The organism is Advenella kashmirensis WT001, from assembly GCF_000219915.2.
In the GTDB taxonomy this organism is placed as follows: domain Bacteria; phylum Pseudomonadota; class Gammaproteobacteria; order Burkholderiales; family Burkholderiaceae_B; genus Advenella; species Advenella kashmirensis.
The window spans coordinates 4,262,367-4,318,117 of record NC_017964.1 but is presented as its reverse complement, the minus strand read 5'-3'; the positions used below and the strand labels follow the sequence as shown (position 1 = coordinate 4,318,117).

The 55,751-nt window shown below is 57.2% G+C and carries 54 protein-coding genes and 9 pseudogenes (2 of these 63 cut by a window edge); 25 read left to right on the top strand and 38 right to left on the bottom strand.

Features of this window, described 5'->3' with window-relative positions; translation table 11 throughout:
- The 6 genes and pseudogenes from rplA to serA all read left to right on the top strand — a co-directional run.
- Positions 1-41, top strand: a pseudogene (gene rplA, locus TKWG_RS20325) (50S ribosomal protein L1); it begins 654 nt to the left of the window's first position.
- A gap of 240 nt (positions 42-281) precedes the next feature.
- Entirely contained in the window at positions 282-806 is a 525-nt protein-coding gene (rplJ, locus tag TKWG_RS20320) for a 50S ribosomal protein L10 (protein ID WP_014752664.1), read from the top strand.
- A gap of 77 nt (positions 807-883) precedes the next feature.
- Positions 884-1,264, top strand: a complete 381-nt coding sequence (gene rplL, locus TKWG_RS20315) for a 50S ribosomal protein L7/L12 (protein ID WP_014752663.1) — start codon at positions 884-886, stop codon at positions 1,262-1,264.
- 186 nt (positions 1,265-1,450) lie between these two features.
- A pseudogene (gene rpoB, locus TKWG_RS20310) lies at positions 1,451-5,567 on the top strand (DNA-directed RNA polymerase subunit beta).
- Positions 5,564-9,814 carry a DNA-directed RNA polymerase subunit beta' gene (rpoC, locus tag TKWG_RS20305; protein ID WP_014752662.1) on the top strand — a complete coding sequence of 1,417 codons (4,251 nt, stop codon included), beginning with the start codon at positions 5,564-5,566 and terminating at the stop codon, positions 9,812-9,814. The pseudogene rpoB and the gene rpoC overlap by 4 nt, the downstream one beginning before the upstream one ends.
- Before the next feature lie 234 nt (positions 9,815-10,048).
- Positions 10,049-11,278 carry a phosphoglycerate dehydrogenase gene (serA, locus tag TKWG_RS20300; protein WP_014752661.1) on the top strand — a complete coding sequence of 410 codons (1,230 nt, stop codon included), beginning with the start codon at positions 10,049-10,051 and terminating at the stop codon, positions 11,276-11,278.
- Between the two features lie 78 nt (positions 11,279-11,356).
- Here serA and TKWG_RS20295 read toward each other — a convergent pair whose 3' ends face one another.
- A complete protein-coding gene (locus TKWG_RS20295) occupies positions 11,357-12,490 on the bottom strand; it encodes a PQQ-dependent sugar dehydrogenase (RefSeq protein ID WP_041710514.1) in 1,134 nt (377 codons plus the stop codon).
- A 635-nt stretch (positions 12,491-13,125) separates the two neighbouring features.
- Here TKWG_RS20295 and TKWG_RS27430 point away from each other — a divergent pair.
- Together TKWG_RS27430 and TKWG_RS20290 are read left to right on the top strand one after the other, a co-directional pair.
- Complete coding sequence (locus TKWG_RS27430; RefSeq protein ID WP_050981687.1) at positions 13,126-13,371, top strand: amidase family protein; 246 nt, start codon at positions 13,126-13,128, stop codon at positions 13,369-13,371.
- Positions 13,335-14,509, top strand: a pseudogene (locus TKWG_RS20290) (amidase). Before TKWG_RS27430 ends, TKWG_RS20290 begins: the two are co-directional and overlap by 37 nt.
- A gap of 87 nt (positions 14,510-14,596) precedes the next feature.
- Here the strand turns inward: TKWG_RS20290 and TKWG_RS20285 are convergent.
- On the bottom strand, positions 14,597-15,016 hold the full coding sequence (locus TKWG_RS20285) for an Lrp/AsnC family transcriptional regulator (protein WP_014752657.1): 420 nt from the start codon (positions 15,014-15,016) through the stop codon (positions 14,597-14,599).
- 318 nt (positions 15,017-15,334) lie between these two features.
- On the opposite strand from TKWG_RS20285, the gene TKWG_RS20280 reads away from it, so the two are divergent.
- Positions 15,335-16,417, top strand: coding sequence for an ornithine cyclodeaminase (locus TKWG_RS20280; protein WP_014752656.1), 1,083 nt, complete (start codon positions 15,335-15,337; stop codon positions 16,415-16,417).
- A 99-nt stretch (positions 16,418-16,516) separates the two neighbouring features.
- Here TKWG_RS20280 and TKWG_RS20275 read toward each other — a convergent pair whose 3' ends face one another.
- Both TKWG_RS20275 and TKWG_RS20270 read right to left on the bottom strand, forming a co-directional pair.
- On the bottom strand, positions 16,517-16,834 hold the full coding sequence (locus TKWG_RS20275) for a type II toxin-antitoxin system RelE/ParE family toxin (RefSeq protein ID WP_014752655.1): 318 nt from the start codon (positions 16,832-16,834) through the stop codon (positions 16,517-16,519).
- Complete coding sequence (locus tag TKWG_RS20270) at positions 16,831-17,082, bottom strand: antitoxin (RefSeq protein ID WP_014752654.1); 252 nt, start codon at positions 17,080-17,082, stop codon at positions 16,831-16,833. Before TKWG_RS20270 ends, TKWG_RS20275 begins: the two co-directional genes overlap by 4 nt.
- A 296-nt stretch (positions 17,083-17,378) precedes the next feature.
- Here TKWG_RS20270 and TKWG_RS22085 point away from each other — a divergent pair, with 296 nt between their 5' ends.
- Positions 17,379-18,050, top strand: coding sequence for a 4'-phosphopantetheinyl transferase family protein (locus tag TKWG_RS22085; RefSeq protein ID WP_014752653.1), 672 nt, complete (start codon positions 17,379-17,381; stop codon positions 18,048-18,050).
- Positions 18,051-18,088: 38 nt separating this feature from the next.
- Positions 18,089-18,247 (top strand): hypothetical protein, encoded by a 159-nt coding sequence (locus tag TKWG_RS23770; RefSeq protein WP_171815200.1) that lies wholly within the window; start codon positions 18,089-18,091, stop codon positions 18,245-18,247.
- A gap of 101 nt (positions 18,248-18,348) precedes the next feature.
- Here the strand turns inward: TKWG_RS23770 and TKWG_RS20255 are convergent, their stop codons facing one another.
- The 20 genes and pseudogenes from TKWG_RS20255 to TKWG_RS25615 form a co-directional block, all read right to left on the bottom strand.
- On the bottom strand, positions 18,349-19,575 hold the full coding sequence (locus TKWG_RS20255; RefSeq protein ID WP_014752651.1) for a beta-ketoacyl-ACP synthase: 1,227 nt from the start codon (positions 19,573-19,575) through the stop codon (positions 18,349-18,351).
- Positions 19,575-20,306, bottom strand: coding sequence for a 3-oxoacyl-ACP reductase FabG (fabG, locus tag TKWG_RS20250; RefSeq protein WP_014752650.1), 732 nt, complete (start codon positions 20,304-20,306; stop codon positions 19,575-19,577). Before fabG ends, TKWG_RS20255 begins: the two co-directional genes overlap by 1 nt.
- Positions 20,303-20,797: an ApeP family dehydratase gene (locus TKWG_RS20245; RefSeq protein ID WP_014752649.1), complete on the bottom strand. Its 495-nt coding sequence runs from the start codon at positions 20,795-20,797 to the stop codon at positions 20,303-20,305. Before TKWG_RS20245 ends, fabG begins: the two co-directional genes overlap by 4 nt.
- Positions 20,798-20,799: 2 nt before the next feature.
- A complete protein-coding gene (locus TKWG_RS20240; RefSeq protein ID WP_238534262.1) occupies positions 20,800-22,023 on the bottom strand; it encodes a beta-ketoacyl-ACP synthase in 1,224 nt (407 codons plus the stop codon).
- Complete coding sequence (locus TKWG_RS22080) at positions 21,990-22,583, bottom strand: DUF3261 domain-containing protein (protein ID WP_014752647.1); 594 nt, start codon at positions 22,581-22,583, stop codon at positions 21,990-21,992. The genes TKWG_RS20240 and TKWG_RS22080 overlap by 34 nt, the downstream gene beginning before the upstream one ends.
- Positions 22,558-23,812, bottom strand: a pseudogene (locus tag TKWG_RS20230) (NAD(P)/FAD-dependent oxidoreductase). Before TKWG_RS20230 ends, TKWG_RS22080 begins: the two are co-directional and overlap by 26 nt.
- Positions 23,813-23,826: 14 nt before the next feature.
- Positions 23,827-25,224, bottom strand: coding sequence for an MMPL family transporter (locus tag TKWG_RS23765; protein ID WP_171815199.1), 1,398 nt, complete (start codon positions 25,222-25,224; stop codon positions 23,827-23,829).
- A gap of 757 nt (positions 25,225-25,981) precedes the next feature.
- Positions 25,982-26,164, bottom strand: coding sequence for a hypothetical protein (locus TKWG_RS20220; protein WP_014752642.1), 183 nt, complete (start codon positions 26,162-26,164; stop codon positions 25,982-25,984).
- Positions 26,154-26,744, bottom strand: a complete 591-nt coding sequence (locus tag TKWG_RS20215; RefSeq protein WP_014752641.1) for an outer membrane lipoprotein carrier protein LolA — start codon at positions 26,742-26,744, stop codon at positions 26,154-26,156. The genes TKWG_RS20220 and TKWG_RS20215 overlap by 11 nt, the downstream gene beginning before the upstream one ends.
- Before the next feature lie 59 nt (positions 26,745-26,803).
- Positions 26,804-27,238 (bottom strand): acyl-CoA thioesterase, encoded by a 435-nt coding sequence (locus TKWG_RS20210; protein ID WP_014752640.1) that lies wholly within the window; start codon positions 27,236-27,238, stop codon positions 26,804-26,806.
- Positions 27,231-27,716, bottom strand: a complete 486-nt coding sequence (locus TKWG_RS24200) for an LpxL/LpxP family acyltransferase (RefSeq protein WP_014752639.1) — start codon at positions 27,714-27,716, stop codon at positions 27,231-27,233. Before TKWG_RS24200 ends, TKWG_RS20210 begins: the two co-directional genes overlap by 8 nt.
- Positions 27,701-28,156 carry a family 2 glycosyl transferase gene (locus TKWG_RS24195; RefSeq protein ID WP_014752638.1) on the bottom strand — a complete coding sequence of 152 codons (456 nt, stop codon included), beginning with the start codon at positions 28,154-28,156 and terminating at the stop codon, positions 27,701-27,703. The genes TKWG_RS24200 and TKWG_RS24195 overlap by 16 nt, the downstream gene beginning before the upstream one ends.
- The gene (locus TKWG_RS20200; RefSeq protein WP_014752637.1) at positions 28,153-28,896 is read right to left on the bottom strand and encodes a glycosyltransferase family 2 protein; all 744 of its coding nucleotides are present in this window, start codon (positions 28,894-28,896) and stop codon (positions 28,153-28,155) included. The genes TKWG_RS24195 and TKWG_RS20200 overlap by 4 nt, the downstream gene beginning before the upstream one ends.
- A gap of 76 nt (positions 28,897-28,972) precedes the next feature.
- Positions 28,973-30,745, bottom strand: a complete 1,773-nt coding sequence (locus TKWG_RS20195; protein WP_014752636.1) for an AMP-binding protein — start codon at positions 30,743-30,745, stop codon at positions 28,973-28,975.
- Positions 30,742-30,999, bottom strand: a complete 258-nt coding sequence (locus TKWG_RS22060) for a COG4648 family protein (protein WP_014752635.1) — start codon at positions 30,997-30,999, stop codon at positions 30,742-30,744. The genes TKWG_RS20195 and TKWG_RS22060 overlap by 4 nt, the downstream gene beginning before the upstream one ends.
- Positions 30,996-31,301 (bottom strand): hypothetical protein, encoded by a 306-nt coding sequence (locus TKWG_RS23760; RefSeq protein ID WP_171815198.1) that lies wholly within the window; start codon positions 31,299-31,301, stop codon positions 30,996-30,998. Before TKWG_RS23760 ends, TKWG_RS22060 begins: the two co-directional genes overlap by 4 nt.
- A gap of 25 nt (positions 31,302-31,326) precedes the next feature.
- Entirely contained in the window at positions 31,327-31,578 is a 252-nt protein-coding gene (locus tag TKWG_RS20185; protein ID WP_014752633.1) for an acyl carrier protein, read from the bottom strand.
- A gap of 8 nt (positions 31,579-31,586) precedes the next feature.
- Complete coding sequence (locus TKWG_RS20180; protein ID WP_014752632.1) at positions 31,587-31,859, bottom strand: phosphopantetheine-binding protein; 273 nt, start codon at positions 31,857-31,859, stop codon at positions 31,587-31,589.
- Entirely contained in the window at positions 31,856-32,686 is an 831-nt protein-coding gene (locus tag TKWG_RS20175) for a lysophospholipid acyltransferase family protein (RefSeq protein WP_202947743.1), read from the bottom strand. Before TKWG_RS20175 ends, TKWG_RS20180 begins: the two co-directional genes overlap by 4 nt.
- A pseudogene (locus TKWG_RS25615) lies at positions 32,629-33,209 on the bottom strand (beta-ketoacyl synthase chain length factor). The gene TKWG_RS20175 and the pseudogene TKWG_RS25615 overlap by 58 nt, the downstream one beginning before the upstream one ends.
- 502 nt (positions 33,210-33,711) lie before the next feature.
- On the opposite strand from TKWG_RS25615, the gene TKWG_RS20165 reads away from it, so the two are divergent.
- Entirely contained in the window at positions 33,712-34,155 is a 444-nt protein-coding gene (locus TKWG_RS20165; RefSeq protein WP_014752628.1) for a hypothetical protein, read from the top strand.
- 11 nt (positions 34,156-34,166) lie between these two features.
- On the opposite strand, the gene TKWG_RS20160 is transcribed toward TKWG_RS20165, so the two are convergent.
- The 5 genes and pseudogenes from TKWG_RS20160 to TKWG_RS20145 all read right to left on the bottom strand — a co-directional run bounded on the left by TKWG_RS20160 (position 34,167) and on the right by TKWG_RS20145 (position 38,251).
- On the bottom strand, positions 34,167-34,946 hold the full coding sequence (locus TKWG_RS20160) for an SDR family NAD(P)-dependent oxidoreductase (protein WP_014752627.1): 780 nt from the start codon (positions 34,944-34,946) through the stop codon (positions 34,167-34,169).
- On the bottom strand, positions 34,933-35,874 hold the full coding sequence (locus tag TKWG_RS20155; protein ID WP_014752626.1) for a BKACE family enzyme: 942 nt from the start codon (positions 35,872-35,874) through the stop codon (positions 34,933-34,935). The genes TKWG_RS20160 and TKWG_RS20155 overlap by 14 nt, the downstream gene beginning before the upstream one ends.
- A gap of 251 nt (positions 35,875-36,125) precedes the next feature.
- Positions 36,126-36,431, bottom strand: a complete 306-nt coding sequence (locus TKWG_RS26755; protein ID WP_322786645.1) for a 3-hydroxyacyl-CoA dehydrogenase family protein — start codon at positions 36,429-36,431, stop codon at positions 36,126-36,128.
- 18 nt (positions 36,432-36,449) lie between these two features.
- A pseudogene (locus tag TKWG_RS26750) lies at positions 36,450-37,009 on the bottom strand (3-hydroxyacyl-CoA dehydrogenase NAD-binding domain-containing protein); the annotation flags it as partial.
- Between the two features lie 36 nt (positions 37,010-37,045).
- Entirely contained in the window at positions 37,046-38,251 is a 1,206-nt protein-coding gene (locus tag TKWG_RS20145; RefSeq protein ID WP_014752624.1) for an ABC transporter substrate-binding protein, read from the bottom strand.
- Between the two features lie 100 nt (positions 38,252-38,351).
- On the opposite strand from TKWG_RS20145, the gene TKWG_RS20140 reads away from it, so the two are divergent.
- Positions 38,352-39,068, top strand: a complete 717-nt coding sequence (locus TKWG_RS20140; protein ID WP_014752623.1) for a GntR family transcriptional regulator — start codon at positions 38,352-38,354, stop codon at positions 39,066-39,068.
- A 36-nt stretch (positions 39,069-39,104) separates the two neighbouring features.
- On the opposite strand, the gene TKWG_RS20135 is transcribed toward TKWG_RS20140, so the two are convergent.
- Positions 39,105-39,875: an SDR family oxidoreductase gene (locus TKWG_RS20135; RefSeq protein ID WP_014752622.1), complete on the bottom strand. Its 771-nt coding sequence runs from the start codon at positions 39,873-39,875 to the stop codon at positions 39,105-39,107.
- A gap of 302 nt (positions 39,876-40,177) precedes the next feature.
- Here TKWG_RS20135 and rocF point away from each other — a divergent pair, with 302 nt between their 5' ends.
- From rocF to TKWG_RS20125, 3 genes are read left to right on the top strand one after another with little or no spacing between them, the layout of a single operon-like run.
- Entirely contained in the window at positions 40,178-41,128 is a 951-nt protein-coding gene (gene rocF, locus TKWG_RS20130; protein ID WP_014752621.1) for an arginase, read from the top strand.
- The gene (locus TKWG_RS26295; RefSeq protein ID WP_264300259.1) at positions 41,128-41,259 is read left to right on the top strand and encodes a hypothetical protein; all 132 of its coding nucleotides are present in this window, start codon (positions 41,128-41,130) and stop codon (positions 41,257-41,259) included. Before rocF ends, TKWG_RS26295 begins: the two co-directional genes overlap by 1 nt.
- Entirely contained in the window at positions 41,256-41,585 is a 330-nt protein-coding gene (locus tag TKWG_RS20125; RefSeq protein WP_014752620.1) for a PACE efflux transporter, read from the top strand. The genes TKWG_RS26295 and TKWG_RS20125 overlap by 4 nt, the downstream gene beginning before the upstream one ends.
- A gap of 55 nt (positions 41,586-41,640) precedes the next feature.
- Here TKWG_RS20125 and TKWG_RS20120 read toward each other — a convergent pair whose 3' ends face one another.
- The gene (locus TKWG_RS20120) at positions 41,641-42,201 is read right to left on the bottom strand and encodes a DNA-3-methyladenine glycosylase I (protein WP_014752619.1); all 561 of its coding nucleotides are present in this window, start codon (positions 42,199-42,201) and stop codon (positions 41,641-41,643) included.
- A gap of 130 nt (positions 42,202-42,331) precedes the next feature.
- Here TKWG_RS20120 and TKWG_RS20115 point away from each other — a divergent pair, with 130 nt between their 5' ends.
- Positions 42,332-42,985, top strand: coding sequence for a DMT family transporter (locus TKWG_RS20115; RefSeq protein ID WP_322786580.1), 654 nt, complete (start codon positions 42,332-42,334; stop codon positions 42,983-42,985).
- Positions 42,955-43,242 carry an EamA family transporter gene (locus tag TKWG_RS26745; RefSeq protein WP_014752617.1) on the top strand — a complete coding sequence of 96 codons (288 nt, stop codon included), beginning with the start codon at positions 42,955-42,957 and terminating at the stop codon, positions 43,240-43,242. The genes TKWG_RS20115 and TKWG_RS26745 overlap by 31 nt, the downstream gene beginning before the upstream one ends.
- 130 nt (positions 43,243-43,372) lie before the next feature.
- Here TKWG_RS26745 and TKWG_RS20110 read toward each other — a convergent pair whose 3' ends face one another.
- Positions 43,373-44,005, bottom strand: coding sequence for a glutathione S-transferase family protein (locus tag TKWG_RS20110; RefSeq protein WP_014752616.1), 633 nt, complete (start codon positions 44,003-44,005; stop codon positions 43,373-43,375).
- Positions 44,006-44,215: 210 nt separating this feature from the next.
- On the opposite strand from TKWG_RS20110, the gene TKWG_RS20105 reads away from it, so the two are divergent.
- Together TKWG_RS20105 and TKWG_RS20100 are read left to right on the top strand one after the other, a co-directional pair.
- A complete protein-coding gene (locus TKWG_RS20105; protein WP_014752615.1) occupies positions 44,216-45,589 on the top strand; it encodes a class II fumarate hydratase in 1,374 nt (457 codons plus the stop codon).
- 27 nt (positions 45,590-45,616) lie between these two features.
- Positions 45,617-45,916 carry a DUF1289 domain-containing protein gene (locus tag TKWG_RS20100; protein WP_238534449.1) on the top strand — a complete coding sequence of 100 codons (300 nt, stop codon included), beginning with the start codon at positions 45,617-45,619 and terminating at the stop codon, positions 45,914-45,916.
- Between the two features lie 110 nt (positions 45,917-46,026).
- On the opposite strand, the gene TKWG_RS20095 is transcribed toward TKWG_RS20100, so the two are convergent.
- Genes TKWG_RS20095 through TKWG_RS20090 form a run of 3 tightly spaced genes read right to left on the bottom strand, consistent with a single transcriptional unit; the run spans position 46,027 to position 46,936 of the window.
- Positions 46,027-46,323 carry a VOC family protein gene (locus tag TKWG_RS20095; protein WP_014752613.1) on the bottom strand — a complete coding sequence of 99 codons (297 nt, stop codon included), beginning with the start codon at positions 46,321-46,323 and terminating at the stop codon, positions 46,027-46,029.
- Positions 46,323-46,478 (bottom strand): VOC family protein, encoded by a 156-nt coding sequence (locus TKWG_RS25610; protein WP_014752612.1) that lies wholly within the window; start codon positions 46,476-46,478, stop codon positions 46,323-46,325. Before TKWG_RS25610 ends, TKWG_RS20095 begins: the two co-directional genes overlap by 1 nt.
- Positions 46,479-46,495: 17 nt before the next feature.
- Positions 46,496-46,936: a VOC family protein gene (locus TKWG_RS20090; protein ID WP_014752611.1), complete on the bottom strand. Its 441-nt coding sequence runs from the start codon at positions 46,934-46,936 to the stop codon at positions 46,496-46,498.
- 171 nt (positions 46,937-47,107) lie between these two features.
- Between TKWG_RS20090 and TKWG_RS20085 the strand changes: the two genes are divergently transcribed.
- On the top strand, positions 47,108-48,067 hold the full coding sequence (locus tag TKWG_RS20085; RefSeq protein ID WP_014752610.1) for a GlxA family transcriptional regulator: 960 nt from the start codon (positions 47,108-47,110) through the stop codon (positions 48,065-48,067).
- A gap of 211 nt (positions 48,068-48,278) precedes the next feature.
- Here the strand turns inward: TKWG_RS20085 and TKWG_RS20080 are convergent, their stop codons facing one another.
- Positions 48,279-49,649, bottom strand: a complete 1,371-nt coding sequence (locus tag TKWG_RS20080; protein ID WP_041709677.1) for an MmgE/PrpD family protein — start codon at positions 49,647-49,649, stop codon at positions 48,279-48,281.
- Between the two features lie 23 nt (positions 49,650-49,672).
- A pseudogene (locus TKWG_RS20075) lies at positions 49,673-50,832 on the bottom strand (acyl-CoA dehydrogenase family protein).
- A gap of 115 nt (positions 50,833-50,947) precedes the next feature.
- On the opposite strand from TKWG_RS20075, the pseudogene TKWG_RS20070 reads away from it, so the two are divergent.
- From TKWG_RS20070 to TKWG_RS20055, 4 genes and pseudogenes are all read left to right on the top strand, one after another.
- A pseudogene (locus TKWG_RS20070) lies at positions 50,948-51,924 on the top strand (LysR substrate-binding domain-containing protein).
- 606 nt (positions 51,925-52,530) lie between these two features.
- Positions 52,531-53,370, top strand: coding sequence for an FAS1-like dehydratase domain-containing protein (locus tag TKWG_RS20065; RefSeq protein ID WP_014752606.1), 840 nt, complete (start codon positions 52,531-52,533; stop codon positions 53,368-53,370).
- A pseudogene (locus TKWG_RS20060) lies at positions 53,367-54,568 on the top strand (CaiB/BaiF CoA transferase family protein). The gene TKWG_RS20065 and the pseudogene TKWG_RS20060 overlap by 4 nt, the downstream one beginning before the upstream one ends.
- A gap of 70 nt (positions 54,569-54,638) precedes the next feature.
- Positions 54,639-55,448 carry an HpcH/HpaI aldolase/citrate lyase family protein gene (locus tag TKWG_RS20055; protein ID WP_014752604.1) on the top strand — a complete coding sequence of 270 codons (810 nt, stop codon included), beginning with the start codon at positions 54,639-54,641 and terminating at the stop codon, positions 55,446-55,448.
- Here the strand turns inward: TKWG_RS20055 and TKWG_RS20050 are convergent.
- Positions 55,408-55,751 carry the 3' portion of a CHASE2 domain-containing protein gene (locus TKWG_RS20050; protein WP_014752603.1) on the bottom strand. The gene runs 2,020 nt beyond the window's last position, so the window shows 344 of its 2,364 coding nt (coding positions 2,021-2,364); its start codon lies off the right edge, out of view; it ends in the stop codon at positions 55,408-55,410. The two genes, TKWG_RS20055 and TKWG_RS20050, sit on opposite strands and share 41 nt — an antisense overlap.

Below are 55,751 nucleotides of genomic sequence, written 5' to 3'. Positions count from 1 at the left end.
GTGGCGGAGCGAAAATCGAGGTTGCCTCTCTGGCAGCCTGATAACAGAACTTTGGGCTGTGCCTGATCGCGCATCAGGCATTGCTGTCAAAGACCGCTGGAGCGGCCTGATCATCACCCTGTGATGCCCCGGCTGCTTAAAACCGGAGATGTTTTCCGGATCCTGCGTAGACGGCGTCCCATGGAAGAATTCTTAGCAGAGCTCGACCAGAGGTACGCCGCATATGGTTGACGCAATTGGGAACTGTTCCCAGCCGCGTCTTTAGATGGAGTGTTCAAACCGTGAGTCTCAATCGTAATGAGAAAGCGGCAGTAATCGAGGAAGTATCCGCTCAAGTAGCGAATGCACAATCCATTATTGTTGCTGAGTACCGTGGTATTGACGTTGCTTCTGTCACCGTATTGCGCAAATCTGCACGTGAATCAGGTGTTTATCTGCGTGTTCTGAAGAACACGCTGGCCCGTCGCGCGATCAATGGCACACCTTTCGAAGGCTTGTCCGATCAACTGACTGGTCCATTGATCTATGCAATCAGTGAAGATCCTGTTTCTGCATCAAAAGTACTGTCTACATTCGCTAAAACGAATGACAAGATCGTACTCAAAGGTGGTGCCCTTCCAGGCAGCATCCTTGATCCCAACGGCGTTAAAGCCCTGGCCACTATGCCTTCTCGCGAAGAGCTGTTGTCCAAACTGTTGGGTACCATGCAGGCACCTGTTACACAATTTGTGCGTACGCTTAATGAAGTTCCAACCAAATTCGTTCGTGGCCTTGCTGCCGTGCGCGATCAGAAGGAAGCCGCTTAAGGCACCTGTTGGTTCTTTCTTAAAGACTAAGCGATACAAAACCCTGGCAATTATTTAAATTTATTCGGAGTTCTAAAATGGCTTTAAACAAAGCAGAAATCCTCGACGCTATCGCCGGCATGACTGTGCTGGAACTGTCTGAGCTGATCAAAGAAATGGAAGAAAAATTCGGCGTGTCAGCTGCTGCTGCCGCTGTTGCTGTTGCTGCTCCTGCAGCCGGTGGCGAAGCTGCTGCTGCCGCTGAACAAACTGAGTTCACAGTCGTTCTGACTGAAACCGGTGCTCAGAAAGTGAACGTCATTAAAGCCGTTCGCGAACTGACAGGTCTTGGCCTGAAAGAAGCGAAAGATCTGGTTGACGGTGCACCAAAACCAGTTAAAGAAGGCGTTTCCAAAGCTGAAGCTGAAGAAGCGAAGAAAAAACTTGAAGACGCTGGCGCTAAAGCTGAACTCAAGTAATCATCTAACGATGATACCCGGAGTGGCTTTAGCCACCTCCGGGTTTTTGCGTTTCTAGGAAAGACGACCTTTTCACTGTCTTGTCGGCAGAATAAATTGAAAGAAGGCGTTTTTCGTGGAGTCGTAAAACCCCATGGATTATGGACAACCCCATAATTCTTACAACCCTCTCGAGTCGGAGTGCTCATGCCTTACTCGTACACAGAACGAAAGCGTATCCGTAAAAGCTTCGCAAAACGCGAAGATGTTCAGGACGTACCTTATCTGTTAGCTACACAATTACATTCCTACCGTACTTTTCTGCAACAGTCGGTTTCTTCAAGCCAGCGCAAAGACGAAGGTCTGCAGGCGGCGTTTAAATCCATTTTCCCTATCGTCAGCCACAACGGCATGGCGAGGCTGGAGTTCGACAGCTATATGCTGGGCGAGCCGGTGTTTGATGTCAAAGAGTGTCAGTTGCGTGGACTGACCTTTGCCTCACCGCTGCGTGCCAAAGTCAAACTGGTTCTGATGGACCGTGAAGTCAGCAAACCTACCGTTAAAGAGATTAAGGAACAGGAAGTCTACATGGGTGAAATTCCCCTGATGACTGACACCGGTTCTTTCGTGATCAACGGTACTGAGCGTGTAATCGTATCACAACTGCATCGTTCTCCCGGTGTGTTCTTTGAACACGATCGTGGTAAAACGCACAGCTCGGGCAAATTGTTGTTTTCTGCCCGCGTTATTCCTTACCGTGGCTCATGGCTTGACTTTGAGTTCGATCCGAAGGACGTGTTGTTCTTCCGTATCGACCGTCGCCGCAAGATGCCCGTGACCATTCTGCTCAAGGCGATTGGCCTGACACCGGAAACCATTCTGGCGCACTTCTACGAATTTGATCATTTTGATATCAAATCCGAAGGCGCGCTGATGCAGATGGTGCCCGAGCGCTGGAAGGGCGAAGTGGCCCGTTTCGATATCACAGACAAAAACGGCACTGTGCTGGTCGAAAAAGACAAGCGTATCAACAGCAAGCACCTGCGCGAACTGGCCAACGCCAAGATCGAACGCATTTCCGTGCCTGAAGACTATCTGGTTGGCCGTGTGCTGGCCAAGAATGTGATCAGTGCGGATACCGGCGAAGTGATCGCCAATGCCAATGATGAGATCACAGAGTCTTTGCTGGTCAAGATCCGTGATGCGAACGTGCATGAAATCCAGACCATTTTCACCAATGAACTGGATCGTGGCGCGTTTATTTCACTGACCCTGCGTACCGATGAAACGGCAGACCAGATGGCTGCCCGCGTAGCCATCTATCGCATGATGCGTCCTGGCGAGCCGCCGACCGAAGAAGCGGTGGAGGCATTGTTCCAGCGCCTGTTCTATAGCGAAGAGTCTTACGATCTGTCCCGCGTGGGCCGGATGAAAGTCAACAGCCGTCTGGGCCGTGGTGACGATATCACGGGTCCGATGACCCTGACCGACGAAGACATTCTGGAAACCATCAAGGTGCTGGTTGCGCTGCGTAACGGCCAGGGCGTGATCGACGACATTGATCACCTGGGTAACCGTCGCGTGCGTTGTGTGGGCGAACTGGCAGAGAACCAGTTCCGCGCTGGCCTGGTGCGCGTTGAGCGTGCCGTTAAAGAGCGTCTGGGTCAGGCTGAAGCCGATAACCTGATGCCGCACGACCTGATCAACTCGAAGCCTATTTCGGCTGCGATCAAGGAGTTCTTCGGTTCAAGCCAGCTGTCGCAGTTCATGGACCAGACCAATCCGCTATCTGAAATTACCCACAAGCGTCGTGTTTCTGCATTGGGCCCGGGTGGCCTGACGCGCGAACGTGCAGGCTTCGAGGTGCGGGACGTGCATCCGACGCACTATGGTCGTGTATGCCCGATCGAAACGCCTGAGGGCCCGAACATTGGTCTGATCAACTCCATGGCGCTGTATGCCCGTCTGAATGACTATGGCTTCCTGGAAACACCATACCGCAAGATTATCGACGGCAAGGTCAGTGACCAGATTGAGTATCTGTCTGCCATTGAGGAAAGCAACTATGTGATCGCCCAGGCCAACGCGGTGCTGGACGAAGAAGGTCGCTTCCAGGATGACCTGATCGCCTGCCGTGAAGCCGGTGAAACCATGCTGACTGCGCCTGAAAATGTGCATTACATGGATGTTGCGCCATCGCAGATCGTTTCTGTGGCGGCTTCGCTGATTCCGTTTCTGGAACACGACGATGCGAACCGGGCGCTGATGGGCGCCAACATGCAACGTCAGGCTGTTCCTTGCCTGCGTCCTGAAAAACCGCTGGTGGGTACTGGTATTGAACGTACCGTGGCGGTTGACTCGGGCACGACAGTGCAGGCAACGCGGGGTGGTATCGTTGATCATGTCGACGCCGATCGCGTGGTGATTCGTGTCAATGACGACGAGAACCAGGCCGGTGAAGTGGGTGTGGATATCTACAACCTGATCAAGTACACGCGTTCCAACCAGAACACCAACATCAACCAGCGTCCTATCGTCAGACGTGGTGATCACGTTGCCCGTGGCGACGTGCTGGCCGATGGTGCGTCAACCGATCTGGGTGAACTGGCTCTGGGCCAGAACATGCTGATCGCGTTCATGCCATGGAACGGCTACAACTTCGAGGATTCAATCCTGATTTCCGAAAAAGTTGTGGCAGATGATCGTTATACGTCTATTCATATCGAAGAGCTGACCGTCGTTGCTCGTGATACCAAACTCGGTAACGAGGAAATCACGCGCGATATCAGCAACCTGGCAGAAACTCAGCTGAACCGTCTTGACGAGTCTGGTATTGTGCATATTGGTGCGGAAGTGCGCGCCGATGACGTACTGGTCGGTAAAGTCACGCCAAAAGGCGAGACCCAGCTGACACCGGAAGAAAAACTGCTGCGTGCGATTTTCGGTGAAAAAGCCTCTGACGTAAAAGATACCTCGCTGCGCGTGCCTTCAGGCATGGTCGGTACCGTGATCGACGTTCAGGTCTTTACGCGTGAAGGCGTTCCCCGCGACAAGCGTGCCGAGGCCATCATTAATGATGAACTGAGCCGCTACCGTCAGGATCTGAATGACCAGTTGCGTATTGTTGAGAACGACACCTTCGATCGTATCCGCAAGCTGCTGATCGGCAAAACCGTTAACGGCGGCCCGAACCGTCTGCCAAAAGGCTCGGTCATTACCGAAGAGTATTTGGACGGCGTAGAGCGCTGGCATTGGTTCGATATCCGTCTGTCTGACGAAGGCGCCGCAGTGGCCCTGGAACAGACCAAGGAATCGGTCGAGCAGAAACGCCATGAGTTTGACCTGGCCTTCGAAGAGAAGCGCAAGAAACTGACGCAGGGCGATGAACTGCCACCGGGCGTGCTCAAGATGATCAAGGTCTATCTGGCCGTGAAACGTCGTCTGCAGCCAGGTGACAAAATGGCCGGCCGTCACGGTAACAAGGGTGTGGTATCGCGTATTACACCTGTGGAAGACATGCCTCACATGGCTGATGGTACCCCTGCCGACATCGTGCTGAACCCGCTGGGTGTGCCGTCACGGATGAACGTGGGTCAGGTGCTTGAAGTGCATCTGGGCTGGAGCTGCCAAGGGTGTGGGTCACCGGATTGCCGATCTCATGAAAGATGAGCGTGCAGTGCAGGTCGGACAGATCCGCGAGTACCTGAACAAGGTGTACAACACCACCGGCGCCAAGGCGCAGATTGATACCCTGAACGATGAGCAGATCATCGAGATGGCACGCAACCTGCAAAATGGCGTGCCGCTGGCAACACCGGTATTTGACGGCGCCACCGAGGAAGAAATTACCAGTATGCTGGAACTGGCTTATCCTGATGATGTGAAGGAACGTCTGCAACTGACCGACTCTCGCACCCAGGCTTACCTGTTCGACGGTCGTACGGGCGAGCGCTTTGAGCGCCCGGTCACGATCGGCTACATGCATTACCTGAAACTGCATCACCTGGTCGACGACAAGATGCATGCACGTTCTACTGGTCCGTACTCTCTCGTTACGCAGCAGCCATTGGGCGGTAAAGCCCAGTTTGGTGGCCAGCGCTTCGGTGAGATGGAGGTGTGGGCACTTGAGGCCTATGGTGCTTCGTATACGCTGCAGGAAATGCTGACCGTTAAATCGGATGACATTGCTGGCCGTACCAAAGTGTATGAGAACATTGTTAAGGGCGATCACGTCATCGACGCAGGTATGCCTGAGTCGTTCAACGTGCTGGTGAAAGAGATTCGTTCTCTGTCACTGGACATGGATTTGGAGCGTAAAGAATGAAGGGATTACTAGGTTTATTCAAACAGATTTCCCCGGATGAGCAGTTCGATGCCATCAAGATTGGGATTGCCTCTCCTGAAAAAATCCGTTCATGGTCCTATGGCGAAGTCAAAAAGCCAGAAACCATCAACTATCGGACATTCAAGCCGGAACGTGATGGTTTGTTCTGCGCCAAAATCTTTGGCCCGATCAAGGATTACGAATGTCTTTGCGGTAAATACAAGCGCCTGAAACATCGTGGCGTGATCTGCGAAAAATGCGGCGTTGAAGTGACGGTGACCAAAGTGCGTCGTGAACGCATGGGTCACATTGAACTGGCCAGCCCGGTTGCGCACATCTGGTTCCTGAAAAGCCTGCCATCCCGTCTGGGTATGGTGCTGGACATGACCCTGCGTGATATCGAACGCGTACTGTACTTTGAAGCATGGTGCGTGATCGAGCCAGGCATGACGCCGCTCAAGCGCGGTCAGATCATGTCCGACGACGATTTCCTGGCCAAGACTGAAGAGTACGGCGACGACTTCACGGCCCTGATGGGTGCGGAAGCCGTGCGGGAACTGCTGCGCACGATCGATATCGATCGCGAGGCGGAGTCTTTGCGCGCCGAACTGAAGGCAACCAGCTCCGATGCCAAGATCAAAAAGATCTCCAAGCGTCTGAAAGTGATTGAAGGCTTCCAGAAATCCGGTATCAAACCGGACTGGATGGTCATGGAAGTGCTGCCCGTGCTGCCGCCGGACTTGCGTCCGTTGGTGCCATTGGATGGCGGCCGCTTTGCGACCTCTGACCTGAATGACCTGTATCGTCGCGTGATTAACCGTAATAACCGGCTCAAGCGTCTGATCGAACTGAAGGCACCAGACATCATTCTGCGTAATGAAAAACGGATGCTGCAGGAATCGGTTGACTCGCTGCTGGATAACGGTCGTCGCGGCAAGGCCATGACTGGCGCCAACAAGCGTCAGCTCAAATCCCTGGCCGATATGATCAAGGGTAAAAGCGGTCGGTTCCGTCAGAACTTGCTGGGTAAACGCGTGGACTACTCTGGTCGTTCCGTGATCGTGGTGGGTCCGCAGCTCAAACTGCACCAATGCGGTCTGCCCAAGCTGATGGCGCTGGAACTGTTCAAGCCGTTTATTTTTAACCGTCTTGAGATTATGGGTCTGGCGACCACGATCAAGGCTGCGAAAAAACTGGTTGAAGCGCACGAGCCTGTGGTCTGGGATATCCTGGAAGAAGTGATTCGCGAACACCCTGTCATGCTCAACCGTGCGCCTACGCTGCACCGTCTGGGTATTCAGGCATTCGAACCGGTCCTGATCGAAGGTAAGGCGATTCAGCTGCACCCACTGGTGTGTGCAGCCTTTAACGCCGACTTTGACGGTGACCAGATGGCTGTTCACGTGCCCCTGTCGCTCGAAGCACAGCTGGAAGCCCGCACCCTGATGCTGGCCTCCAACAATATCCTGTTTCCTGCCAGCGGCGAGCCTTCCATTGTGCCTTCTCAGGATATCGTGCTGGGTTTGTACTACGCAACCCGTGAACGTATCAATGGCAAGGGCGAAGGTCTGTTCTTTGCCGATCTGGCAGAGCTGATTCGTGCCTATGACAATCGTGAAGTCGAGCTGCAGTCACGCGTGACTGTGCGTCTGAACGAATACGAGAAAGACGACCAGGGCGAATGGCAGCCTGTGCTGCGCCGCTTTGAAACAACCGTTGGCCGTGCGATCCTGTCGGAAATTCTGCCTAACGGGCTGCCGTTCAGCGTGCTGAACCGTGCCCTGAAGAAGAAAGAAATTTCACGCCTGATCAACCAGTCGTTCCGTCGTTGTGGCCTGCGCGATACGGTGATTTTTGCCGACAAGCTGATGCAGTCCGGTTTCCGTCTGGCGACTCGTGGCGGTATTTCAATTGCCATGGGCGACATGGTTATCCCAACTGTGAAGGAAGAAATTCTGACGCAGGCCAGCAATGAAGTTAAAGAGATCGACAAGCAGTATTCGTCAGGTCTGGTAACTTCGCAGGAACGGTATAACAACGTGGTCGACATCTGGGGCAAGGCCGGTGATAAAGTGGGCAAGGCCATGATGGAGCAACTGGCGACAGAGCCGGTTGTAACCCGTCTGGGCGAAAATGCCCGCCAGGAATCGTTCAACTCCATTTACATGATGGCCGACTCCGGCGCCCGTGGTTCAGCAGCGCAGATTCGTCAGCTGGCCGGTATGCGTGGCCTGATGGCCAAGCCTGATGGCTCGATCATTGAAACGCCGATTACCGCGAACTTCCGTGAAGGTCTGAACGTACTGCAGTACTTCATCTCCACCCACGGTGCACGTAAAGGTCTGGCCGATACCGCGCTGAAAACCGCGAACTCAGGTTACCTGACTCGTCGTCTGGTTGACGTGACCCAGGATCTGGTCATCACTGAAACCGATTGCGGCACAAGCAACGGCTATCTGATGAAAGCCCTGGTTGAAGGCGGTGAGGTTATCGAACCGTTGCATGACCGTATTCTGGGTCGTGTAGCGGCTGCCGATATCGTTAATCCTGATACACAGGAAACGGCGATTGCTGCCGGCACCCTGCTGGATGAAGATGCGGTAGAGCTGATCGATCGCATTGGCGTGGATGAAGTCAAGATCCGCACACCGCTGACCTGCGAAACCCGTCATGGGCTTTGCGCACACTGCTATGGCCGTGACTTGGGTCGCGGCAATATGGTCAACACCGGTGAAGCCGTGGGTGTGATTGCTGCTCAGTCTATTGGTGAACCGGGTACCCAGCTGACCATGCGTACGTTCCACATTGGTGGTGCGGCCTCACGTGCAGCCATGGCCTCTTCGGTTGAGACCAAGTCTGCCGGTACGGTTGGCTTTGCCGGTTCCATGCGGTATGTGACCAATGCGAAAGGCGAGCGTGTGGCCATTTCCCGTTCCGGTGAAATCGTGATTTTCGACGATAGCAACCGTGAACGTGAACGTCACAAGATTCCTTATGGCGCAACCGTGCTGGTGGGCGATAACGATACCGTGAAAGCCGGTACACGCCTGGCTTCATGGGATCCGCTGACCCGTCCGATCGTGTCCGAATACTCGGGTGAGGTCCGCTTCGAGAATATCGAAGAGGGTCAGACTGTTGCCAGACAGGTGGATGATGTAACCGGTCTGTCCACGCTGGTGGTCATTACACCGAAATCACGCGGCGGCAAAACGCTGATGCGTCCTCAGATCAAGCTGATCAACGAGGCCGGTGAAGAGGTCAAGATTGCTGGTACCGACCACTCCGTGAATATTTCATTCCCGGTTGGCGCGCTGATTACCGTGCGTGACGGACAGCAGGTCAATATTGGTGAGATTCTGGCTCGTATTCCACAGGAATCACAGAAAACCCGCGATATTACCGGGGGTCTGCCTCGTGTGGCCGAGCTGTTCGAAGCCCGTTCGCCGAAAGACGCCGGTATGCTGGCAGATGTCACAGGTACTGTGTCGTTTGGTAAGGATACCAAGGGTAAACAGCGTCTGGTCATTACCGAGACCGATGGTACGGTGCATGAGTTCCTGATTCCGAAAGAGAAACAGGTGCTGGTACACGACGGCCAGGTGGTCAACCAGGGTGAGATGATTGTAGACGGTCCGGCTGATCCTCACGATATTCTGCGTCTGCAGGGCATCGAGAAGCTGGCAATCTACATCGTCAACGAAGTTCAGGACGTGTACCGTCTGCAGGGCGTGAAGATCAATGACAAGCACATTGAAGTGATCGTACGTCAGATGCTGCGTCGTGTGAACATCGTGGATGCGGGCGATACCTCGTTCATCACGGGTGAACAGGTTGAGCGTGCCGAATTGCTCAACGAGAATGATCGTGTGGTTGCCGACAACAAGATTCCGGCGACCTACGACAATATCCTGCTGGGTATTACCAAGGCATCGCTGTCCACCGACTCGTTCATCTCTGCGGCTTCCTTCCAGGAAACCACAAGGGTGCTGACCGAAGCGGCCATCATGGGTAAACGTGATGATCTGCGCGGTCTGAAAGAAAACGTGATCGTGGGACGTCTGATTCCTGCCGGAACCGGTATGTCTTTCCACCTGGCTCGCAAAGCCAAAGAGGAAAGCGAACGTGCCGAACGCGCTGCCGTGCGTGCCCAGGAGAATCCTTTCGAGGAGTCTGCGCCGGTTACGCTGGACAACGTGTTTGCACCTTTGGGTACCAACACCGACGAAGAGCCGCCTGCTGCAGAATAAGCGAACAGGTCATCTGTTGTCATCCCGGCTTCGGCCGGGAACTAAAAGCGCCTTGCAGCTGTCACGCAAGGCGCTTTTTTTCATGCGGGCATTTCATGACGACATGAAAAATTTCACCTCTATTTAAGTGAGCAAGCAGTACATTTGAACTGTTCGGTGGCTTTGCAAGACGCCACCAGCACATTTCGATACAATAAATCTCCCCCACACCCAACTGTCTAAGCGAAGAAACCCATGGAAAAAGTGTCCCTTGATAAGAACAAGATCAAAATTGTATTGCTCGAAGGCGTTCATCAGAATGCGCTGGATGTGCTGCATGCATCGGGCTACAGCAATATTGATTATCACAAGAAAGCATTGGAAGGCGAGCAGCTCAAGCAAGCCGTTGCCGATGCACATTTCGTAGGGATCCGCTCGCGCACGCAACTGAGCGCAGACGTATTGCAGTCGGCCAGAAAACTGGTTGGTGTCGGCTGTTTCTGTATTGGCACCAACCAGGTGGACCTGCAGGAAGCCAAGCGCCTGGGTATTCCCGTGTTCAACGCACCCTTTTCCAATACCCGTTCTGTCGCAGAACTGGTCCTGGCCGAACTTATTTTGCTGATGCGCCGCGTACCGGCAGCCAACGCCGAAGTACACCGTGGTGAATGGGTTAAATCGGCAGCGGGCAGCCACGAGGTGCGTGGCAAGAAGCTGGGGATTATCGGATACGGCCACATTGGCACCCAGTTGTCGGTCCTGGCCGAGGCGCTGGGCATGGAAATCTATTTCTATGACATCGAAAGCAAGCTGCCGCTGGGCAATGCCCGTGCCGTCAGTTCGCTTACAGATCTGCTGAATATTGCAGATGTGGTTTCGTTGCACGTTCCCGAAAATGACAGCACCAAAAACCTGATGAGCGCAGAACGCATTGCGCAAATGAAAGTGGGCGCGCATCTGATCAATGCGTCGCGCGGTACGGTGGTCGATATCGACGCACTGGCCCTAGCACTTGAAGAAAAACGCGTGGCCGGCGCGGCTATTGACGTTTTCCCGTCAGAGCCCAAGTCGAATAATGAAGAGTTCGTTTCACCGTTGCGCAAGTTCGATAATGTGATCCTGACGCCGCATATCGGTGGGTCTACTTCCGAAGCCCAGGAGAACATCGGCATCGAAGTGGCCAGCAAACTGGTCAAGTATTCCGACAATGGTTCAACGCTGTCTGCCGTGAACTTCCCGGAAGTGTCGCTGCCGGAAAACAAGAGCGCACGTCGTTTCCTGCATATTCACGAGAACCGTCCTGGCGTGCTTACGGCGATCAACCAGGTGTTCCAGCAGGATGGCGTCAATATTGTGGGTCAGTACCTGCAGACTGATCCACAAAATGGCTATGTGGTCATCGACGTGGAAACGCCAGATGTGGACAAGGCGCTGGAGCAGCTCAAGGCGATTACCGGCACCATCAAGGCGCGTGTTCTGTATTGATCCTGCCGTTCTGATCAATTTACGACAGTGAGCCCGGCCCGTCACAGCATTGCGCTGCGGCGGGCCTTTTTTTTGGGTTCAGTTTTGCAGGCCGAGGCGAATCAGCTTGCCATCGCCGGTATCGGTCAGGACATAGACGTAGCCATCGGGACCGACCTTCACATCACGAATACGCTCGCCTTCGAAGATTACCTGTTCGTCCTTCAGAGCGGTGCCGTCCACCTTCAGGTTCAGCAGGCGTTGCTGCGCCAGCGCGCCGATAAACACAGACTGCTTCCATGGCGCAAAACGGTCGTGATCGTAAAAGGCCATGCCGCTGATTGCCGGTGAGACTTTCCAGGCGTAAATGGGTTGAGTCAGCCCGGCGCCGTCGGTGCCTTTGGCTTCGGGAATCGGCAACCCGGAGTAATTGATACCATAGGTGGCCAGTGGCCAGCCATAGTTCTTGCCAGGCTCGGGAATATTGACCTCATCTCCACCGCGCGGGCCGTGTTCATTGGTCCACAAGGCGCCGGTCCAGGGATTGAGCGCAGCGCCTTGCTGATTGCGATGTCCGTAAGACCAGATCTCGGGACGCACGCCCTGTTTGCCCACGAATGGATTGTCCTGGGGGATGCGTCCGTCAGGGAACAGCCGCACAATCTTGCCTTGCAACTTGTCCAAATCCTGGGAGGTAGGGCGTTGATCGTTCTCGCCCAGCGCAATGAACATGTAGCCCTTGCGATCGAAGATAATGCGCGAGCCAAAATGATTGCCGACAGACAGCTTGGGTTCCTGGCGGAAAATGACCTGGAAGTTTTCCAGCCTGGTGTTGTCATCGGACAGACGCCCAAAGCCGACGGCCGTGCCCGCTTTACCGTCTTTGCCCTCTTCGGCATAACTCAGATAAATATGGCGCGTTTTGGCAAAATCCGGCGCCAGGACCACATCCAGCAGGCCGCCCTGGCCGCTGGCCCAGACCTTGGGACTGCCGCTGACTACGGCAGGCTTGTCGTTGCCCGGTTTCCAGTAATTGAGACGACCACTGCGCTCGGTAATGAGCATGCCGGCATTGTCTGGCAAGAAGGCCATCGACCAGGGATGCTCCAGCCCTTTAAGAAGCGTCTCGGTGGTGACGTTCCGGGCAACGGGCGCTTTGTCCCCCGGCGACATAGTGGTCGCCTGTGCCTGTGCCGTGGCTACATGAAAGCCGCTGACAATCACGGTTGCCATCAAAATATTGGTAAACGTGCTGCGCGACAGCAGGCGCCTGGCCGGCCGGTATGCGAACGACAAGGGGAGGGATGGTAAGCGCGACGTAGCTGGAACGGCTGGTTTCATACTGAGCTCCTTGACTGGGTGACAATGGGTGTACCGGCGGGCGACTGCCATGCGGCAGCACGATGCCGGCCAGAGGTATGTGACAGACACAGTTTGAAGATGACAACTGGCTGAATGACAATGATGATTAGAATATAAACGAATATGCGTGCAACTGGCAGAAGTTGCTTATGACAATTGAAAATCGATGAGCCGTATGAGGGGGCGGGCGTACACTGACGTTGCGCAGACGATGCAGGGAAAAGCGCGGAATCATGGTTTGCAGGCGCCATCAGTACATGTGAAGCAGGAGAGTCCGAGAGCAAAGTTCGATAGCAAAGAGCGATAGAGAAGGGCGATAGGAAAGCAGGACGTGTCGCAATCGACGAGGGGATCATGCTTCACGCTCGCTGGGGTTGCGCTGCGCGTACCGACAAAGCAGGATTCAACGACAAAGCCGAAGCAGTGGCATGGTTATTGCTATGAGTATATTGACTCGTTCATTAACGTTATTGATTTTTTCGACTCTACGCAGGCAAAGACACGTCATGGAACATTACGCTTTTTCCACCGTCGCCAGACTGGCCAGCCAACTGAGCGGGCAAGGCCTGACGTCGGAGCTGTTGACCACATTTTTTCTCAGGCGAATTGAAAAATACAATCCAATGCTCAATGCCTTTGCGGTCGTGTTCGGCGAACAGGCGATACGGGATGCGAAGGCCTCCGATGCCAGGCGAAAGCGGGCAGGTCGCTGGGGGTGCTTGACGGTATTCCCGTGGCGATCAAGGATCTGATTGATATTGCCGGTGTCGTGACTACCGGGGGATCTGCCGTACACGATGGTCAGGCCAGCAGCAAGACGGCGGCGCTGGTGCAACGGTTGCAGGCGCAGGCGCGATTGTGATCGGCAAAACCCAAACTGTGGAATTTGCCTTCGGCGGCTGGGGCACCAATGCGCATCTGGGAACGCCCCATAACCCCTGGGATGCCAATCGCGCCCATGCGCCGGGCGGCTCTTCCAGTGGTTCAGCGGTCGCCGTGGCTGCCGGCCTGGTGCCCTGCGCCATTGGTACTGATACCGGCGGTTCGGTGCGGATCCCAGCGGCTTTCTGCAGTCTGACCGGGCTGAAAATGACCGCCGGGCAGATGGATATGAGCGGCATTTTGCCCCTGGCGCCTATGCTCGATAGCGTGGGGCCGATTACACATACGGCTGATGACGCCGCCATTTTGTACCGGGCACTTACCTGTGAACCGGGCGAAGTGCTGGATGAGTCGTGTCATCGGCTGCTGGATGATGGTAGCGGTCTGGATGGCATGACACTGGGCGTCATGCCGGATGAGCAATACGATACGGAGGTGCAGCGTTCTGTTCGGCTGGGAGTGCGCGACATGGTGCGCATGGCGGAAATGGCCGGGGCCAATATTGTGCGCGAGCGGCCGCCACTATCGTTTAATACTATTTTCGAGCAGAGCGGGCTGCTGATGGCGGCCTGTGCCTGGCGCTTGCATGGCGCCGTGGTGCAGGACCACAATGCGCCCATGGACCCGTTTGTACGTAGGCGGATGCTGGCCGGCCAGGCGGTTTCACAAACGCAATATGAAGCGCTGCTGGCGGCGCATCAGGCTGCCATGAGCACATGGCAGGCCTGGATGGCGGACAAGGATGCATTCATGATGCCTACCGTGCCGGCGGTCGCGCCGTTACTAACGAACCTGGATGAAGCCGCGAGCCCGGGCTTCTTTACACGTCTTGCCAATTGGACTGGCGGCTGTGCGCTGGCACTGCCGGCCGGCTTTGACCCCGGCAACATGCCGGTAAGTGCGCAGCTTGTGGGCAAACCGCAAGACGAGCGAGGACTGTTGCAGATCGGCAGTGTGATTCAGTCGCTGACTGCCTGGCATTCCTATTCGCCAACCCTCCACGGTTAGGGAGCAGCGGTAATTGGTAGCGGCAATAGTCAATATGTCGTGTTAGCGGCGCCGCGCAATGGCAATGTGAAACGGCAACCGTCGGCCCTACCGATAGCTTTTCAAATGAATGCTGGTTTCGGAGTTGCTGATATTGCGGATCAGGCGGATCCGTTCCAGCGCCTGACCCAGATCGGCCAATGTGCTGGCTTCCAGCTCCGCCAGCAGGTCCCAGCGGCCATTGGTGTCATGCAGGGCCACAATGCAGGGTTCGCCCAGCAGGCTGGCGATCACCTGACGGCTCATGTTCCCTTCAATGGCAATGCTCATCCATGCGCGGATGGTTTGAGTTTGCGTGTCCGGACGCAATTGCACCGTGTAGCCAACGATTACGCTGGCATCTTCCAGCCGCAGCATGCGGTTGCGTATGGTGCCGCGCGACACGCCGAGTTTTTTTGCCAGATCGGCGACCGTATATCGTGCATTTTGGCGTAACAACGAGATAAGTGCCTGGTCAGTTGAGTCCATAATTGCTCATTAAGGTAGTTTGTATTGCCATTATGGCAAAAGAATGGACAAAAGTGTGCAACATTGCCGATATGCTTTGCCACGAGAATGCGGCAAACTTAAGTAACAAAGACACAACCATAAATATAGTGTCGGCGCTGGGCACCCCAGGTTCCGCTAGGCGGTTTTTGAAAACAGCTTGCGGAAAAACTTCATTCGATAGCCACGGCTGTTGGTGACAGGATGAAAGGGTGGGGCGGGTTGCATCAGGGGTGCGCGAGCTTCCCCTTGGCATTGCCCCTTGTGAGTGGCACCGGCAACGCATTAACGGAGATAACCATGAGTCATTTGACACAAACGAATCTGAATACCGGACTGATCCGCCCCCAGGACGTGGCGCGCATCGTGCAGCGGCAAGGCATGAAGCAGACGCTTGACGGCGTAATGAACTATATCCTGTCAGACTATTTGCGCTGGGATGAATTTGACAAGTCATCCCGTGTTGCCAAATATGTGCAGGATGGCGTGATGGAACTGATGCCCATTGCAGACAAACAGAATTATTCTTTCAAGTATGTCAATTGTCATCCACATAACCCTCAGGAAGGCTTGTCCACAGTGCTGGCATTTGGCGCGCTGGTGGACAACAGCACCGGCAAGCCCGAGGTGATTTGTGAATTGACATTGACGACTGCGCTTCGAACTGCAGCCATGTCTGCATTGGCGGCAAAGCACCTGGCGCGCAGCAACAGCCGCCGGATGGCCCTGATCGGCAATGGCTGTCAAAGCGAATTTCAGGCGCTGGCCTTTCATTATCTGCTTGGAATCGAGCACCTGAGCGTTTACGATCTTGATCGTGCTGCATCACAAAAGCTGGCCGATAATCTGCGTCACACCGCTATGACAGTTGACATCGCCGACAGTGTGGCCGACGCCGTTCGGGACGCTGATATTGTGACAACAGTGACCGCCGAGTATTCGCGGGCACATATCCTGACCCCCGAAATGATCAAGCCAGGCATGCATATCAACGCGGTTGGCGGCGATTGCCCGGGCAAGACCGAGCTGCATCCCGACATCCTGCCCCTGACCACCGTGTTTGTCGAATTCGAGCCACAAACCCGGGTGGAAGGTGAATTGCAGAATGTGGCCGCGGACTTTCCTGTCCGGCATTTATGGCAGGTCTTTGGAGGCCAGGCCAAAGGCCGTGAGACTGATACGCAAATCACCCTGTTCGATTCGGTTGGTTTCGCCCTGGAAGACTTTTCGGCGCTGGTCTATATGAGGGATACGGCGCAAAAGCTGGGCCTGATGCAACCTATTTCGCTGGTGCCCGAACTGACCGATCCGAAGGATCTGTTCTCCTATCTGGGTGTCGGCCAGATCCAAAGGGAAGCTGAACCGATTGCGGCATTACCCTGAGTGGGCGGGGCCGGCCTTGCGCCGGCCGCAGAAATGGCCAGACTGCTGCCACTGAACCAAGCTATTGGTATAACAACATGGCATCCGCGTTTTTATCGATTAATTTTCATTATTAAGCCGGTCTGCCAGTCGCGTCATGAGATCCATACGCTCATGAAAAATAGCCACGACCAAAGCGGGGCCGTCTTCACGCGGCAAGCAAAATACATAGTGATGCTCGAAACGAGCCATTCTTAACGCAGGATAAAGTTCGTTCACAACAGTAAATGGACCTTTTCCGGCGGCGAGACTGATAATGCCCTGCTCCAGTTTACCCATATAGCGGCGCACTTGCGTGGCACCCCATTGCTTACGAGTGTATCGGATAATGTCGCGCAAATCAGCTTCGGCCCCCTCTGTAAGAACGTAAGCCCTCAAGTGCGGTCCTCGCCCAGTTCTTCATCAAGGATTTGGCTGATGTTCTTGGCAGATACCTTCCCGGCAAGCCCATCATTGATGCGAGATCCCAGCACGGCCTTTAGTTCCTGCCATGTCTGCTCGGCAGTAGTATCGCCGGGGAACAAGCGTTCAAGGGCGTATTGCTTAATGGTTTTACCTTGCAAGGCGGCCAGCGCCTTCAGGCTTTGGTGTTGCTGGTCAGATAGGTCAATTGTGAGGCGGCTCATAGGGCAGTGCTGGTTTGTTTACACAAACCCACATTAACACATATGTGAGAAATAGGCGATGAAAAACCCCGATCATGGGTATAAGTCATACTCCTGGTGCGTCTGACCTGCTTGTTGCGAAAATGTTGAAACGGTTTTCCGGATGCTTTCCCTGTGTCGGGAGGCAAACTACGGGGCCTTGGTTTCACGTCAAGTGCGCCGTCGCGGTTAGCCAAGAGGGCATCATTGAACCCGAAAGCCGGGTGTGAGGCAGCAATCCATCAAAATCATTTATCAAAGATGCGCCTGCAAATGGCATGAATACGTACAATGGGACCATTGCCATTTCGGTTACGTTGTTCATGCCATTTTCCGTTTCAGATCAGCCGGCGCTGCTGCAACTGTGGTTTGCCGGTCCGGCCTTGCAGGTAGAGTACGACCCGTTGGCGCTGAATCCAGAGGATCGCGCCCGTGAGGCGGCTCGCCTGAGTGCGCGCAAGGCCTACGAATGGCGTGTCAGTCGTTCCTTGCAGCGCCGTCTGCTTGATCCCTATCGGTCATCCAGCCTGTCGCACAGTGCCGGTCACGCCCTGTGGGCGGCATCTTCACAGCATGAGCAGATGGGCGTTGATCTGGAGCGGATACGCGTCATTGATGAGCTGGCCCTGGGCGAGCTTGTCGCCCAGGAGGATGAAATGCGGTTGCTGCGCACACTGCAGGGACAGGACAGGACCCGCTTTTTTTTCCGGCTATGGACACTCAAGGAAGCGCTGGTCAAAGCAGTGGGCGGCGATTTTCCAGCGGACATGCTGCGGGTAGGGATCAGGCCTGGTGCATGCGTCACGCCGGCAACAGGTGGCGTTGCTGCCGCCACAACCGGATCATTGCCCGGGGACGTTGCCCGTGCCTGCAGATGCCACAGCGTAAGGCACATGACGCGCACGATGCATCAGGGGTATCCGCGGCGGGGGCGCAATCCTGGCGTTTGATTGGCCTGGGAGACCGGCAATGGCACGGCTTATCGGCCATGATTGGTGACAATTGGATGATGGCGATGGTGTGGCCTGTTCAGGATCTATGTACGCCAATCAGAATGCTCGCCAGGCAGGCAACGCCGGGCCAGGCGCGTATCCTGCCGCTAGCACAGCCCGTGGTTTTTGGTGTCGGGCCGCAGACCCAGGGCTGATGGCAGCGCTCTGTTGACGCGTCCGTTGTGATAATTCCGGCGTGGTGATTGCTGTTTGCAGCTTGCAGGTTTTGGCCCTTCAGCCTTTCCCTTTGGTCTTTTTAGTCTTGCCTGCGAAATATCAGCGAAGTATTAATGCCGCCGAAAGCAAAGTTATTATTCATCACATATTCGGTATCAATTTCGCGCCAGTCATGCTGCAGGTAGTCCAGTTGCGCGCAGCGTGGATCCACATTGTCCAGATTCAGGGTGGGCACAAACGCACGGTCGTGCATCATGGCAATGGAAAACCAGGATTCCAGTGCGCCGCAGGCGCCAAGGGTGTGGCCCAGGAAACTTTTTTGCGAACTGATGACCGCGCGCTCGCCAAACAATGCTGCCGTAGCATGTGATTCAGCGATATCACCCTGTTCGGTTGCCGTGCCGTGACCGTTAACATAGCCGATTTGTTCGGCGTGTATGCCTGCGTCTTCAATGGCAAGGGTCATGGCCCGGTGCATGGTGTCAGCCTGGGGACGGGTAATATGGGCACCGTCCGAATTGCTGCCGAACCCGACAATTTCTGCGTATATGCGCGCGCCCCGCGCCAGGGCGTGATCGCGCTCTTCCAGGACGAACATGCAGGCGCCTTCGCCAATCACCAGTCCGTCGCGATCCCGGTCGTAGGGGCGTGGTGAGGTGTGCGGCGCGCTGTTACGCTGGCTGGTGGCGTACAGGGAATCGAACACGTAGGCTTCGCTGGGGCACAGTTCTTCACCACCGCCGCCGAGCATCAAGGGAATCAGCCCGTATTTGATGGCTTCGTATGCGTAGCCGATACCCTGGCTGCCCGACGTGCAGGCACTGGAGGTGGGGATGATACGTCCCTTGAGGCCGAAGAAAATACCAATGTTGGCTGCCGTGGTGTGCGGCATCATGCGCACATAGGTGTTGGCATTGACCCCATGCGATTGGCCATGCATGAGCAGTGCCGCCAGGGCCCTGACGTCTTCGGTACTGCCCGTGGACGACCCGCAGGCCACGCCCATGGCGCCGGACTGGATAAGTGGATCGCCCAGCAGGCCGGCGTCGGCCAGGGCGCGTTCGGCGGCGTCCACGCACAACTGCGATACCCTGCCCAGGCTGCGCAACTGCTTGCGTTGCCAGTGCGTTGGGTATTGATAGTTGACAATGGGAGCGGCCAGACGGGTGTTCAGTTCAGTATAACGATCCCATTCGGGCATGGCGCATATCGCGCTGCGTCCCTCGGTAAAGGCTTGCCGGATCTGTGGCCAGCTGTTGCCCAGCGCAGTAACGCCGCCGATGCCCGTTACAACGACACGCTTCATCAGCACAACCCTCCGTTGACCGAAAGCACCTGGCGGGTAATGTATCCCGCTTTTTCGGACATCAGAAAGGTGACGGCCGCAGCCACTTCTTCGGGATTGCCGGCGCGCTGGGCCGGAATCATTTTCAGGATTTCTTCAACAGGCACCTGCTGGTCAAGCATATCCGTATCAATCAGCCCGGGCGCCACGCAATTGACGGTAATGCGACGTTTGGCCAGCTCCACGGCCAGCGCCTTGGCTGCACCGATCAGGCCGGCCTTGGAGGCGCTGTAGTTGACCTGTCCGCGGTTGCCGATAAGCCCCGATACCGAGGCCATGCAGACGATGCGGCCCGGTTTGCGCCGGCGAATCATGGGCATGATCAGTGGGTGCAGCACATTATAAAAGCCGCCCAGGTTGGTATCGAGCACCTGATCCCAGTCTTCATCAGTGAAGGCAGGAAAGGCGTTATCGCGCGTCAGCCCGGCATTCAGCACAACCCCATAGAATGCGTCATGGCTTTCCAGGTATGTTTCCAGCGCCTGCCTGCAGGCCTGGCGATCAGATACGTCGAATTGAAGTATGTCTGCCGCCCGGCCCAGGGCCTGGATTTGTTCGGCGACCTGCTCGGCCTCTTGCCGTCGCTGGCGGCAGTGCAGGGTGATATCGAAGCCTGCCTGCGCCAGATCAAGGGCAATGGCTTTGCCGATACCCCGGCTGGATCCGGTGACAAAAATACGGGAAGCGGTCATGCTATTTGCTCCTGTAAATAGTGTTCAATATCTGGCGGACTAAATACGCTCAGTCTGGCCGTGGCAACCGTTTCTGCGCTGTCGGTGTTTGCGTCGCCAGGTTCATGCAGCAGGGACAGGCGACAGTCGAACACGCCAAAGCCGCTGGCCTCGTCACGCGTTGAGGCCTCGACCTGTACACATAGCAGGCTGCCCTGCGCCACGGTAGGACGCAGGATATCGATCTGGCGGCTGCCGAGCAGAAAGCCCAGCTTCGGTGGCTGGCCGGCATCGTGTGCATGACAGCCGGCCAACGCGGCCACGCCCTGCGCCATGATTTCAATGGCGCACCACATGGGTAACTGCCCGTTCTCATCCAGGAATAGGTGATCGGGTCCAATGCGGGCCAGGGCCTGCAACTGCGAATCGGAGTAGGCGACGATTTCGTCAAGCAGGATCATGCTGCCGGCATGCGGCAGTAACGGCGCAAGATGGCGTATGGGCGTCTGCATTGTCAGCCCTCTCCCAATATCAGAACGGCGTTGTTGCCGCCAAAGGCGAAGGACAGGCTCATGCCGATGCGCGGCTGCTTTTGCCAAATGGACTGGCTGTCTGTCAGCGCAATCGCAGGCAGCGCCGGGTCTGCCTGTCCGTCCCAGTGCTGCGCCGGTAACTGTCCGCCTCTATTGTAGTCGGGGTGGATGACACCCCACAGCAGCGCCGCTTCCAGCGCGCCGGCCGCCCCCAGCGTATGACCGGTGAGCGGTTTGGTGCTGGTGCAGGGAACACCTTCTGGAAAGCAGGTCGCCATGGCCAGGCTTTCCATGCTGTCGTTCAGCTCGGTCGCGGTACCGTGCAGATTGACCCAGCCGATATCGTCTGCCGCGCAGCCGGCCTGCGCCAGCGCCTGGCGGATGGCAAGAATGGCGCCGGTGGCCTTGGGGTCGGGCGAGGACATATGCCAGGCGTCGGCGCTATTGCCATAGCCCAGCAGGGGCAGGCCATCGGCCGCTTGCCGGGTCATCACAAAAAGGGCGGCTGCCTCGCCGATATTGATACCCTCGCGGTTGATCGAAAACGGATTGGCAACGCCGGCAGACAGCGCCTGCAGGGAGTCAAAGCCATTGATTGTGAGGTGGGCCAGAGAATCTACGCCGCCGCAGACTACGGCATCGCACAGGCCGCTGGCCAGCAGGCGATGCGCCGTAATAATGGCGCGGGCGCCGGACGTGCAGGCGGTGGAAATGCTATAGACCGGGCCGCCCAGGCCGAAATGATGAGCCAGGAAATCGGCCGGCGCCGACAGCAGTTGGCGCTCGTGCCGGTACAGGTCTTTGTCCCAGTGCCCGTCGTGGGCAAAGGCAAGAAAGGCCGGGTAGTTATCGTCGACGCCCGTGGTGGTGGTGCCGATAATGACGCCAATCCGTTGTCCGCCATACTGAGTGCGGGCGCGTTCGATGGGCTCCTGTAATTGACTGGCTGCCTGCCACAATAGGCGGTTGTTATGCGTATTGAAATGCGCCGGGGTGCCCACAGGCAGCGGCGGGGGCGCCACCGCCGGGCGACCGGTATAAATGGTCTTGCCGGCAACCCATTGGGTTTCCGGTACCAATGGCGATACGGTGGTGTCGAATAGGGCCTGCATGGTGTCTGCAAAGGTCAGCCCCAATGCGCTGACCGTGGCGGGCGGACTCAGGTAACTTCTCATGATCTTGCTGGCAGAGGGGTCAGATTCCATTGGCTGCGGTCCGGTAGCGTAATACCGGTGGTCGCAGCAGCGGTGGTGTCTGTTGGCTGCTTTCCCGTGGTATTGCGTGCGGACGGCAGTTGCAGCGACCAGAGCATTGTCCCCTGGTCACGGAAGGTATAAACCGGTCCGGTGCTGGCCTCTGTCTTGTTGATGTCAATACCGGGATAGGCGGCAGGCCATTGTGCCTGGGGAACCTGCGCGGCAATAATGGCCTCGAACAGCTGGCGAGCACGCCGATTGGGCGGGGCAAAGCCATCGGTCGTCCATTGGCCGTCGCGCAGCGACAGGCGGGCCAGCGGCGCGCCCAATGCATTGGTCTGAATCCAGCGGCTGGCGCCTGCGGCTTCTGGCTGCACGATCAGCAGGCTATCCTCGGTCTGGCCGGGCGCGGTGACCAGGCTCAGTTTGTAGGATTGCAGCTGTGCGGGTTCGTTGTACGGGCGCGGCAGGATCGATGTGGTGGCGCAACCGGCCAATAGCAGCATCAGCAGCATGCCCAGCCAGGCACCGGCAAGGCTGCGATCAGGTATCCAGTTGTGCTTCACCACATATCTCCGCCAGCGCTTTGAGTCGCCGTTTTGATTTTTCAACATAGGGGTTGCGCGTATCCCACGCATACCCGGCCAGGATGGCGGCAATCATGCGCCGGATATCCTGGTTGATTTGTCTGGAGTATATAACATCCTGAAAACTGCAGTCGTACCAACCGGCAACGTAGGTCCTGAAGGTGTCGATGCCCACGCGCAGAGCGTCGGCAAAGTCGGTTTGCCAGTCTGCTGTCTGGCCGCGCAGGGTTTTGTCTATGAGCGCAGTAGCCAGTTTGGCCGAGTGCATGGCAATGGTGACACCCGAAGAGAAGACCGGGTCAAGAAATTCGGCAGCATTGCCCAGCAGCGCAAAGCGCTGACCATACAGGCTTGTTACATTGGCCGAATAGCCGCGCAGCGGATTGACCGGAGTATCCCATTGGGCGTCGGCCAGCAGCTGGCGCAGGCGTGGTATTTCATTTGTCATGGCCTGCAGGAAGGGCAGCGGCTGCCGTCCGTTCATTGCCAGGTGGCTGGGCTCGCCGACGACGCCGATGGAGCAGCGGCCGTGGCTGAACGGAATCAGCCACATCCAGATGGCACGGTCTTGCGGATGGGTGGCGATGACGATTTTTTCACGGTCGAAGGCCGGATCGCTGATATTGTCCTGGATATGGGTAAACCAGGCTTCGCGCATGGGGAATGTCGACGGTTGTTCCAGATCCAGCAGGCGTGGCAGCACGCGCCCATAGCCGCTGGCGTCAAGCACGAAGCGGGCCTGCAGTGTATAGGACTCATCCTGATCGGTAGAGACCGAGAGCGTGGCGTGTTCTGGCGTGCTTGTCATATGAGTGACGGTATGGCCGAACCAGACTTGTACCCCCTTTTTTTGCGCTTCCTGAATTAGAATCTGGTCAAATTTCGCGCGCTCTACCTGAAAGGTCGTGCCCGGCCCAGCCGTGAACTTGTCACGAAAATCAATCACGCTCTCCCGATCTCCCCAGGTGAAGGCAGCGCCATTTTTGATCTGGAAGCCGCCATCATTGACGGCCTGCAACAAATCGGCTTCCTTGAGGATTTCCATGCAATAGGGCAGCAGCTTTCGCCAATGGAAAACCGCGGGAAATGCTGGCGTTCGAGCACGCACACTTGCCAGCCGCGCTGGCGTAACAGGGCGGCGGCAACCGATCCGGAGGCCCGGCGCCGATGATGGCAACGTCGGTACTGGTGGGTAAGCTGGATGTTTTCATTAATAATGACTCATTCAGGGTTCAGATTCAGGTGTCAGAAATGCGCGCATATACCAGAAAGTATATATGACGTTGCATAGCACTCCCAGCACCACACTCAGGCCGAACGTGGCCACGGCGGGCGTGGAACTGAAGTAGAGCAGGCCAAAGGTAATCATCGTGGTGACCGAGGTCATGAAGATTCCGGCGGCTTTTTCTTCGGCAGGCAACGCAGGCGTATAGGCGTAAACCGCATAGTCGATGCCGATGGCGGTCACCAGCAGCAGCCCGAAAATGCAAAACAGATTCAGGGGCATGCCGATCAGCCCCGACAGGCTCATCACCGTGATCGAGGCCGATAGCGGTACCAGCAATATTCGCAAGGCAGGTCGCGTGCCGAATACACGATACAGGATGAGAAACCCGACGGTATAGGAGAGCAGTTTCAGGATGATGGCTTCCAGGCGGGTCTGGGCAAAGAGGGTATTGATATGACTGCGCTGGTCCACCAGTGTCACACCAGGCATGTTTTGCATGAGCGCCGCCAGCACAGCGGGATCCTGCAGGCCGTTCATGGTGATCATGCTGCTGGGCCGGCCCTGTTCGTCCGGTCCCAGCCATAGGGCGCGCCAGGGTTCGGCCAGGGTGCCGCGCAATGACTGTTCAATGGTCAGCACCGGTTGCGCCTGGCGACGCTTGAGTTCGGCTCGCAAAGCGCTATCGGGTACACCCAGCGCACGCAGCGCGCGCCAGGCCTGGGGCTGCTGCGACAGTGTCGCCAGCGTGGCTTTGAGGGCCTGCTGTTCGCTCGGCGGGTTGATCCACTGACTGATGGCGCGATAGTTGCGCAACTGCCCCTGGGCAATCAGTGCGTCCAGCCTGGCAGACAGGCGCTGTTCGGTTTGCAGCAGGCTTTCCTGGTCTGCGGCCTGCACAATGAAGTACTGGCTGGTGGGTTCGATGCCGGTCAGGCGGCCCACTTCCATGGCCTGGGTGAGCAGCGGTTGCGGCGTGTTTACCCAGTTGCGGATATCGTCCTGCCAGTTGCTCAGATACAGCCCGCTACCGGCCACGGCCAGCAGCAGTATTGCGAGCAAGGGTGTATGCCGGATGCGCTCGCCTGCGCCACGTATACCATGGCGCAGGTTGTCCAGAAGCGGCATCAATCCCGGGGTTGGGCGCGGTCGCCAGTGATTGAACAGGGCCGGCAGCAGCAGACGCGTAAACAGAAAGGTACTGATGACGGCGGCCGACGAGAAGACGGCAGTCTGTTGCAGGATCGGCAGGGGTGTTAGCAGCAGGAACAGGTAACCGGTAACGGTAACGGCCAGACTGATGATAAAGGGACGCGCAACGCGCCTGACGGCTGGCCAGGGCTGCCACCGGGCATCAAGCGTGGCGTGGCTGAGCCAATGCAGCGGAAAATCAACCACCAGCCGACCAGGCTGGTGCCGATAATGAGCGTGAGAATGTGAATGGAGCCCAGCAGGGCAATGCAGGCGGCAAAGCCGGCCAGCAGACCGGCCGCCACCGGCAGCGCCAGCAGCAGAATGCGCGATGAGCGGAACATCAGCAGCAGAAACAGGACGGTTAGTGTACTGCCGGTGATACTCATCCAGGTGCTTTCCTGGCCGCCTTCGGCCTTACCCTGTGCGCTGTAGATCGCGCCACCGGCCATCAATACGCGGACTTCCTGCTGTGCGGCCTGCTGTTGGGTCTGGTCGATGAGCGCCAGTAACTGTTCATCGCGACCACGCTGATCGGTGCCGGTCAGTTGCGCGCGCATCAGATACCAGGTGCGATTGTCGGCCTGCACTTGCATGGTATTGCTTGCAATGTCGTAATGAACGGCAGCGCCTGCCTGCAGCTTGCCTGACAACTGGGCGGCAAACCCCAGCCAGTCCTGATCTGCGGCAATCAGTGTCTGCTCGCCCAGCGGCGACATGATGCGCTGCGCACGCTGGCCAAACCACGCCTGCGGGTCGCGCGCCAATGCTTGCCGCGCCTGCGGTGGCAGGCCCGCCTGGTCCATGCGGCGCAGTTCCTGGCGTAGCTGGTCCAGATCGGTGGCCACATGCAGATCCACACGCTCGAACAAGGCGCTGGCGGACCATTGCTGCGCCTGTTTTTGCGCGGCAGCCAGGGCTCGGGCCGGTTCGGTGGCGCCGGTCAGCACAATAATCTGCCGGTTCAGTGTCTGTCGGATGTTATCCTGCGCCTGGTCTGTATTTCACTCTGCGCGCCATCGGGTGGCAGCAGCGTCAACAGGTCGGTATGCACCGGTTGGCGAAACGCGAGCTGCCAGGCCGCGTACAGCAGCAGCCCCAGCAATCCCAGGATATAAAGCGCTGCCCAGCCTCGTTCAGCGTTCAAGCGCATCTTGATCTGTGGCAGGCAGGGGTTGGTTGATGCGCAGGTTCGAAAACAGGATCTCGGTCCTGTCGCCCTGAGTTTCGGCCAGGGTCACCTGCTCGATGGAGCGCGCGCCTTTGATCGTAATGCGCTGGAAAATCTGTTTCAATACCGCCAATGCCGGGTCCAGCGTCAGGGTCCAGCCTTGGGCATCGCCTTGCAGGCTTTGCGCAAATTGTCCCGACAGGCTGCGGGTGTTGCCCGAAAGCAGATCCATGAATAGCCGAATCTGGGTCTGGCTGCCTGCTCCCTGTTGTTGCAGTGGTTGCCAGCGGCCCGCACCATCCTGGTGCATCATGCCCTCCGGCGTAATACGGATCAGGCTGGCTATCGGACTGCGTGTTTCCCAAAGCAGTCCCTTGTCTGCTGCCATCACGAATCGGCCCTGACTTAGTAGTGGCTGTTCAAGTGATCGCAGGTAACGTTTTTGCTGCACGTGGCCCTGCACCGTCTGATGGGCTGACAGCTGCTTTTGCAAGTCCTGTAGCGAGAAGGCCTGTGCGGCTGTGCAAAGCAGGGTCAGGGCCAGTACGGCAGTCATGTGCGATAGGGACAACAGGGATCTGATGATAGCATAAAAGAAATACTCTCTACAAATTTTCAGGCTTCCGACTGCATCGCCCGGCGGATGATGTCCTGCCAGTCTTGCGGGGTGTCAAATTGCATTTCGCGATTCTCCAGCAATACGGCCACCTGAGTGGTTTCGGCCTGTGTCAGACGCTCGCCCGAGGCCGCGTCGGTAATGACATACACGATGCGCAAGCGCGACTCCCATTCGCGAATGTGGGCGTCAACCAACACCTGTTGGCCAAAGACAGCGGGGCGTACATACTTCAGTTGCATGGTCACGATCGGCCAGACATAGCCGGCGGCACGCATGGCGTCGTAGTTGTAGCCCAACTTGTCGAGCAGGGCGCAGCGGGCGATTTCCAGATATTTCACATAATGGCCATGCCAGACGATATGCATCGCATCAACGTCAAAAAACGGAATCGTCATGGGCACGCAAATACTCAGGCCCGGATGCTTAGTCATTGTGCTTCCAGAAATCATAGAAATTGAACCACTGCAGCGGCGCTTTCATGCAGACCTGTTCCAGGCGCTGGGCGTAACGCTGCACCCATGATTGAATCACTTCATCGCGATCCTGGCGTGTCCATTGAATGCGATCGCTCATGCGCTCGATGTGCAAGATGTAGCGGCCTTGCTGACGCGTGCAGAACAATGTATTGACGCTGGCCTTGAGCAGGCCTGCCATCAGCCAGGGACCCTGTGGAAAGGCAACCGTGTCGCCCAGGAACGAGACCGGAACCACCTTTTCGCCACGCACCGGCTCGCGGTCTGCCGCAATGGCGATCCATTCCCCGTTGTCCACCCGTTGTTGCAGCATCATCATGGTGTCGATGTCCAGCTCGGTCACTTGCAGCAGGCGGATGTCGTTATCGGCCCCCAGGTCTGCCATGACTTCGTTATACCGTTGAGCATGCTTGCTGTGAATCAGGATATTGAGCACCAGCCCCTTATGATGAGATACCAGTGCACGGCTGATTTCTGTGTTGCCAGGTGCGAGCAGATCAGTATCTGCCCGCGCCCCTGCGCGTAGAGCATTTCCCTGTGAATGCCTTCAGGGTCTTCAATGACGATATGTTCGTAGCGCAGGCGTTGCTGCCAGACGGCAAAGCGATCGACCAGCGCCTGTCCGAAAGCGACAAATTGCCGGTAAACCGGGGCAAAAGCGGGCAGCAAATCGGATCTGCCGGACCAAGACCGTAAATGCTGCTGGTAATCACGAATATTGCGGCGCTCGGCGGGAGATGTCATAAAGAAGTACAGCACAACGATACGCGACAGAATAGCCAGCAGCCACATGGGGCAGTACCGGATCAGCCGGGCAACCAGCCTGAGCGCAAAGAGATTGCCTCGTTCCTGCTTGGCGGCCCAGTGTTCGCTCATGATTCACCTTTGGAAAAGGCGCGTCGCAACAGCGAGGGCAGAAACGGCAGCATATGCAGGCAACTGCGGGTATGCATGCGCGTAATAAGTACATTGTCGCGCACCATGCGATAGTGCGAGATGCCGTCGGCCGCATAGGAGACGCGGGTTGGGATCCAGCGCAGCGGTGTTTGACGCCAGTACAGGTGCATCAGGATTTCCGGATCAAAATCCATCCAGTTGCCCAGGTAGGGGGTGTCGCTGACGAACCGGACCGCAGCCAGCGGATACAGTCGGAAGCCGCAAAGGGCATCTGGAATGGAACGCGACAGGGTCTGCAGATGTACCCAGAACAGGGTCACCTTGCGGCCGTGCAGTCGCGCTGGGGGGATATCATTGCCATACACCGGCTGCCCGCATATGGCGGCGTCGGGATGTTGTTCCGATAGCGCCAGAAAGGCGGGGATGTCATCCAGATTATGCTGGCCGTCCGCATCTACTTGCAGTGCATGGGTGTAGCCCATTGCATCGGCCAGTCTGAAACCGGTCTTGACGGCGCTGCCCTTACCCCCATTGGCCGGCTGGTGATGGACATGTACTTGCGGCTCGGCTTTGAGCGCGTCCAGTACGCGTTGCGAGGGCGCATCGGAGCCGTCATCAATGATGAGCACCGGCAATCCGTGGCCACGCAACTGCCCGACCACCGATTCGATGGTGTCCGGGTGGTTGTAGAAGGGGATCAGGGCAATCGTGCGATTCATAAGTATTTACCGTAGCACGTCTGTACTGGCTGTTTTTCGTGTTGTCATGGCAGCGGTTCCAAAGATAGGCACGGGATCAGGCAGAATCGGCAAATGCAATGCGTCCCGACGCGGTCATGGCCGCACCGGTGCGCACGGTGAAATAAAGTTTACGCTTGTCATTATCCCATTTTAACGTCATTGTGCAGGGATCGGCGGGGCGTAAAAAATGCTGAAATTTCAGATTCTCAATGCGCTGGGTTTCGCCGCGGCACAGTTTGCGGGCGCGGGCCTGCTCCAGTGCCCAGCCCAGTTGCACCACACCGGGAACTAGCGGAAACGACGGAAAATGTCCCTGGAAATAGACCAGATCCATGGGAATGCGGGCGCTCAGGCTCCATTCGGTGTTTGGCGCTGTTGGTAAGCGGCGCTCCGATGGGTTTTCTGATGGCTTGGCCGATGCGTCGGCTGCACTGCGTTCCCACAGGGGGCCGCGTACCGGCTGTGTAAAGCAATCATGGACCTGCTGCCGGGTGATCTTCGATTGCGCATTGCGCGGCAAGGCCAGCGGAAACCGCCAGTGGCGTGGCACGGCCAGAGGATCTACCGCCTTGCGCACCAGGGCGGAAACTGACTGAATCACATAACGCCGCCCGTGCTGCCGAAAGGCCGCGATGCCCTCGGCCGAGAGTTCGACCATCGCGCATAGCCGGCCGGCCAGCGGACTGGGGGCGCAATGAATGTCGCTGACATAGAGATGGGCCAGGGCGGCCTGCTCCACACGGTTCAGGGAAATGCGCTTGTCTTCCAGCTTCAGAATGCGGTCGGCGCGGCCCAGCAGCGTGAAGCTGTGTTCGTCGCTGCGACTGATGACATCGGCCGTTTGCTCGGTGCCGTCGGTCCATGGTGAGCAAACAGCAAGCCGGTTTTCGCTATCTGTTTGCAGCCGGACACCGGGCAATGGCGTCCAGCCAGATTGCTCGTGTCTTGTGGCAATCACGCCGGTTTCGGTACTGCCGTAAATCTCATGCAGCGGCCATTGACACTGCAGCAAGCGCTTGCGGGTTGTCTCTGCCAGCACGCCTCCGGCTGACACCACGCGGGACAGGCGCGGCAGTATTGCGGACCAGGGCAGGCTGTCGGGCAGTCGCTGCAACAAGGCAGGGCTGGTGATCCAGATGCATTGCTCGTACATCTGCGTCTGCTCGGCCAGCGTTTCGGGGTAGCGCGATGGGATTCGGTCCAGCACCAGGCCGGCATGCAAAGGCACCATGACCCGGAATGTCAGGCCGTACATATGCTGGTGGCTGACGCTGGCGATCAGCGTGGCCGGCAGCGCATGCAGCGACCAGGCACGAATCAGGGTAAGCGCTTCGGCGTGCAATTGGGCAAAGCGCTTGCGGATCACTCGGGGGGCGCCGCTGGAGCCCGAGGTACGCAAAAAGGCGCAGGCATCGGCTGGCAGTGGCAAAAACAGCCCATCTGCATGTTCCTGGAACACATCGGGGGCCGTATCAGGGGTGGCCGGTGCCAGGGCGTCCAGTCGCAATACCGGCATAGTCGCATCGGGTAGCGCCTGATCGCTGATCCACAAGGTAGCCTCAGCCTGTGCCCAGGCACGGGTATCGTCCAGTAGATCGGGCGCCAGCAACACCTGAACGCCTGCGGCCCAGCAACCAAGCAGGGCACAACTGAACAGGGCGGTGTCCTCGAACCACAGGGCGGCATGCGTGCAACCGCGGGTCTGCAACTGCCGTTGCAATTGACTGACAATGGCCTGGAAGTGGGAGCGGCGCATGGCCGGGCGCGTTGCGACCAGCGAATCGGCATGGGGGAAAGGCAACAGGATGCCGTCGGTAGCCTCGTTCATACTGAATGCTTCCGTTTGTAATGTCGACGGTAAAGCCATTCCCCGGCAAACAGCAGTCCCATCAATACATAGGAAATAAAACCGGTATAAAGCGACCAGGCGTGGAAGTAGCCTGATTGCCACAATAGATAAGTGGTGCTGCCGTTCAGGATGAAAAAGGCGATCCAGATCTTTGTCACCGTTCGGGTGTATGGGACGGCCGATTGGGGCAGGTTAGGTTCCTGGCTGCGTGCGATGCGTTCGACGACACTCATGGAGGTAAACAGCTGCCGGCAAAGACCACCAGCAGCACCAGATTGATGACGACCGGGTAAAAATAAAGGAAACCCGATTTGTCGGTCAACTGAAACAACACGACGCAGACCAGCAGCGCCACGGCGACGATCTGCTGCCAGCGCTGGCGGCTTAGCAAGCTTTTCACGCCCCAGAGCAGCAACAGCCCGGCAGTAATCCACAGCGCCCCGATTCGTTCCTTGCCGTAATAGACTAAAAACGGATAGGCGGCCAAAGTCAATACCACCAGCAGATTGAACAGGCGCAGCGCACTGCGCGGCAATCGGAACAACACCGGCCCGCTACCTTTATGCAGGAGCAAGTTTACGAATTACGGCATCAACGACATCCTGCACTGTGCGCACGCTGCGGAAATCTTCTGCCAGCAGCTTGTGGCCGGTGACGCGTTTGATATGGTCTATCAGATCGATGGCGTCGATGCTGTCGATATTCAGATCAGTGTACAGATCGGCATCAGGCCGGATACGCTCGGGTTCAATTTCAAACAGCTCTACCAGTGCAGTCTTGAGCGTCTGATAAATATGGTCTGATGGATTCATGGTAGCCCTCAGGTATGTGGATTGTTTTTCAGTTCATTGACAAACGCAGCAAGTGTATTGATATCTGTGAAATGTTCCCGCAAATTCTGTGTCTTGGTGTTGAACTGGATGCCAAAGTGCTTTTGCAGCGCCAGCCCCAGTTCCAGAGCGTCGACCGAATCAAGGCCAAGCCCCTCGCCGAACAGGGGGGCGGCGTCATCTATATCTTCCGGCGCAATGTCTTCGAGTCCAAGGCTGGAGATAATTAATTCTTTGATTTCCAGATTGAGCGCTGTGGTCATTTCTGTAGTTCTCGTTCAAAATAAGTCTGTAGATGGGCATTCAGTTGTCGGGTTGCCGCTGGCATATGCTTTCCCGACTTCCAGTGGGCCGGATCAATATCATCACCGATGATGAATTCATAATTAACTTTTTCATGCGGGATGTGATACCACGGCTGATTCCGTTTAAAGCAACGGGGGCGCATGCGGATTATAACAGGGGTGATCACCGCAGCGCCGCGCAGGGCGATGGCGCAGGCGCCGCGGTGAAAGCGGATAACATCGTCCTCGCCGGTACGCGTGCCTTCGGGAAATATAAGGACAGACTGCCCGCTGTGCAAGGCGGCGACGGCCCGGTCAATGACATCGGGCGACCCATCGTTGGGAATGAAGCCGCAGGCGCGGATGGCGCTGTTCAGGAAGGGGTTGTCCAGCAGGCTTTGCTTGACGATGCAATTGGACTGCCTGGCATGCGCAAGCATGAAGACCACATCCAGCAGCGAGGGATGGTTGGCAATAATGACTTGTCCGGGGCGGCCCAGCCGGTCCTGGTTGGGGAAGCGGTAGTTGAATCCGCCAATGAGCCGGATGTATCGCAGAAACTGGCGCCACAAAAATTGAATGATGCTGCGAGCCCGCTTCTGGTTTGCCGGCAGGGAGGGGTTCAGCAGCCTGCTGGTGAAGGGCAGCAGCACTATTTTGAGGATGATGCCGAACAGACCAAAGACGACATAGCCGCTGGCGATGGCCAGCCAGCGCCATTTGTGCCAAAGATATGTGCTGACCCGGTTCATGTCTGGCGTGTCCATGTCCAGCGGGCAGGCGGCTGGTTCGTAAGCGTTGCCCATTGGGTATGGCCGCCAAGCAGTCGTGCGCACACCCCTGCGCTACCATCTTCGTTTAGCGGGGCACTGCTGTTGGTGTCCAGGCATAGACGCCAATCTGTCCCCTTATGTACGAGCAGGGCACAGGCCAGTGCAAACGGCCCCCGATCTATGTCGACATCGTATTGGGCGTCCAGCGGATCGTTGGCGTAGAGGACCAGCGCCCGCTCGGAGCCATCCTGCAGCATCAGCCAGGCATCCAGCATGGCGTTTTCCAGGCCGTTGCTGTTGGCTGAAATGGCCGACTGTTCGGCGTAATTGCATGATGGATGGCCAGCTGGCCGGCAATGGCATTATGTACCGACAAGCCGAACGAGGTAGGGGAAACGCCATTGCCTTTGGCCAGTTCAATCAGTAACTGAAAACTGCGGTTGATTTCCCCATTGCGGGATGAAAATACCACAGGGCATTGCGGATGTTGCTTCAGAATGGGCCAGGCTGCCGCAAAGACCAGCCGGGACAGCGCGCTTAAGCGGCGGCGTTGCATGGCCGGCAAAAAATCAAGTACCGGCGGCTCTTGCGGGTTCTGTGCCCGGCTATGCTCTTTTTCCTGCGCATCGCCTGCCTGCAGCCACCGTATCCACTGCGATGCAGTGGACAAACCCGGAGCAAGCGCGATCTGTTCGGAAATGGTCAATTCAAAGGCGAGCATGTGAAGTTAGTGGTCTCAGAGTATCGGCTGAACGAAAAATTATTATAATATGTTTCTTGATGTTACAATAGTTAACATATTTTGGCTTGGAAACGTAAACCCACGGTATGGCCGCGGTCGGACAACCCTGTCCCGGCCGTTCGACCTTCTGGTTCATATACAGTGGCCCCAGCTTATCGGGGGATTCAGAAATATAGTACACATTTGGCTGCTTGCGGCGTTGTGCTGTCTGCATATGTCGCAGTTGAATTCAGATCGTTTCAGGGCGGCCAGGGGTTGTTACATCCTGCCTGACGGCAGTGTAGTGGTTTCTAATATTTTGCTCAGGAGAAATGCAATGCCAGGTAAAATTTCCATCGTATGTCTGACCGCCCTTCTGGCAGCGGCAAGTGTGACGAGTATGCAGGCGCATGCCCGTGATACGCGCTATGACCTGCCGATCGCCCAGGCGCTGGCCGCCCCGGAAGCGGCGAACATCGTGGATCCGTCCATCAAAATGACATTCGGACGCAGCGGGCCGGGGCAGGTAATCCAGGCCGATGCCGTTACCAACAAGAAAACCAGCCGGGTCGGCAAGGGAAGCGATGAAAAAGCCTGCGCCTGGGCTTTTTTGTCTGCCTATAAGCAACTGCAGCAGCGGGCCAGGGAGCTGGGCGGCACAGGCGTGAGCAATATCGTCAGTTATTACAAAAAGAACGTGAATTCGAGCACGGTCAATTATGAGTGTCATGCCGGCGCCTTCGTGACGGGCGTGGCCCTCAGGGGGGATATCGTCCGCTGAGCGCCACGTGTCTACAACGCGATGGTAAAGCCGCCATCCACGGCCAGCGTCTGGCCTGTGACAAACGAGGCTTCCCGCGAAGCCAGGTAGCATACGGCGCTGGCAATGTCGTTGGGGCTGCCCCATTTTTGCTGGGGCACGCGGTCAAACAGCCATTGGTTAAAGTCCTTGTCGTTTTGCAACGCATCATTGAACTCGGTGGCAATGTAGCCGGGCGCGACCGCATTCACGGTAATGTGATGCGGGCTCAGTTCCACGGCCCATTGCCGGGCCAGCGCATGCAGGCCGGCCTTGGCGACAGTGTAAGCGGAAATATCCTTGCGTCCCTGCAGGCCCGTGACCGAACCGGTCACAATAATGCGTCCGTATTTTTGCTGCACCATATGGGTGGCCAGATGGCGGCCCAGTGCCCATTGTGCGGTCAGATTGAGCCAGAGCACTTCTTCGAACTTTTCCTGGGGAAAAGTCAGCAGGCTTTCACGATGCTGCATGGCGGCATTGGCCATGAAAATCTGGATGGGGCCGTGTTCCTGGATCAGTCGGTCAACGGCGGCGACCGACTGCTGGATATCTGCCGCATCAAAAGGCGCTTGGATAATCTCCAACCCTGCCTGGCGCAGGGTGTCTGCGGCCTGCGATACTGTCTGCGCCGATCTGCCATTGATGATGACCCTGGCGCCCTGCTCGGCCAGCGCACGCGCACTGGCCAGTCCGATACCCCGGCTGGAGCCGGTCACCAAAGCAAGCTGCCCGTCCAGAGAGAATCGCGCCGCGCCCTTAGAAATTGACATTAGCCGCACCCTTCAATTGCAGGATCTCGCGCGCTTCGTCGGGGCTGGCAATCTGCAGATTCAGGCCCTCGAGCACCTGGCGTATCTGCGAGACCTGATCGGCGTTAGACTCGGCCAGCCGTTTCGGTGCAATCCAGAGCGAATCTTCCAGGCCAACCCGCACATTGGAGCCCATGCTCGCCCCCATGGAGGCCAGCGGGATCTGGTTACGCCCCGCACCCAGGATCGACCATTGGTAATCCTGCCCGAACAGACGGTCCGCGGTGCGGCGCATATGCATCAGATCTTCCGGATGCGGGCCAATGCCGCCCAGCAAGCCGAATACGGACTGAATGAAAGGGGGCGATTTGACCAAGCCGCGATCCATGAAGTGGGCCAGGTTATACAAATGGCTGATGTCATAGCATTCAAATTCAAAGCGCGTACCGTTGTCGTTGCCCAGGCGCAGGATGGTTTCAATATCCTTGAAGGTGTTTTTGAACACCAGATCGCGGCTTTTTTCCAGGTGCTCGCGCTCCCATTCGTGCTTGAACTCTTTGAAGCGATCCAGCATGGTGTACAGGCCGAAGTTCATGGAGCCCATATTCAGGGAGGCCAGCTCAGGCTTGAAGGTGGTGGCCGGGCGCATGCGTTCTTCCACCGTCATGTGGGGGCTGCCGCCGGTGGTGATGTTTATGACGGCATCGGTTTCTGCTTTGATGCGGGCCAGAAATGGCTTGAAAAATTCAGGGTCCTGAGTGGGACGACCGTCTTTGGGGTCGCGCGCGTGCAGGTGCAGGATGGCGGCGCCGGCACGGGCGGCGGCAATCGCGTCATCGGCAATCTGGTCGGCAGTGACCGGCAGATGTGCGGACATGCTGGGCGTGTGAATCGCACCGGTGACAGCGCAGGTAATAATAACTTTGTGTGGTTTTTTGCTTGTGCTCATAACGTGTTATCCAGTTTCAGAAAATAAGTTGCGGTTCCGATGCTGACGCAGTGCGGGGCTATGGTGCAAGCCCTTGGTGGTCGGTACCGGATCAGTAGCGGGTCAGCAGGGGTCCTGCTTATTGCTGTCGGTGTCTTGGGCATGCTGCTTGTGGGCCGCCAGCGCCATCAGACGCTGATCGCGCCAGGCCCGGCGTGCGGCCAGTTCTGTTTCCGGCAGGTCGGCCCGGCGGGCCGTTGTGACGCTGTCTATCAGCTCGCCTGACCAGGGTCGGGTATCGACCTGGGTTTTGGCCAGTTCCTGATACAGCGGCCCATAGCGCTGGGCATAGTCGCCGATGCCTGTGGCGCGTTCAGGTCGATGGTTTCGAACGGCCCCATAAACGACCAGCGTAGCCCCAGGCCGTTGCTGACCGTGGTGTCCAGATCCTGCACCGAGACATAACCCTGCTCCACTAGCCGGAAGGCCTCGCGCAGCAGCGCGCCCTGCAGCCGGTTCAGAATGAAACCGTCGATCTCCCGCAATACAGTGACTGGTTTTTGGTTTACGGCATCCATGAGAGCACGGGCGCGCTCGACCGTTTGTTCGCTGGTCCATGGGGCACCGCACAGTTCCACCACAGGAATCAGGGACGGCGGTTGACCGGATGGGCAACCAGACAGCGGGCGCGACCGGCCAGCCCCTCGGTAAACGCCGAGGCTGGAATACCCGAAGTGGAACTGGCCAGAATGGCCTCTGGTGGGGCGGCGGCATCCAGCCGGGCAAAAATATCCAGTTTAATGTCCAGCACTTCGGGCAGATTCTCCTGCACATAGCTGGCATCGGCAACCGCCGCTTCCAGGCTATCTGCGACCCGGATGCACGCCATGGCGCCGGGTACATCGTTAATCAGGCCGTACTGCGCCAGCGTATGCATTTGCTGCTCGATCAGCGTGACTGCCTGACGGGCAGCCTGGGCATTGCCGTCCCATAGCGTGGTGACGCAACCGGCGCGGGCAAAGACCACCGCCCAGGCCTGGCCGATCAGGCCGGTGCCGATAATACTGACTGAAGCAATAGGGGCATTCACGATGACAGGGTTTCCGCAAGAAGTGGGGGCAGGGTATGGCTCATGTCGGTGATCGACCGTGGCCATACTGGATTGCCCCCGTAATGGTATGAAAGCGCGTGTTTACAGCTTGCACGCAGCCGATTCGGACTCGGGGCCGTAGGCTTCCTCACCCGGAATGGTGGCAGACACTTTGAAGTAATCCCACTCACCTTTGGATTCAGAAGGTTTCTTTACCTCGTACAGGAACATATCGTGCACCAGCAGGCCGTTAGGCCGCACTTTGCCGTTTTTGATATAAAAATCGGCAATCGGATTTGATTTGAACCAGTTCATGATGGTCTTGCCATCGTCAGTGCCGCTGGCAGCCACCGCTTTCAGGTAGGTTTTGACCGCCGAATAGTCGCCGCCCTGGTTGAAGGTTGGCATGGCGCCGTGTTTTTTCATGAAAGCCTGCGACCAGGTGCGGGAGGCTTCGTCCTGATCCCAGTACCAGGGGGCAGTGCGGTACATGCCCTGGGTTGGCTCCAGCCCCAGCGCATGAATGTCACTGATGTACACCTGCAGGCCGGCCAGCCGCATGCTGGAGGTCACGCCAAAGTCGTTGGCTGCCTTGACTGCCGAGATGAAGTCATTGCCTGAATTGGCCAGGCCCAGAATTTTGGCGCCCGAGGACTGGGCCTGCAGCATGTAGGACGAAAAGTCGGCCGTACTCAGCGGTACTTTGACGCTGCCCATGACTTTGCCGCCCGACTGGTTGACCACTTCGGATGCGGTTTTCTGCAGGGCATGGCCGAACGCATAATCTGCGGTAATAAAGAACCAGTCTTTGCCCCCCTGCTTGAGCACGGCGGATGCTACACCATAGGCCGTCGCGCGGGTATTGTAGGCGTAATGCACGGTGTAGGGAGTGCAGTATTCGTTAGTGATGGCGGTGGCGCCGGCCCCCACGGAAATGAGCGGGATTTGTTTTTTGGCGGCCACGGTGGCGATGGCCAGGGTGGTGGCTGAATTGGTGCCGCCGATGATCACGTCAATTTTATTCTGGTCGATCCATGCGCGGGCTTTTGAGGCCGCCAGATCGGCGCGGTTCTGGTGATCGGCCGTCACAAGCGTGATTTTGCTACCATCAATGGCGCCGCCTACCTCGTCAATCGCCATCTGGATGGCCACGGTGCCGCCCGGGCCGTCGGTATCGGCGTACACGCCGGACATATCGGTAATAAAGCCGATGCGGATTTCCTTATCCGAAATACCGGCTGCGGCATGTGCCAGCGGGGTTGCAGCCAGCGCGCAGCACCCGGCAAGCACTAATGTTGTTGATTTCATCCTGTCTCCTATACACTGCGGTTGCAGAAGGTCGTTGTTGTTGATATAAGTAGACTATAACAACTGTGATCACAGAAAAAACCTTGGTAATTACCCTTATATGAAAAACGAAAGAGAAGTCACTTCCAGCCGGCAAACCCTGAGCGCATCCGTTCTGGAACAGATCAAACAGATGCTGTGGAGTGGCAGGGTCATGCCTGGGGAACAGCTCTCTATCCGGAAAACCGCCGAGGCGCTGGGTGTGAGCATGATGCCGGTGCGCGACGCCTTTTCCCGGCTGGTGGCCGATCACGCGCTGGAAGTGACGCCAAACCGCTCGGTGCGAGTGCCCGTCCTGAGTGTGGGAACTTTCACGGAAATTACCCGGATCCGTTTTGAGATCGAAGGGATGGCGGTGGCCGAAGCAACGGGAAATGTCACTGCATCGCTGCTGTCGGACATTTCCCTGATCAACGATACGTTGTCACGGGAAATGGCCAAGCCGCAGGCCGATACGCAGGAACTGGTCAGTCTGAATCAGCAGTTTCACTTTGCCATTTATGAGGCTGCAGCCATGCCGGTGCTGTTCCAGATGATAGAGAGCATGTGGCTGCGAATCGGCCCCATACTGAACTACGACCTGCGCCAGGGCTCGCCCCGTACCCGCGAGCAGGTGGCCGTGGCGCATCATCGGGCCATGATCGGGGCATTGCAGCGTGGTGATGCCGAGGCAGCCCGGCGGGCCGTGGTTGCCGACATCCGAGAAGCTTTCGAATATATGACCACGCGCATGCCCAGCCTGTTTCTGCCGCCGGATGGCAGCAGCCCCGGCCACTGAAGTGAACTCGCAGGGCTTGCCGGAAGCCCTGGCGGATCAATACAGTTTTTCTGTATGGCCATCCACTGCCAGCGCCTGTCCTGAAATATTCAGGGCTAGATCGCTGCACACGAAGAGCGCCTGGTTGGCGATATCGTCTGCGGTGACCATGGTATGCATGGCCGACTGGGCTTTGTAGGTATCTTCCACCTCGGCGTGGGGTTTGCCCAGCATTTTGGCTTTGGCGCTGATGACCTGCTGAATGCGCGGGCCGTCTACGGCGCCGGGGCAAATCGCATTGACGCGGATGCCGTCGGGCCCCAGTTCATTGGCCAGGGAGCGGGTAAAGCCGATGACGGCCCATTTGGAGGCCGAATAGGGCGTGCGGCCGGCAAAGCCCAGGCGGCCCGCTGCCGATGACAGATTGACAATGGCCGGGTGGGTTCCCTTGCGCAAATGCGGCAACGCATTCTGCACATAAAGAAACTGGCCGGTGATGTTGATGCGCAGGGTATTTTCCCATTCTGCAAGCGTGATATCCTCTACCGGTCCGGTCGGGCCGGCAATGCCGGCGTTGTTGATCAGAATATCCAGTCCGCCCAGTGCCTGGACGGCCTGCTCCACACTGCGCACGACATCGCGCTCATTGCCCGCGTCCGCCGTGACGGCATGTACTTGCGGCAACTGCGACTTCAAGGTTTTGAGCGCAGCTTCGTTGATATCGGTAACAAACACCGATGCACCTGCCTTGGTGAAAACATGCGCCATGGCCAGCCCGATGCCGCTGCCACCGGCTGTGATCAATACACGTCGTCCCTGCAAATCCATATATGTCTCCTGGTTATGGTGAAAATTGTCACTTTATGCCGAGTATCATAACTGGCACAGCGAAAATATTAAAGTGTGATCACAGTAACCGCTGGTAAAAATATCAGAGTGTGGTGCCGATCAGTCGTTTACGACAGGCAGCGGCAGGGCTGTGGCAAGGTCACTTTGCGGTCATGGCCGGTCTCGGATCTTGCACTTTTGCGGTTACAATAAACCGTCGTCAAAAACGCCCTATCAGAGATTGCAGCTGCCGGTCAAACCCTGTCGCGGCGCTGGTCGCAATCGTCAGGAGAAACAGTCAAGTGCAGGATATACGCAAGCAAGTAAGTCTGGTCGGTGTGCCGACCGATGTCGGCGCGGGCCATCGCGGTGCGAGCATGGGCCCGGAAGCCATTCGGGTTGCCGGGATCACACAAACGCTGGCGCAATTGGGCATCGCGGTGCGGGACTGCGGTAATCTGAATGGCCCGCCCAATCCCTGGTTGCCGCCACAGGCAGGCTACCGGCATCTGGAACAGGTTATCGCCTGGAACCAGCTGGCCCATGATGCGCTGTATGCCGAGCTGTGCCAGGGACGATTCCCCATTATGCTGGGGGGCGATCACTGTCTTGGGGTGGGGTCAATTTCTGCGGTATCGCGCTATTGCAGGGAACAGGGCCGCAAACTGCGGGTGTTGTGGCTGGACGCGCATACCGACTTCAATACGGCCGACCTGACACCCAGCGGCAATATCCATGGCATGCCGGTAGCGTGCCTGTTTGGTCATGGGCCGCGAGAGCTGGTGGAAATGGCCGGGCAGGTGCCGGCATTGCAGGCTGATATGTTGCGCCAGATCGGGATTCGCAGTGTGGACGAAGGTGAGAAAACATTCATCCATCAGCAGGGCATAGAAGTATTCGATATGCGTTTCATTGACGAGCATGGTATGCGCCATACCATGGAACAGGCCTTGCATGGCCTGGATGAAAACACTCACTTGCATGTGAGTTTTGATGTGGATTTCCTGGATCCGGATATTGCACCTGGCGTAGGCACTACCGTGCGCGGCGGGCCCAATTATCGGGAAGCCCAGCTATGCATGGAGATGATTGCCGATACCGAATGCATGGCTTCGCTCGATATTGTCGAGCTCAATCCGGCACTGGATGTACGTAACCAGACCGCCGAAGTGGCGCTGGACCTGGTGCGCAGCCTGTTCGGACAAAGCACGCTGGTGCGCCCCAAACACAAAAATGGTTCTGGCAGGCAATAATGCAACAAACAACAACGAGTCAGGAAAAAAACAAGACGGTTCTTGAACGGTTCCTGCACGCCCTTATTTTTGAAGTGCTGGCCATCGGCTATCGGCCCCGCTGGCCGCCGTGCTCTCTGGTCATTCCATGACCGACATGGGGGTGGTGACGGTTGTGATTGCCATTATGGCGCTGATCTGGAATATGGTTTACAACGCCATGTTCGACCGCTTTCTGGCCGCTAGCGGAAAAACCAAGACGCTGATCATGCGGATCTGGCACAGCATTGGTTTTGAACTGGGCCTGTTGGTCATGGCAATTCCATTTGTGATGTGGTGGCTGAACATCGGCTTATGGGAAGCGCTGGTGCTCGACATCGGGCTGATTCTGTTCTATCTGCCTTACGCGTATATCTACAATCTGGTTTACGACACCCTGCGCAGCCGCTACTGGGGGCGGCAACCGCAAGAGTGTTAATGAGGTAAGTGGACCGTGTACCCGGCACCTCCCGAGTCGCAGCACCGTCAGCGAATTATTTCCGTTGTGATGGCAGGGCCCACAAGGCACCAGCCTTCCTGGCCCGGCCGTGCACAGGACAATCCTCATCGTGCGCACCCGCCAGGTAGCCGGTACTCATCAGGAACTCGCCAACAATTTCGCCGCCCGTGAACTTGAATGTTTTGCGAAACAGGCGCACCCATTCTTCTTTATTCATGGGATGGTGTCGATCCAGCCAGGCCTTGAAGGACCCATGTTCTTTTTGCAGTCCCTGAATGACCTGTGCATTGTGAATGGCTGCATTGATCTTCAGGCGATTGCGGATGATCCCCGCGTCCTGCAGTAGCCGTTCGCGATCAGCGTCAGAGTAGGCCGCAACGGTATCAATATCAAACTTGTCATACGCGCGCAGAAAATTCGCTTCCTTGTTCAGTATGGTCGACCAGGACAACCCTGCCTGGTTGATTTCCAGGATCAGCCGGCCAAATAGCTCATTGTCATTGTTCACCGGAAACCCGTAACGTTCGTCATGGTAAGAACGATGAAGGGAAGCCGATTCTGGCGGCAATTGGGCAACGAATACGCAGTAACTCATGGTGTTTCCTGATCAGGCAAAAAAGGGCAGTTGCAAACCACCAGGGTCTGCTAACATTCTGCATTATTCTACCTCCTGGACAGACCTGCAGTGACCGGCCACGTTGTCGGGCTTGCGACCAACCGCCATCATGAGCCAATCTGCACCCACTTCTTTGCTTGCGCTTAATCGCTACGAAATTGCGCTCGTGATTATTACTGTCTTCTGGGGCGCCACCTTTCTGATCGTACAGAAAGCGCTGGTGCACAGTGATCCATTCGTTTTTGTCGGCATGCGCTTTGGCTGTGCCGCGCTGGCCATGATGCTGTGTTCCCTGCGCATTCTGCGCGGATTGACGAGTCTGGAAGTGCGTGCCGGGCTGCTGATCGGTCTGTGTATTTTTCTGGGCTACAGCCTGCAGACGGTTGGCCTGCAGACCATTGCCAGCAGCAAGTCGGCGTTTATTACGGCCTTGTATGTGCCGCTGGTCCCGCTGATGCAATGGTTGTTTCTGAAACGTCCGCCAACGCTCATGAACTGGATCGGTGCCACCATGGCCTTTATCGGGCTGGTATTGCTGGCTGATCCGCAAAGCATGGAAGGCGGGGCGGGTACGGGGGAGTGGCTGACCGTCTTCAGCGCGATCGCGATCGCGGTGGAAGTGATTCTGATCAGCCGTTTTGCCGGTCAGGTGGATCTGCGGCGGGTGACCATCGTGCAACTGGCCACTGCATCATTGCTGGCAGGCCTGACGGGGTTGCCCGAGGCGAGGGCATGCCCGATCTGGCCTCGCCCGTGCTGCTGATTAGTATTCTGGTGCTGGGCCTGGCCAGTGCGGTGATCCAGATCACGATGAATTGGGCCCAGAACCATATTTCCGCCACGCGCGCCACCGTCATTTATGCGGGCGAACCGGTATGGGCAGGTATCATCGGTCGGGTATTTGCCGACGAACGACATTCGGCGCTGGCGCTGTTTGGCGCCGTATTGATTATCGTGAGCGTGGTGGTAAGCGAACTCAGGCTGCGGGTGCGACGACGACCGCCAGCAGCGCTGCCCTGACCCTTGCAGTATCGCGCTCGGGCCGCTGCCTGCGGGACCGGCCCGGGCAATGCGTTTCACGGTCCGTATTTAAGGACCGTATTTTTTGTTCAGGGTCAGTCTTTTTATGCGATCCGTGTAGAGGTTTGATTTACTGCTGCGATTTGGCCATGGCCTGTTCCATTATTTTGGCGCTGCGCTGATAGGCAGGCCGTTGCGTGATGCGGTCCACGTAGGCCTTAAATGCAGGGCGTGGTTCAAGTGCACCGAACTGCATATAAAACCGGATTGCCGAACCCACGTACACATCGGCAGCAGTGAACTGCTCGCCGCAAATCCAGGTGGTGCTGGACACAGCCTGCTCCAGCACATCGACCGTGCGCTCCAGTGTGCCAAAACCCAGCATCGCGCTTTTGTCCGCCGGAATGGGCATACCCAGGGATTTCATGGTGATCGCTTCCTCCAGCGGCCCGGCCGCAAAGAACAGCCAGCGATAATAAGCGCCGCGTGAGGGGCTGTCGATCGCGGGCGCCAGGTTTTTCTGCGGGTACTGATCCGCCAGAAATGCGCAGATGGCCGCGCCTTCGGTAACCACCTGGCCGTCATGCATGATGGCCGGAACCTTGCCCATCGGATTGATGGCCAGATACTCGGGTGTTTTCATGGCTCCCTGATAGTTCAGATAGACGGTATCGTACGGTTCGCCCAACTCTTCCAGCATCCAGTGGATAACCGCAGCGCGGGACTGTGGGTTGGAGTAAAAGGTAATGCGGCTGGCTGACATGATGGAATCCTTACAGGAAAAAAGGGTGATAGGGAAAAAGATTGCGCTTCGCTCTTATCATAGTGTGCAGGTGCCGGGCAGGGCAAATTGAATTGCAGGTTGCCGCTTTGCCTTTCATTGGTCAGGCGGTGCTTATAATGGAATGACAGGGCATGGCAGCGCCATTGCCTAGCGCGGCATTTTCATATTTTGAACGGACGAGGTCAGGCAATGAAAACACGGATCGAGAAAGATAGTATGGGACAACTGGATGTTCCGGCCCAGGCGCTTTATGGTGCGCAGACTCAACGCGCCATTAATAATTTTCCGATCAGCGGACAGCGTCTGCCAGCTGCCTTTATCCACTCCCTGTTGCTGGCCAAGGCGGCGGCGGCCAAAGCCAATGTCAGGCTCAAACAGATTCCACCTGACATGGGTCAGGCAATCGTAACTTCCGTGGATACCTTGCTCGAAGGCGATTTCATGGTGCATTTTCCCATCGACATCTACCAGACCGGATCGGGCACCAGCACCAACATGAACGCCAACGAGGTGCTGGCCACGCTGGCAAGTAAACTGTATGGCGAGCCGGTCAGCCCCAATGATCATGTCAATTACGGGCAAAGCAGCAACGATATGATTCCTGGCACCATTCATATCAGCGCAGCGGTGCAACTGCACAAAGAACTGTTGCCGGCACTCACACATCTGGCCAAAGTGATTCGCAAAAAAGCGCGCGCAGTGGATCGCTATGTGAAGACGGGCCGGACCCACTTGATGGACGCCATGCCGGTACGCATGAGCCAGTCGCTCGAAGGCTGGGCAGTGCAGGTCGAACAGAATATCCAGTTGCTTAAGGCGCAGCAGCCGCTGCTGCAGACTCTGGCGCAGGGCGGCACCGCGGTGGGTACGGGCATCAATGCCCATCCAAAATTTGCTGCTGAGTTTGCCCGCCAGATCAGTACGCTGACGGGGGTGCGATTTAAACCAGCCGAAAACTTCTTTGCCCATATCAGCTCCCAGGATATTGCCGTGGCGCTGTCAGGACAGCTCAAGACCACGGCGGTCACGCTCATGAAAATTGCCAATGATCTGCGCTGGATGAATTCGGGCCCGCTGGCCGGCCTGGGAGAGATTGAACTGGAAGCGCTGCAGCCGGGCTCGTCGATCATGCCGGGCAAGGTCAATCCGGTGATTCCCGAGGCTACTGCCATGGTCGCTGCCCAGGTGATCGGCAACGATGCCGCCATTACCGTGGGCGGGCAGGCAGGCAATTTTGAATTGAACGTCATGCTGCCCATGATTGCCCACAACCTGCTGGGCAGTATTCAGTTGCTGGCCAATGTGTCGCGCCTGCTGGCCGATAAAGCCATTGCCACCTTCAAAGTCAATGAGGCCAGGCTGCAGGAGGCGCTGGACAAGAATCCGATTCTGGTCACAGCGCTCAATCCGGTGGTCGGGTACCTGAAAGCGGCAGAAATCGCCAAGCAGGCATACAAGGAAAAGCGGCCGGTGATCGACGTGGCTGACGAAAACACCGATCTGGGCCAGGCGCAATTGCGCAAGCTGCTTGACCCGAAAAAACTGACCGAGGGCGGACTGTAACCACCATGATGAACATGCCTGGTGAATATGCAGTCTGAAATAGCAATGGAACAGCTCGAGTTTTTCGACATTCCCAGCCCCTGCCGGGGGATATGCGAAGTGAACAGCCGCGGCCTGTGCCGGGGCTGTCTGCGCAACCGGGAAGAGCGGTTTCAATGGCAGACCTTTTCAGACTCCCGCAAGCGCGAAATATTGCGCCTGTGTACCCAGCGCAGGCACAAGCTGATTCTGGAAGCGCTGGCGGCACGGGCGCAGGCAACTGGCGGCCAGGCAGCAGATAACCAGACCGGTATTGAAGACGACGAGCCACGCCTGCCGGGCACCTGATTGATGCGCAACGTCGGTACCGCCTTCTGGCGGCCACGGATTCCGGCACGTGGCGCAACGCCTCTGCTTTCCCTGTTGCCCTGTCGCGCGCCACAATACCCTTGCAGTTGCTAGGCGGTGGAATTGTCGCTCTGGGTTGCGGCATCATTGCCCGGGAACTGCGTCATATCCATCCACATGATTTCCCAGATATGGCCATCCAGGTCATTTATGCTGCGACCGTACATGAAGCCATGTTCCTGGGGTTCCCGGGCTTCGCTCGCACCCAGCGCCAGGGCACGGTTGGTAAACTCGTCTACCTGTTCCCGGGAATCGCGACTGATACAGAGCAGCACTTCACTGCTTTTGTGGGCGTCGGCAACCGGCTTGGGGGTGAAGTCGGAAAACCGCTTTTGTTGAAGAAACATCACACTTGCCATGGGCTGATGGGCATGCACAACGCGTTTTCATCGCAGAACATGGCGTTAAAGGTAAAGCCCAGGCCCGAGAAAAATGTTTTGGTCGCTTCAACCGAGCTGACCGGCAGATTAACGTAAAGCAGGGTGGGGTTGTCTGTATTCATGGTGAACTCCAGTAGGATTATCGGGGTGATTTGCTGCCAAAGTAATTCAGATACCAGATCTTGCCGAACCTGTCGGTAAGCGCCGCGAACAAGTCTGCCCATGGCGCCGGCCCGGGTGGCACGGTAATGATGCCGCCGCTGGCGAGAATCTCCAGGCAACGGCGCAGGTTGTCTTCACTGTCAAGGCTCACGCCGAAGCCGAAATCGTTGCCCGGACGATAGCCTGCGGGACCGTTCATGTCGCTTCCCAGAATCATAAAGTCCTGGTTGACCAGATGTCCATGCATGATTGCCTGGGGGTTGGACAACGAGGCTGCACAGCCAGAGTCGGACGACATGGGTGGGCTGTCGGCCACGGTCTGGAACTTGAGCTCGCCACCGAAGCAGGCATGGTACAGCGTGAGCGCCTGACGACACTGGCCATCGAAATTCAGATAGGGTGAGAGCGTGACGCGCATGAGGACCTCCGGTTGGCTGTCGTTGACATGGTGACACTATAGAGGCGCAACACATGGGCTGAAAAGTGCAGATAACGGCAATTGAGCGGGTTGATTGCGACAACATTCTGCCGTATAGTGGGCGCGTATCCGGTCGTGTGTGCTACCGGAAATCCGCAAGCGGAGTGTGCCATGAAGCAGATTGTTTTTCTTGTACCCCAAGGCGTCAATCTTGCCGGTCTGGAACAGGCCAGGTTGGGTCTTGCCGAAGCCTGCAGCTATCGTAAGCAGCAAAACCTGCCCATGCCGTTCGAGGTATCGCTGGCGGGCGCGCAAAGCGACATACGGGCCGGCAACGGGCATTACACGATCCATCCGGATCATCTGTTGCCGGATATTCCGCAAGCGGATCTGTATATTGTGCCGCCGACCACGCCATCGCCCGCAGCGTTAAGTGAAAACGCCAAGCTGATCGGCTGGATCGGCGCCAAATTTGCACAGGGTGCGCCGGTAGCCAGCCTGTGCATGGGTAGTTCCCTGCTGGCGGCGGCAGGTATTCTGGACGGGTTGCGGGCGGTGACGCACTGGCAGGCCCTGGAGGCCATGCAACAGGCCTTTCCCCGGGTACGCTGGAATGCCGAGAAAACCATGGATTTTGATGGGGGTGTCTTTACCAGCGGCGGCGCGATTTCGGCCAGCCGCCTGATCCTGCACCTGATCGAAATGCACTCGGACCGGGCCACAGCCATCTATTGTGCCAAGGTATTCCAGCTCGATTATGAACGTCACTCACAGCTGCCGTTTTCCATTTTCAATGGCTGGAAGGCGCATGGCGACGCAAGCATCACCCCGGTGCAATCCTTTCTGGAACGGCACTATTCGGAAAAAATTACTGTAGAGCAATTATGCGACTCTTTCGCCATGGGGCGACGCACGCTGGAGCGGCGCTTTCGCAAGGCCACCGGGCAATCGGTATTGGAATATCAGCAGCGTATCCGGGTGGAAGCGGCCAAGCGGCAACTTGAGATGACCAGCAGTACGATTTCAGATGTGATGTACGGGGTGGGCTATAACGACGCCAAGGCCTTTCGCGATACTTTTCGTAAATATAGCGGCTTATCGCCACTGGCTTATAGAGAGCGGTATCAGTAGAACATGGCCAGGGCCAGACCTGACAGACTGTGACATGAGCAGCCACTGGCGCGCCCGTCGTCGCCTGCGCGGCGCGTCGTCGGGTCATCTCGCTAACACAGGTATCGCTTACCGTCGGCTCTGGAAGAGCCCTCGCCGACGGCTTCATGTACAACAAACCCAACCGTGAGCTGCCAACCCCCGATAGTGCAGGGGCGTTGCGTTGGCAAACTCAATAAATGGCGCCCACGCGCGACAGCTTGCCAATTTCTTCGATGGCATGCATGCCTGTTTGCACCTGATTCTCCGATAGAGACTTGCCGTATTGGGCCAGCCCGCGAACCTTTTCACGAATCTCCTCGCGCGACAGGGTATTGCCCGGATCGCCCTTGGGTTCATCGACCCGGCCCTGCAGCGTACGACCATCCAGGGTCACGACCGATACCTTGCCAATCCAGCGCTGTGGGTAGGCGGTGTCAACTTCTTCGTCCAGCTCCATGGCGACCCGGTCGCGAAAGTCTGCGACGGCCTGGTCATTGAGTGCTGCATCGAACTCGGGCATGCCGGCACGCTGGCGCAGAGCGATCAGCGCCAGCACCGTACCCATGGAGAATTTTGACTGATGCACGGTCTCGGGGCGGGTTACCGCGCCCAGAACGTCGATGGCGCCCTGATGCACATGTGTAATTACACGGCTGATATCGGCGGCGGCAAGTCCATGGTCCTGCATGACCTTTGCCAGTGCATCGGCGGCAGGATGCGTATGACGGCACGAGGCGTGGTACTTGAATGAGGTTTCAGCCAGGGCCCAGCGCGAGCCCAGGCGGTCGGTCAGACGGGCCGGATCGGCATCGCTGGACATACCTGCGCCCATGCCCTGTGCGCCTTCGAGAATCTGTTTGGCGCCGGTAAAACCATCGCGCGCCAGCCAGGCGGCGGTCAGGCCATTGGCAGCCGCTTTGGCCGTATGCAGCTGCTTGGAATCGGCGGCAGTACGCAAAAACTCCCACAAGCCGGCGGCCTGGGTGCCGGCCGAGCCGATGGCATAGAGCATTTGCGCAGGCGACAGTCCCATCAACCGGCCGGCGGCCACGGCCGCCGCAATGGTGCCGGCCGTGCCGGTGGTATGAAAGATACGGTAGTGCGAACGCCCCAGAAACTCGCCCACACGAATGCCGACCTCGTAGCCGGCGACGCAGGCAGTCAGCAGATCCCGACCGGAAGCGCCCGTCTCCTGGGCCACGGCCAGCGCTGCAGGAAACACGACAGCCGCCGGATGAAATACCGAGCCGTTATGTACATCGTCCTGTTCCACCATATGCGCCGCAGCGCCGTTGATCAGCGCGGCGAACAGCGGCGAGGTGGTCTGCGTAGAGCCGATGATTTGCGCACTGCCCTGGGCCGGGCCCATGGCCAGTGCAAAATCACGGATCGATTTGACCGGTCGCGCCGGATAGCCTGCGAGCATGGAACCAAAGGTATCCAGCAGAAAATCTTCACAGCGGGCAATAACCGCTGCAGGAATCATCTCATAGCTGAGCGTGGCGGAAAATTCGGCGAGAGTGGCGCTGGGCGTTTGTGTCATAACAGGCTTCCTGGACAAAAAACGGATAATAATGGGCCGGATCAGAACGAACGGGGCAGGCCCAGAACGTGCTCGGCAACATAAGAATAAATCAGATTGGTTGAAATAGGCGCGACCTGATACAAGCGGGTTTCACGGAACTTGCGCTCTACATCGTATTCATTGGCAAAGCCGAAGCCGCCGTGGAACTGCAAACATGCATTGGCTGCTTCCCACGAGGCTTCCGAGGCCAGCAGCTTGGCCATATTGGCCTGGGTGCCGCAGGCCTGTTTGGCATCAAAACGGCGCGCCGCGTCATAGCGCATCAGGCTGGCCGCTTCGATATTGATGAAGGCCTTGGCGATAGGAAACTGTACGCCCTGGTTCTGGCCGATAGGGCGACCGAACACCTTGCGCTCCTTGACGTAGGCGCTGACTTTGTCGATAAACCAGTAACCGTCGCCGATACATTCGGCCGCAATCAGCGTGCGTTCGGCATTTAAGCCGTCAAGGATATATTTGAACCCCTTGCCTTCTTCGCCGATCAGGCTTTCTTCAGGCAGTTCGAGATTGTCAAAAAACAGCTCGTTGGTTTCGTGGTTCACCATGTTCGGGATAGGCTGCAGGGTCATGCCACCCTTGAGGGCAGCGTGAATATCGACCAGGAAAATGGACATACCCTCGGACTTGCGGGTGACCTGATCCAGCGGGGTGGTGCGCGCCAGCAGAATCATAAGATCAGAATGCTGGACACGGGAAATCCATACTTTCTGGCCATTGATCACGTAGCGGCCGTCTTTTTTGACGGCGGTGGTTTTGATTTTGGTGGTGTCGGTGCCCGTGGTCGGTTCGGTCACAGCCATGGACTGCAAACGCAACTGGCCGGTAGCGATCTGGGCAGGTAGCGTTTTTTCTGCTCGTCCGATCCATGGCGCAGCAGTGTACCCATGTTATACATCTGGCCGTGGCAGGCTCCGGAATTACCCCCACAACGGTTGATCTCCTCCATGATGACGCTCGCTTCAGTTAGACTGAGGCCCGAACCACCATATTCCTGGGGAATCAGGGCAGCCAGCCAGCCAGCCTCGGTCAGGGCATTGACAAAGGCCTCGGGGTAGGCGCGTTTCTCGTCAATATCACGAAAATACTCAGCAGGAAATTGGGCGCACAAATCACGAATGGCATCGCGAATGTCCTGGTAGGCGTCAGCTTGATGTTGCATGATGGAAGTCTCGGAAATGTTAACAGGAACAGCCTGTACTTTGACAGATTGCACCGGTTCTGAATATTGATGTTTGCTTAACTAAGACTTTAGCGTTTATTAAGGAGCACCGCAGATGGCGATGCATTTTGACCTCACGGACATGCAACTGATGGTGCACATCAGCGAAGTGAACAGCCTGACCAAAGGCGCCGAGCGCTCGCACCTGTCGCTGCCGGCGGCCAGCAACCGGGTGAAAAACCTGGAAAACAATCTGGGAACGGCCTTGCTGTACCGTAACAGCCAGGGCGTCACGCTGACCCCGTCAGGCGAGGCTTTTGTGCGCCATGCCCATATTGTGCTGCGTCAGCTGGAGCATTTGCGTGGCGATATCCGCGAATTTGCCGAAGGCATCAAGGCAAGGTGCGGGTGTATGCCAATACCACCGCCATGAACGAATTCATGCCAGACATCCTGAGCCGCTATCTTGCCCTGCATCCGGATGTCAGCGTCGAACTGCGCGAACGCCTGAGTTATCGTATCGTCAAGCTGGTCAGCGAAGGGCTGGCCGATATTGGCGTGGTGGCCGGCATAGACGAAGACCAGATCGCCTCTGACGATGGCGTACGTTTCATTCCCTACCGTTCCGATAACCTGGTGCTGGTCACTTCGCAGAATCATCGGCTGGCGGCATACGATGAACTGGCATTTGCAGAAACGCTGTCCTATGAGTTCGTCGGCTTGTCTGAGTGGAGTGCAATTCATGCGTTTTTGAAGCAGGCCGCCGAAACGCTGGGCAGCCCCTTGCGTTTTCGCGTCGAAGTAGGCGGCTTTGAAGCGGCCTGCCGGATGATCGCAGCCAACGCCGGCATTGGCGTGATCCCTGAAACGGCGGCGTTGCGCTATGTGGCCAACATGCCGCTGAAGATTATTCATCTGAGCGACAGTTGGGCATTGCGGCGGTTGTATGTGTGCGTGCGTCGGCTGGAAGATTTGCCGTCTTTCGCGCAGGAACTGGTGGCGCTGATGCAGGCGGATGCGGGCGAGGCGGGCGAGGCCGGTTCGGCCGAAGAGGAGCGCCGCCTGCGCAATCTCAAGCGCGGCAAGCGCTAAGCCGGGACGCAACAAGCGATCGGGGGCGCCGGACCATCGGTTGCGTCGGGCGGCCGCCTTCTTGCCGGTTATATGTCACCTGTCTGCGACTATCCCGTCAAACGCCGGGCTAAAGGCCTGCGTCATTCCCAGGCAATCCCCATTCATGCTCAGGCGAGGTCCGGATAGTGCCCAGGCAATGCCGGCGCATCCCGGACATCGGCCGCCATAGGGTCAGGTAAAGTCCCCCTTTCAGGATTAATAATTCCCTGCGGAGATCCTAAGGGTTATGCTCATGGCTATCAGGTTTTGGCTGGTGGCTCGATTTAGCGCCCGCAGGCATGCCGGGTTTTCATGAATGGCCGGTTCAGGCTCAGGCCAGGCTTAGCAGCGAGGATGAGTCGCCGCGGGCGCGCACAAGCCTATTACAATTGTGCTATTGCAATTGTGCTTGGATGAGCGGTGCTTGTATGAGGCGCGCGCAGAACCAACCGATCTGTGGCGAGCGCCGCATTACCGGGATGCTGCTGCAAGCCAGCCCGTGCTGCTTTCAGATACGTCTATGACACGACGCGCCGGCCGCTACCGAAGAATGTATTATTTTATTATTGTCAGGAAACAGTGCGAATGACTCAGGATGCTCAGCAGTCCAACCTTTCCGACTGGATTGGTCGCCAGGAAGTGGCGCAGGATTTTATTAACCCTTCTCATGTAAGAAAAATAGCGGCCTCGCTGGAGACGACCGCGCCCGCTGCCGGGCAGGCATTGCCTGCCTTGTGGCAATGGGCGCTATTCATTGAGCCGGCGCCGCAGGACCAGCTTGGCCAGGATGGACACCCCAAGCGGGGCGGCTTTTTGCCGCCTGCCGATGATCGCAACCGCATGTGGGCCGGTGGCCGACTACAGTTTCACCAGCCGTTGCTGGTCGGACGTGACGGCGAACGTATCTCGACTATTTCTGCCATTCGCGAAAAGCAGGGCAGTACCGGCAAACTGCTGTTTGTGACCGTGACGCATGAGTACAAACAGGATGGTCAACTGTGCATCCATGAGGAACAGGATATTGTTTATCGTGAACCTGCGGCCCCCAAACTGGGCGGTACCGAAGCGGCCGAGGCTGGCACCTGGTCCGAGCCCGTTATACCGACCAGCACCCTGCTGTTTCGTTATTCTGCGGTAACTTTCAATGGCCATCGCATTCATTATGATCATCCCTATGTCACGCAAGCCGAAGGCTATCCCGGTCTGGTGGTGCACGGCCCGATGATTGCAACCCGTCTGTTGCAGGCGTTTTGCCATGCCAACCCCGATAAAACCGTGACCGGTTTTTCCTTTCGCGGTCACCGTCCGCTGATTGCCCCGGCCGAGTTTCGTGCCCAGGGCGTGATCACCGAAGCGGGCCGCGCCCGCCTATGGGCCGAACAAGAGGGCAGCGTTGCCCAGACAGCAGAGGTAACTTTCAAATGAAAACAGAACAATCAACCGGCGTTCGCCCGCTTGACGGCATCACTGTCCTGAGCCTGGAGCACGCGATTGCCGCGCCATTTTGCACCCGGCAACTGGCCGACCTGGCGCGCGCGTCATTAAGGTGGAGCGGCCCGGTGTGGGCGATTTTGCCCGCAATTACGATGAACGCGTCAACGGCATGGCGTCTCACTTCGTCTGGACCAATCGCTCCAAGGAAAGCCTTACTCTGGATCTGAAAAGCCCACAGGCCAAAGAAGTGCTGGCTCGCCTGTTACCCCAGGTGGATGTGCTGGTGCAGAACCTGGCGCCTGGTGCGGCGGCTCGCCTCGGGCTCTCGTTCGATGCCCTGCACGAACAGTACCCCGGCCTGGTGGTGTGTGATATTTCGGGCTATGGTGCCGGCGGCCCCTACGAGCATAAAAAAGCCTATGACCTGTTGATCCAGAGTGAGAGCGGCTTTGTCTCTGTGACCGGTAGCGCCAATGAACCGGCCAAGGCGGGCTGCTCCATTGCCGATATTGCCGCTGGCATGTATGCGTATTCCCATATCCTGTCTGCGCTATTGCAGCGTGGCAAAACCGGCAAGGGCAGTCATATTGACCTGACCATGCTGGAGAGCATGGTCGAGTGGATGGGCTTTCCCCTGTATTACACCTATGACGGCGCTCCGCCACCGGTAAGGGCAGGCGCTGCGCATGCCGCCATTTACCCTTATGGGCCGTTTCTGGCGGGCAACGGCAAAACCATCATGCTGGGATTGCAGAATGAGCGTGAATGGAAAATATTCTGCGAACAGGTATTGGAAAAACCCGAGTTGACCACAGATGCCCGCTTCGCTTCCAACACGATGCGCACGACCAATCGCGACGCCTTGCGTGATTTGATTATCCAGTCCTTCGCTGCCTATGATGATGAGCAGATCATCGAACGCCTGGAAAAAGCGGGGATTGCCAATGCGCGTGTCAACGACATGAAGGCGGTATGGGACCATCCGCAACTGAAGGCGCGCAATCGCTGGACGCAAATGGGCAGTCCGGTGGGAACCCTGCCGACCTTTTTGCCGCCCGGCGTAAATAACAGCTACGACTTTCGCATTGATGCGGTCCCCGCGCTTGGCGAGCATTCGACCGCGATCCTGGATGAACTGGGCTATGATGAAGACACAGTCAGTCAGTGGCAATCTGCCGGTATCGTCTGACGGCCAGTCAATACACACAAGCGGGGGCGAAAGCGCCGCCGCCCCATAATAATCAAGGAGTTTGCCAGTCATGAAAATGCGATCCGCGCTGTTTGTCCCTGCCACCCGGGTTGACAGAATTCCCAAGGCGCTGGCCAGTGGCGCCGATATTGTCATCGTTGATCTGGAAGATGCGGTGGAGCAGGATGCCAAGCAAAGCGCACGCGATGCGCTGCGCGAATTTGCCACTACCAATCCCGAGCAGCAGTTTCTGTTGCGCGTCAATGATGCGCGCAGTCGTTGGTTCAACGATGATATTGCCGTCTGCGCGAAGCTTGCGAATATCACGGGTGTAATGCTGCCCAAGGCCGAAAGCGAATCGCAGATCAAGGCTGCGGGGATGGCCAAAAAGCCGGTCTACCCGATTATTGAAAGCGCGCTGGGCATTATGCGCCTGCCCGAGCTGTGCCAGGCTCCTGGTGTAGCGCGCCTGTCTTTTGGTGCGTTGGATCTGGCGCTGGACCTGAACATGGATCGCGATTCGCAAGGAGCGCAGCAACTGCTGGCGGCAGTGCGTCCGCAACTGGTAATCCAAAGCCGGGCGGCGGGCATTGATGCGCCACTGGACGGCGTGTTTCCGGATATTGCTGATACCGACGGACTCAGAAAATCAGTCTCGCTGGCCAAAGGCATGGGGTTTGCAGGCGCGCTTTGCATTCATCCTGCCCAACTGGCGGTGATTCATGAGGTATTTGAACCAACGGCGCAGGAAAAGGACTGGGCCCAGCGGGTACTGAATGAACATGAGAAAAGCGGGCGGGCGGCGTTCAAGCTGGATGGCCAGATGGTGGATATGCCGGTTATAGAGAAAGCGCGGCGGATTCTTCAGCCTCATCCTTAGGCAGGCGGACGATAAAAGTAGACCCGACGCCTGGCGTCGACTGTACGCGAATATCGCCATGATGGCGCGTGACCACGGTCTTGACAAAGACCAGACCCAGGCCCAGCCCCCCGGGGTCTTGTTCACGGGCCGCGCCCACGCGGGTAAATAGCGTGAACAGGTGTTGCTGATCTTGCTCGCTGATGCCACATCCCTGGTCGCGTATGCTCACCTCCCAGAAGTCGCCTGCCGAGGCCAGGCTACAGGTAACCGTTGTATTGTCTGCGCTGTATTTGAAGGCGTTGTCCAGCAAATTGCCCAGGC

What these genes read in the sequence shown, in the direction of transcription:
- rplL (WP_014752663.1), top strand. Translation starts at nt 884, where the DNA reads ATGGCTTTAAACAAAGCAGAAATCCTCGACGCTATCGCCGGCATGACT.
- rpoC (WP_014752662.1), top strand. Translation starts at nt 5,564, where the DNA reads ATGAAGGGATTACTAGGTTTATTCAAACAGATTTCCCCGGATGAGCAG.
- serA (WP_014752661.1), top strand. Translation starts at nt 10,049, where the DNA reads ATGGAAAAAGTGTCCCTTGATAAGAACAAGATCAAAATTGTATTGCTC.
- TKWG_RS20295 (WP_041710514.1), bottom strand. Translation starts at nt 12,490, where the DNA reads ATGGCAACCGTGATTGTCAGCGGCTTTCATGTAGCCACGGCACAGGCA.
- TKWG_RS27430 (WP_050981687.1), top strand. Translation starts at nt 13,126, where the DNA reads ATGGAACATTACGCTTTTTCCACCGTCGCCAGACTGGCCAGCCAACTG.
- TKWG_RS20285 (WP_014752657.1), bottom strand. Translation starts at nt 15,016, where the DNA reads ATGGACTCAACTGACCAGGCACTTATCTCGTTGTTACGCCAAAATGCA.
- TKWG_RS20280 (WP_014752656.1), top strand. Translation starts at nt 15,335, where the DNA reads ATGAGTCATTTGACACAAACGAATCTGAATACCGGACTGATCCGCCCC.
- TKWG_RS20270 (WP_014752654.1), bottom strand. Translation starts at nt 17,082, where the DNA reads ATGAGCCGCCTCACAATTGACCTATCTGACCAGCAACACCAAAGCCTG.
- TKWG_RS22085 (WP_014752653.1), top strand. Translation starts at nt 17,379, where the DNA reads ATGAATACGTACAATGGGACCATTGCCATTTCGGTTACGTTGTTCATG.
- TKWG_RS23770 (WP_171815200.1), top strand. Translation starts at nt 18,089, where the DNA reads ATGATTGGTGACAATTGGATGATGGCGATGGTGTGGCCTGTTCAGGAT.
- TKWG_RS20255 (WP_014752651.1), bottom strand. Translation starts at nt 19,575, where the DNA reads ATGAAGCGTGTCGTTGTAACGGGCATCGGCGGCGTTACTGCGCTGGGC.
- fabG (WP_014752650.1), bottom strand. Translation starts at nt 20,306, where the DNA reads ATGACCGCTTCCCGTATTTTTGTCACCGGATCCAGCCGGGGTATCGGC.
- TKWG_RS20245 (WP_014752649.1), bottom strand. Translation starts at nt 20,797, where the DNA reads ATGCAGACGCCCATACGCCATCTTGCGCCGTTACTGCCGCATGCCGGC.
- TKWG_RS20240 (WP_238534262.1), bottom strand. Translation starts at nt 22,023, where the DNA reads ATGGAATCTGACCCCTCTGCCAGCAAGATCATGAGAAGTTACCTGAGT.
- TKWG_RS20215 (WP_014752641.1), bottom strand. Translation starts at nt 26,744, where the DNA reads ATGACTGCCGTACTGGCCCTGACCCTGCTTTGCACAGCCGCACAGGCC.
- TKWG_RS20210 (WP_014752640.1), bottom strand. Translation starts at nt 27,238, where the DNA reads ATGACTAAGCATCCGGGCCTGAGTATTTGCGTGCCCATGACGATTCCG.
- TKWG_RS24195 (WP_014752638.1), bottom strand. Translation starts at nt 28,156, where the DNA reads ATGAGCGAACACTGGGCCGCCAAGCAGGAACGAGGCAATCTCTTTGCG.
- TKWG_RS20200 (WP_014752637.1), bottom strand. Translation starts at nt 28,896, where the DNA reads ATGAATCGCACGATTGCCCTGATCCCCTTCTACAACCACCCGGACACC.
- TKWG_RS20195 (WP_014752636.1), bottom strand. Translation starts at nt 30,745, where the DNA reads ATGAACGAGGCTACCGACGGCATCCTGTTGCCTTTCCCCCATGCCGAT.
- TKWG_RS22060 (WP_014752635.1), bottom strand. Translation starts at nt 30,999, where the DNA reads ATGAGTGTCGTCGAACGCATCGCACGCAGCCAGGAACCTAACCTGCCC.
- TKWG_RS20185 (WP_014752633.1), bottom strand. Translation starts at nt 31,578, where the DNA reads ATGAATCCATCAGACCATATTTATCAGACGCTCAAGACTGCACTGGTA.
- TKWG_RS20180 (WP_014752632.1), bottom strand. Translation starts at nt 31,859, where the DNA reads ATGACCACAGCGCTCAATCTGGAAATCAAAGAATTAATTATCTCCAGC.
- TKWG_RS20175 (WP_202947743.1), bottom strand. Translation starts at nt 32,686, where the DNA reads ATGGGCAACGCTTACGAACCAGCCGCCTGCCCGCTGGACATGGACACG.
- TKWG_RS20165 (WP_014752628.1), top strand. Translation starts at nt 33,712, where the DNA reads ATGCCAGGTAAAATTTCCATCGTATGTCTGACCGCCCTTCTGGCAGCG.
- TKWG_RS20160 (WP_014752627.1), bottom strand. Translation starts at nt 34,946, where the DNA reads ATGTCAATTTCTAAGGGCGCGGCGCGATTCTCTCTGGACGGGCAGCTT.
- TKWG_RS20155 (WP_014752626.1), bottom strand. Translation starts at nt 35,874, where the DNA reads ATGAGCACAAGCAAAAAACCACACAAAGTTATTATTACCTGCGCTGTC.
- TKWG_RS26755 (WP_322786645.1), bottom strand. Translation starts at nt 36,431, where the DNA reads ATGGATGCCGTAAACCAAAAACCAGTCACTGTATTGCGGGAGATCGAC.
- TKWG_RS20145 (WP_014752624.1), bottom strand. Translation starts at nt 38,251, where the DNA reads ATGAAATCAACAACATTAGTGCTTGCCGGGTGCTGCGCGCTGGCTGCA.
- TKWG_RS20140 (WP_014752623.1), top strand. Translation starts at nt 38,352, where the DNA reads ATGAAAAACGAAAGAGAAGTCACTTCCAGCCGGCAAACCCTGAGCGCA.
- TKWG_RS20135 (WP_014752622.1), bottom strand. Translation starts at nt 39,875, where the DNA reads ATGGATTTGCAGGGACGACGTGTATTGATCACAGCCGGTGGCAGCGGC.
- TKWG_RS26295 (WP_264300259.1), top strand. Translation starts at nt 41,128, where the DNA reads ATGCAACAAACAACAACGAGTCAGGAAAAAAACAAGACGGTTCTTGAA.
- TKWG_RS20125 (WP_014752620.1), top strand. Translation starts at nt 41,256, where the DNA reads ATGACCGACATGGGGGTGGTGACGGTTGTGATTGCCATTATGGCGCTG.
- TKWG_RS20120 (WP_014752619.1), bottom strand. Translation starts at nt 42,201, where the DNA reads ATGAGTTACTGCGTATTCGTTGCCCAATTGCCGCCAGAATCGGCTTCC.
- TKWG_RS20115 (WP_322786580.1), top strand. Translation starts at nt 42,332, where the DNA reads ATGAGCCAATCTGCACCCACTTCTTTGCTTGCGCTTAATCGCTACGAA.
- TKWG_RS26745 (WP_014752617.1), top strand. Translation starts at nt 42,955, where the DNA reads ATGCCCGATCTGGCCTCGCCCGTGCTGCTGATTAGTATTCTGGTGCTG.
- TKWG_RS20110 (WP_014752616.1), bottom strand. Translation starts at nt 44,005, where the DNA reads ATGTCAGCCAGCCGCATTACCTTTTACTCCAACCCACAGTCCCGCGCT.
- TKWG_RS20105 (WP_014752615.1), top strand. Translation starts at nt 44,216, where the DNA reads ATGAAAACACGGATCGAGAAAGATAGTATGGGACAACTGGATGTTCCG.
- TKWG_RS20100 (WP_238534449.1), top strand. Translation starts at nt 45,617, where the DNA reads ATGCAGTCTGAAATAGCAATGGAACAGCTCGAGTTTTTCGACATTCCC.
- TKWG_RS20095 (WP_014752613.1), bottom strand. Translation starts at nt 46,323, where the DNA reads ATGTTTCTTCAACAAAAGCGGTTTTCCGACTTCACCCCCAAGCCGGTT.
- TKWG_RS25610 (WP_014752612.1), bottom strand. Translation starts at nt 46,478, where the DNA reads ATGAATACAGACAACCCCACCCTGCTTTACGTTAATCTGCCGGTCAGC.
- TKWG_RS20090 (WP_014752611.1), bottom strand. Translation starts at nt 46,936, where the DNA reads ATGCGCGTCACGCTCTCACCCTATCTGAATTTCGATGGCCAGTGTCGT.
- TKWG_RS20085 (WP_014752610.1), top strand. Translation starts at nt 47,108, where the DNA reads ATGAAGCAGATTGTTTTTCTTGTACCCCAAGGCGTCAATCTTGCCGGT.
- TKWG_RS20065 (WP_014752606.1), top strand. Translation starts at nt 52,531, where the DNA reads ATGACTCAGGATGCTCAGCAGTCCAACCTTTCCGACTGGATTGGTCGC.
- TKWG_RS20055 (WP_014752604.1), top strand. Translation starts at nt 54,639, where the DNA reads ATGAAAATGCGATCCGCGCTGTTTGTCCCTGCCACCCGGGTTGACAGA.